This window comes from Limosilactobacillus reuteri subsp. simiae, assembly GCF_020784875.1.
Lineage (GTDB): Bacteria > Bacillota > Bacilli > Lactobacillales > Lactobacillaceae > Limosilactobacillus > Limosilactobacillus reuteri_H.
This window is the reverse complement of the sequence record NZ_JAJGUI010000002.1, coordinates 1-57,671: the sequence shown is the minus strand read 5'-3', so window position 1 is coordinate 57,671 and position 57,671 is coordinate 1. Positions and strand designations below refer to the sequence as shown.

Here is a 57,671-nt window from a genome sequence, read left to right as displayed (position 1 = left end):
TATTGCATTCTTAGGTTGGTCTCCAGTTGGCGAACGTGAAATTTACTCTAAAGAAGAGTTAATTAAGGTTTACGATCCAAAGCGGATGTCAAAGGCACCAGCATACTTCGATCAAAAGAAACTTGATTGGATGAATGCTCAATACATTAAGAGTATGTCGATTGATGAATTAACTGATCGGACAATGGAATTAATCAAAGAAGGCGAAACTGAAGAAGCTAAGCGCCTTCAAAGTATTCCAGAAGATCAATTGACTGAATTGCTTAAGAAGACAATTAAAGTTCACCAACGGGATGTTAATAAGCTTCTTGAAGTTATTCAATATGCATGGTCATACTACACAGTTCTTGACCAATCATTCAACTATGACTTGCTTAAGGATAACGAAGACTTCGCTAATGAAGATGTTTTAGCTGTCCTCAAGGGCTTAAAGGCAAAACTTGAAAACGGTGGCGATGACCTTGATTACAGTCAGGCTATTAAGGAAGTAGGTAAGGACACTGGCATTAAGGGTCGCGGTTTATACTTCCCATTAAACCTTGCCTTTACTGGTTCAACTTCTGCACCACAAATCTATGAGATCATGGATATCTATTCTCGTGATACAGATCTTGAATTGCTTGACCGGATGATCAAAGCATTTGAAAACTAACTTTATAAAATTGAGCATAGGACAACAGTTAATCGATGTTGTTCTATGCTTTTTCTTTTAAACTGTCATATAATTAAGGTATGTAGTTAGTAAAAAAGGGGATCTTAAGTAAAATGGTTGAAATGAGTGAACACATGCGGAAGATCTTAAATGATGTTCCAACGTTAAAAGTATTTGATTTTTCCCAATACGTTTCAAAAATTCCAGGAATTATTAAGTTTACAATTGGTGAACCTGATTTTGATACACCAGAATATGTTAAAAGGGCCGGAATTGAGAGCATTGAAAACAATCGAACTCACTATGCTCCCCAACGTGGAACAGTGGGATTGCGTCAAGCGATTGCCGATACGTTGGCTAATAAATATGGCCTTCAGTACGATCCGGCAACAGAGATTCTTGTTACAAACGGAGTAACAGAAGGGATTTCTGTTGCAATTACTGCAATTACTAATCCGGGAGATATAATTTTAGTTCCAACGCCTACTTTTTCAATCTACACGCCTGATGTAATGATTGCTGGAGGAACGCCAGTAGAGGTAGATACATCCAAGACTGGGTTTAAACTAACGCCTGCTCTTCTTAAACAGTATCTAGATAAATATGGTGATCGAGTAAAAGGAGTTATTTTCGTTAACCCTTCTAACCCGACTGGAATTGCCTATACTCAAGCAGAAATGAATGAATTAGCAGCCTTAATTAAGGGTAAGCCAATCTTTGCAATTTGTGATGAAATTTATAGTGAATTAAACTATGACGGTGAATACTCAAGCATGGCTAAGATCATTCCAGACCAGACAATTTTGGCTAATGGTTTTTCGAAGTCCTATGCAATGACCGGGTGGCGGATTGGATACCTTTGCGCACCAGCTAAAGTAACCGATCTGCTGTTCAAGGTTCATGCATTTGCTGTGACGGATATCGCAACATTTGTCCAGGACGCTGCAGAAGCCGCTTTAAAGGCTGGGGACGAGGCAACAAAGGAAATGGACGCCCAATATATTAAACGGCGTGACTATATGTATAAGCGGCTTACAGAGATGGGCTTTGAATGTAGTCAACCAATGGGCGCATTTTATATTTTTGCCAAGATTCCGTCATTCCTCAATCAGGATGACGATAAGCTAATTTATCAACTTGCCAATGAAGCCAAGGTTGCCGTAACGGCTGGATCAAACTTTGGTAAGGGTGGGGAAGGATATCTTCGCTTTAGTTATGCTACAAGTATTGAGCAGATTAAAGAGGGGATGGATCGCCTCGCGGAATTTTGTAAAAAAGAACAAAATAATGCTTAAAAGAAAAGAGACAGCGGTGTTAACACATCTCTGTCTCTTTAATATATAAGTGAATTGCTTCAAAAGAGTTATTCGCTCAGTTTCTTGGCGTCAGCATCAATCTTTGCAAAACCAGAACCATCTGGCTTCTTGCTGCCACGCTTTTCCATAGCTTTACGAGCCATTTCCTTACGTTCTTGCTTACTAAGTGCCATAATAACTTCGCCTCTTTTTCTGAAACGCTTCAACAATAACAGTTATTAACAAAAGTAAAATAACTGTTACTAATATTATAGTTCAGTCTATAAAAAATGCAATTATCATAATTGTGTGCAAGAAAACTTCTAGAAATATGTTGACTTATGTAATATCTGTTGTTAGTATGATTAAAAATAAATTAAAATTAAGTTAGAAAAGATGAGTAATTATTTTACGTCCAATACAGAGAGCCATAGGAGCTGAGAAATGGTAGGAAACGAAATAATGAAGATGGTCTTTGGTTAATTGAGAGGATGAACTTAGTTTAAAAGCAAATTCTCTACGGGGTAGCAGCCGTTATCTATGCTTCTAATTTCAAACTGAGATTAGAATTAAGGGTACTTTTGTACTGAAGACAGGGTGGTAACACGTTATTAACGTCCCTAAGAGCACGATTGAGTTGTTCTTAGGGACGTTTTTCTTTTCTGGCAAAGGAGGAAGAAAATGAAACGAAAGAGAAGAACGGGATTAATTATTTTTAGTATTTTAGTAATTATTGTAGTTGTTGGGATTGGTGGAATTATTCACCAACGGTTTGATAAGACATCAACTAAAACTGTTCGTTTAGGATTAGTAGGGACAGATTCGGAACCAGTCTGGGATAATGTTCGTAAAAGATTGAAGAAACAAGGAATAAATATTGAGTACGTGGTTTTTAATGATTATGTTCAACCAGATGTTGCGTTAAAGGAAGGTAAAATTGATATGCATTCATGCTTAACGCGTTATTATTTTGAATCATATAACAAAGAGCAAAACGCACATTTAACATCAATTGGAAATACTGTGATTTCACCATTAGGAGTTTATTCCCACAAGTATCAAAAAATTCAGGATCTTCCAGAAGGAGCAACGATCGCAATTCCTAATGAACCAACAACGCTTGGACGAGGGTTAAATGTTTTGCAGTCGGCTGGCTTGATTAAAGTAAAGAAAGGAAGTGGAATTAAGCCATCCTTAAAAGATATTGTAAGTAATCCTAAGCATTTACAATTTAAGGAGGTTGATCCTGCAACGACCGCGCGAGCATTAAATTCGGTTGATGCCTCAATTATAAATGGAAATTATGCAGTAGCAGCAAAGTTAAACCCGAAGAAGGATTCAATCTATCTTGAACCAGTTAATAAAGCTGCAAAACCATATGTTAATATTATTGCGGTTCAAGAAAAGAATAAGGATAATAAAGTATATAAGGAAATTGTAAAAGCATATCAGACAGAGCAAACTGAAAAAGCTATTAACAAGACATATAAGGGTGCGCAAGAAGCAGCCTGGCCAATCTATGGTCGTAATTAAGAAAGGATGATATATATGAGTTTAGACACAGCAATATTTGCCGGCGGATGTTTCTGGTGCATGGTTCAACCGTTTGATACTTATCCGGGAATTGAAAAAGTTGAATCAGGTTACACGGGTGGCCATGTTGCCAATCCAACCTACGAGCAGGTATGTTCTGGAACAACAGGCCATACAGAAGCAGTAAAGATTACTTTTGACCCCGATAAAATTTCATACAAAGACTTAGTAGAGATTTATTGGCACCAAACTGATCCGACTGATGCAAGTGGTCAATTCCAGGATCGGGGAGATAATTATCGTCCTGTAATTTTCGTTAAAAATGATGAGCAGCGTAAAACTGCAGAGGAATCGAAAAAGACTTTACAGGAAAGCGGCCGTTTTGGCGATGCAAAGATTGTAACAACAATTGAGGATGCGCAGCCATTCTATCCTGCAGAAGACTATCATCAGGGCTTTTATAAGAAAGATCCACAACGTTTTGCCTTAGAAGAAGCTGGTGGCCGACAACAATTTATTGAGAAGTATTGGAAATAGATATTTTATAATAAATTATTATTTAAATGATAATTTATTATTGAAAAAGATTAAAAAGTATAATATAATAATTGCAAATATAAAACACGAAAGCATTTCAAGTAGGTCATTCAGAGAAGCAACGGCTGGTGTGAGTTGTTGATCGAAACTCCGGTGCTTATAAATGTGGGTGGGTAATTCCACACGGCAGTAACCGTTATCTACTAAGAGTGTAGTAATTTATTTTGCTAAACTTGGGTGGTACCGCGGAACAAGAGCCATTTCGTCCCAAAATATTTGAGGATGAAGTGGCTCTTTTATGTAGGAGGTATTATCAGATGTTAGATATTAAAAAGATTCGTAAAGATCCTGGCTTTTTTAAGGAAAAGTTAGCTACTCGTGGAGTCAAGCCTGAGGAAATTGATGAAGTATTGAGTTTAGATGCTATTCGACGTGAATTACTTCAACAAACGGAGAACTTAAAAGCAAAGCGTAATGAAGCCTCAGACCAAATTGGAAATGCGAAAAAAGCAAATGAAGATGCAACTGAAGCCATTGCTAGAGTTCGAGAAATTAATAACGAAATCAAAGAATTAGACGAAAAGCTAACGAAAAATGAAGAAGAATTTCATGATAAAATGTCACGTTTGCCAAACATTCCACATGAAGGAGTCCCCGTTAGTTTAACTGAAGAAGGAGCCAAGGAGCTACGTAAGGTTGGAAAAATTCGTCATTTTGATTTTGAACCTAAACATCACTGGGATATTGGAGAAAACCTTGGAATTTTAGACTTTGATCGTGCGGCAAAGGTTTCAGGTGCGCGGTTTGTATACTATCTTGGAATGGGTGCACAATTAGAAAGAGCAGTTTACAACTTTATGTTAGATGAACATATGAAGGATGGATATACAGAAGTAATACCTCCATATATCGTCAAGGCTTCTGCTATGTATGGAACAGGACAATACCCTAAATTTCGTGAAAGTGTATATAGAGTAAATGGGGAAGATATGACTCTTATTCCAACTGCAGAAGTTCCATTAACTAATTACTATTCAGGAGAGGTAATCCCTGCTAAAGAACTTCCAGTGTACGTGACTGCATTAACACCATGTTATCGTTCAGAGGCAGGAGCTGCTGGGCGTGATACACGTGGATTAATTCGGATGCATCAATTTAATAAAGTTGAAATGGTTAAGTATACTCGTCCAGAAGATTCTTGGGATGAATTAGAGAAGATGACAGCTAATGGAGAAAATATTCTTAAAAAGCTTAATATACCTTATCATGTAATAACATTAACTACGGGTGATATGAGTTTTACAGCTTCAATGACACATGATATTGAACTTTGGATGCCCGCACAGAATAAGTATCGTGAAGTGTCGAGTTGTTCTAATTGTCTTGATTTCCAAGCTCGTCGAATGCACACTCAGTTCCGTGATGAAAATGGTAAATTACAATATGTTCATACCTTGAATGGATCGGGGCTAGCTGTTGGACGTACAGTAGCTGCTATTCTTGAAAATTATCAAAATGAAGATGGTTCAGTTACAATTCCTGAAGTTTTAGTTCCATACATGCATGGAGTTACAAAAATTACTAAAGAAAATGCGGTTCCATTCCGTAATAAATAGTTAAGTATTTAAATTCTTTCATATTAAAAAAGTCTAGTTTCTTATTGACTAGGCTTTTTTGATAAAAAAATATCATAGTGACATTTTTTTATCAAGCTGATATAGTTATATGTGTAATTTATAAATTTATTTAACTCAGGAGGGATAAGAATGAAAAATAACCATCGGAAGGTTGTTTTAATCGGTGATGGTGCTGTGGGGTCTTCATTCGCTTATGCATTACTTCATCAAGGAATAGTGGGAGAGTTGGCAATAATAAATCATACTTTGTCGAAAGCGGAAGGAGATGCCTTAGATTTAGAAGATGCGACTCCGTACTTAGGGAGCACAAAAATTTATTCTGCTGCAACCTATAATACCTGTAAAGATGCCGATATAGTAGTTATCTGTGCGGGTGCTCCACAAAAGCCGGGTGAAAGTAGATTGCAACTTGTTACTAAAAATTTTAAGATCATTACTGCTATTACAGATAAAGTAATAGCAAGTGGATTTGATGGTATTTTTATTGTAGCTGCTAATCCCGTTGATATTATGTCTTATGCTGTTTTAAAGCAATCAGGGTTTATCCCAGAACGAGTTATAGGAACAGGAACTTCTTTAGATTCAGCTAGATTAAAAATCGCATTATCAAAAAAATTTGAAGTAAATCCTAAAAATGTAGATATTAATATTTTAGGAGAGCATGGTGATTCTGAATTTGCTGCTTATTCAATTGCTAAGGTTGGAGGTATACCTTTATTAAAGTTAATTTCACAGAATGGATTAACTTTAACAGATTTATATAATATTGAAAAATCTGTTAAGGAGAAAGCATATCAAATTATAGATAAAAAAGGTGCTACTTATTATGGTGTTGCAACAGCAATTATGAAGATAGTTAAAGCTATTTTAAAAAACGAACATAAAATGATAACAGTTGGATGCTATTTAGATGGACAATATGGTTATAATGATGTTTTTATTGGAACTCCAGCCATTATTGGTGCTAATGGTATAGAAAAGGTTATAGAAGTACCTTTAAATGGTACTGAGAAAAAGGCGATGAAAAGAACTGTTGGTATTCTTAAAAAGATTACATTGAATACGCTGAATGATTTACATATGAACACCAAATAAAAAAGATTCCGTTACTAGGAATCTTTTTTATTTGGTGTTTGATTGCTTTACCTTATTTAAATAACGATAAATTGTTGGTATTGAACTATCGAGATATTCAGCAATGACTTTAATTGAATCCTTTAGTAAGAAATAGCCTTCTTCATATAGATCTTTAATAAGTTCAATTTTTTGTTCTTGTTGAAAATATTTAACAGTAATACCAAGTTCCTTTTCTTTATTTTGCACAGCGTTCTTGGCTAAAGAATTTACAGAATTATTGAAGTTTTCAGAGACAGTAGTTGGCTGTGAGTTGTTTGAATTATGATTTTCGAATTCTCCGATAGGTGCTGTCTTAACTTCAAATAAGCTTCTAAACTCATCAATTTGTTTAGTGAGTTTTTCTAAAGGTTCTTGATCAATATTTATACAAAGCATCCCTACAACTTTTTTTTGCTTTCTAATAAAGAAAGTAGAAGCTCTTATATGAGGATGGATTTTAGATTTACCAGAATAATTAGCAACGTAATTTGTATCATCATCAATTCCATCTTTCATTATTTTTAAAACGAAATTAGAAGCAGGATCTCCGATTTTACGATTAGTTATGGTTGGATTCTTAATATAGACAACTGCGTGATCTAAATCAGTGACATCATTTAAAACAACCTCACTATTTGGGCCCAATATATCAGCTATAAAATCAGCTAGTGGAATATATCTTTTTATATAATCTTTAATCTTCTCGTTCGACATGATTAATACTTCCTTTTTTAAGCTAAAAAATATTTTATAATTAATAACCCGAAAATGATGGGGGGGGGGGGTGAGCCACCATCCTATCTAACAAAAAATATATTAATATATGAAATTAAATTAATTAATTTTAGCTCTTTTTAATAAAAAATGCAATTTCTATAACTAAAAAATTATCACTTAGATAAATTATCTTGATAATAAAAGATTATTTGAAAAAACTTTAACAAGAAAAATATCTGTCACTTTCAACATAGCATATCACATGGTATTAAGCCATTGACAGGAATAATAATAAAATTGCCGTGTAATAATTTTTTATTAATAGCGTTTACAAGTTCATAATAACACGATATACTATTATTGTAATAATAATTTATTATCATTCCGGATTAAGACGTCACCGGTAATTAATTATTAATAAAAAATAAAGAAGGTTAAGCATATGTTATCTATTCTTATAGGTGTTGTAATGCTCTTCCTGGTTATTGCTGCAATGAGTTTGTTTACGTTTAAGGCTCCTCACGGTAAACAATCAGTAAGTGCATTATCAGGTGCTGCATGTGCCACATTCTTGCCACAAGCATTTCTTAGTTACGCAATTGGTGAGGTCTTCCATGTTCAATTTGCTGAACAAGTTGGTAATATCATGGGATCGATGGGTGGCTTGGCTGCTGGAGCGTTAGTACCATTGGCTTTTGGTATTAGTCCCGTTTTTTCAATGATTATTGGTATTTCTTTAATTAAATTTAAATTACTTCCTGCATTTATTGCTGCATATTTGATTTCTTTTCTTGTTAAAGAAATCGAAAAACGTGTTACCGGTGGACTTGATTTGATTGTAGTTATCTTAATTGCCCCATTACTTGCTAATGGAATTGCAATTTTAATTCAACCAGGAGTTATGGCAATTCTGCAAGTAATTGGTGGATCGATAAAACAAGCAGAAAACACTAATCCATGGGTAATGGGAGCTATCTTAGGCGGAATTATTCCGTTAGTTGGAATGACCCCATTATCTTCAATGGTATTGACTAGTTTGATTAATTTACTAGGTGTTCCAATGGCTATTGGGGCTTTAGGATGTACAGGCAATTCATTCTTGAATTTCTCATTTTTCAGATTAATGAAATTTGGTGATAGAGCGACTACAATTGCTGTCACTATTGAACCTTTAACACAATTAGATATTATTTCTGCTAATCCAATTCCGATTTTTCTAACTAATTTAGTTGCAGGAGCAGTTAATGGAATTATAGTCACGGCCTTTGGATTAGTAGTTCGAGTTACTGGGATGGCTACTCCTTGGGCTGGACTAATAGTTGTGTTTGGAATGAACCCATGGTTGAAGACATTAGAAGCAGTGATTTTAATTCTTATAAACAGTACTATTTGGGCTTATATCGGTCACTGGGTATTTAGAAACTTCAAAATTCATACTGTTTCTGAAATTCGTAAGGGTGACATTGTTAAAGAAAGATAATGCTTTTATTACTGATTGTTTTAGATGATAGAAAAGAGGACTAAAAAATGAGTGCAAATTATAGAAGCGTTTTTGATATTATTGGCCCTATTATGATCGGACCATCTAGTTCACATACAGCGGGAGCTGTAGCAATTGGTCAAGCAGGAAATAAATTGTTTGGGGAAACTCCTAAGAAAGTTACTGTTCATTATTATGGATCATTTGCTCAAACCCATAGAGGACATGGTACAGATTATGCCATTGCGGCCGGAGTAATGGGCTTTGCTACAGACGATCCGCGTGTACCTAATGCTCCTGAAATTGCCAAAGAAAATGGAATAGATATTCGGTTTGTTGAAGAACCTGGAGAAAGTCCTATCCATCACCCTAATACAGCGGTCTTAGAGATGAGTGCACCAGGTAAAAAAGCTAGGATTTCAGGATGCTCAATTGGTGGTGGTGCAATCGAAATTAGAGATTTTGTATTACATGATGTTGAAGTTAAACCATCTGGTCCATTGCCAATTATTATTTTTGTAGACAAAGAAAAGAAACATGAGAATGCTATTCCTGTTACTACTGAACTTGAAAAGGTTGCTCCGTTTAGTCGTAAACAAGTGTTACAAGGAGAAGACTGTGACATATATGAATACGATATAAAAAACTATATACAAGATAAAGTAGTTAAAGAATTAAAAGAAAAATTTGAAAATATTATTTGCTTATAAGGTTAATAGGGAGTGTTCACGATGTATGACAGTATCAAAGAGATTGTAAAAGATTCAATGGACTCAGGGAAACCTATTTCGGAATTAATCATTGAGCAAGAATGTAATTTATCTGGTTTGCCACGTCATGAAGTTTGGGATAAAATGAAGCGTAATTTACAAACGATGCGTGCTGCTGTAAAAAAAGGCTCTGAAGGAAAAGGGGTATTTTCAAAAACAGGATTAACTGGAGGAGAAGCTGTTAAAATTAAAGAGTATCGTCAAAAACATCGTTCGCTTTCTGGTGATACCATGATGGAAGCAATTCAAGATGCTATTGCCACAAATGAAGTCAATGCCTCTATGGGGATAGTCTGTGCTACACCAACAGCTGGCTCTGCAGGAACTTTACCTGGGATTATTTTCATGCTTGAAAATCGATTAAAGTTAGATGAAGAACAAATGGTTCGGTTTTTGTTTACTGCAGGTGGCCTAGGTATGGTAATAGCAAATCATGCTGGTATAGCTGGTGCGACTGGTGGATGTCAAGCTGAAGTTGGAAGTGCTTCTGCAATGGGAGCAGCAGCGGCAGTTGAAGTTGCTGGTGGTACAGCAGAGCAAAGTTCTCAGGCGCTTGCTATGGCGATTGCAAATCTTCTTGGGTTAGTTTGTGATCCAATTGCAGGGCTTGTTGAAGTTCCTTGTGTTAAGCGAAATGCAATTGGTGCAGGAAATGCTTTACTTTCTGCAGATATGGCATTAGCGGGTTGTGTAAGTGTTATTCCTGCTGATGAATGTATTGAAGCATTAGATAAAGTTGGTCATGGACTTCCAGAAACACTAAGAGAGACAGGACTTGGTGGTTTAGCAGGAACTCCTACAGGTCAAGCAATACGTGCAAAAATATTTGGTGATAATGCTTAGTTAAGTAGGTAAGACATATGAGAGACAAACAATCAATTAAGGATGATATTGTCCAACAATTAGCAACAGTTATTGATCCTGAACTTCATATCGATATTGTTAATTTGGGACTCGTTTATACAATTGATCTCGATAATGATGGAATATGTTTGATTGAAATGACGCTAACGACAATGGGATGCCCATTAACAAATGTATTGGCTGATATGGTGATTAAAGCGGTAAAAGAGGTTCCAGAGGTGAAAAATGTTGATGTAGAATTTGTCTGGGAACCAGCTTGGACGATTGATCGGATGAGCCGCTTTGCTAAATTATCGTTAGGGGTTCATTAATATTTAAATAATTGGATAAGGGAATAAAATAAAGGCTTTTCATAACGGAAAGTCTTTTATTTTTACCTTCAAACAACCAAATCTGTGCTAAAAATATAAAGTTTTTGAAAAAAATTTAAAAAGAGTGGAAAAAAGGTAGTAAAGTTATTTATTATAATAGGTAGTTATTTAGACAAGGAGCATGCTTATGGCGAGTGTAGAAACTAATAGTGATTCACTTGATGTTACTCAAGTCATCAATCAACAAATTATTACAAAGATAAAGTATTTGCGACGCTTTAATGATGCAATTTCAAACCATCGCGATCGGGAAATCTACCAATTATTAGATAACCAGCGCTATGCTAAAGAGATTGAACATCGAGAACAACAACCAAATGATAAAGGTGTAATGAACCTAGTCGATGATTTAGCCGATCAATTAAGTAATTACCTTAGTGAAAACTTAATTAAATATTTGGGCAAAACTTATCCGTTCTTTTATTATGAAGAATACCAAACTGGCCACTATCGGATTTATTTTGGTAACTGGTGGGATCGACGTCAATTTGGTGAGTTAGACGTTTTAAATGTCCGCTTTTCTTTTGACCAAACAGAATATGATAAATTACGGACAGCTTTTGAATTAGCACGTGACAATAAACGCTACAATAGTGACCGGATTAGTAAAATTTCTAGTGAAAATGACCGTCTCCAGGATTTAATTGATCACCAACGAGAACGTGAGGAGCGAAAGGAAGCTCTTCAAGAACAGTTAAAAGAGGTTAGTTCACGTTCTGGAATTTGGGAATCAAGTCGTAACAAGGAGAGTCGTCAGGAACTGGTTGAACAACTACAAAAGTTAGAGGACCAAGAAGAAGAAGCTCGTAATGCAGCCCAAACTATTAAGGATAATGAGCGCGTTGTCCTATCCTTATCAAAAGAAAATACGATTTTAAGCTATGAACAAAAGAGCATTATCGATACTTTTGGCAGCTTTGAAGATTTCGAATTAGCTAATCGCAATTTATATGCTAATTATTTAGCCAGTTTAAATGAATCAGAAGGAAAGCAGGTGGACGACGATGAGCAATAATCGAATCGTGACATCTCCTAGTGAACGGGTCCAGGCTCTTTCTGATTCCTTTAAAGATGTCTTAAGCCTTGGACGAAAATATGTTGACCTTTTAGACCAGTTAGCCCAGACAAAGGATGCTAAGAATCTATTATCAGCCACTAATAAACTGGCCAAAATGGATTTGGCAAACGCGTTTATTAATTTCCCACCACACTATAAGGCGGCTGACTATTATCTGATTTTTATGGATCGCCTATTAAAAATGCATGGTGATACAGCTGTTAACGTTGCAGAAAATGAATTAAATCATGAATTTGAAGCGACTGTTGCGACTATTGGCAGTGAAGCTGTTTTTAAATTTGAAGTTGATAGTCGCGGAGAAGCGGCTTTTACAGAGCAAAGTCAGCACGAACCACTTTTCTACCTGAGTTTAGAAGATAAATTAATGCAATTTAATAACCGCGCGTTAGTAAATTATTTTATCGTTTATGCGCTTAAACAACATACTGACCTTGAATTACGTGATGCGGTTAAACCTCTAATTGATTTTGCTAAATACTTGCAAAAAGATCTTGATTTCACGATTGATCTAGGTATTTTAGCAACTTCTAATGATCGTCGCTTTATGTTGGATAAGCCTGAACTTCCACTGACAGTAATTGATCGTTTATTTGTTGCGACTGCTGATGAAGATTACATGTTGATGAATTTACCACGAAATAATGGGGCTGAATTACTATTAGATCAGGGTACAAAACTTGACATTGCTTTTGATCCAGATGATTATAGTCAAGAGTGGGCCTTCTTAGTTAAAGATTCGGATGAGCAAATCTCATTCTTTGATGTATTGCTTCATTACGACCTGGTTCGCGAGTGGTATTTGGTAAACCGTTCCGCTCTAGCCGTGAGAACAGATCATATGGAGATTGTTGATGAAGAATCACCAGCAACGACAGAAGTAGCAGAAGACGAATCTTCAGATGAAGTATCTTCGGCAGAACCATCAGAAGATCCAACTCCTAATGAGGAAGAATAAGCAGTAGATTTTATTGTGGAGGCACAGCAATGTTAGATATTACTAAAATGCTTCACCAAATTATCGATTTAGAATTAAAGATTGATGATGAAAAGGAATTAATGATTGGGCCAGAAACAAGAAAGCAAACAATTTTTGTTGACCTTGATATTTCTTTATCAAATATGGCTGAAGCAGCAGGGTGGTATAAGGTAGTTAATCCTAGAGAAGCAGACAAAGAAGATTTGCTAAAATCGTATGTTCAATCGGTAGCGCTACTTTTATTGTATAGTGCAAAGATGCAATGGACACACCTAGTTGTACTCGATGATCAAGCCTGGCAACGGATTACGGATGCAAAGAGCTCTACAAAGTTAGCAGACCTTAATAAATCGTATCTGGCAATTAAACACTTCTTGAGTGATGCCTATTTCAATCATCAACAAGAAAGTTTTCGCCATGCTTGGCATCTTTTGCTAAAAATGGGAATTAACGATTGGCAATTAACGCCTGACCAGATTTCTAGTGCTTATCAAGCAATGATTAATCAATATTAGAATAAAAAGCGAGAGGCCGAGGAATTTTCCCCGGCCTCTCGTGTTGAACGGAATATAAGATTAAGCTTTTCGATCTCGTAAGCGATTGGTAGTTGCACTATGTTTTCCAGTTTCTTGGTTACTAAGACTGCCAAACATAAATTCACCAATTACCGACGCAACCAAAATTAAAACAATAATAAGAAATGGTAGCATAATAATCACCTCAAAAAGCAATCTCTATATTCATTATTATGAAAAATGTTCATTTTTGCAACAAAATTGTAACATATGAGAGTGCATTTAAGAAATACTTAAAAATAAAAGTGAAAAATTAGAAAATTATCCCTAAATTTATATTGAAGCAACTAAAAAAGAGGATAAGGAAACAAAAGTGTTTCTCTATCCTCTTTTTAACGTTTATATGGAGCGAGCGAGACTTGAACTCGCAACCCTCGGTTTAGAAGACCGATGCTCTATCCAGTTGAGCTACCGCTCCAAACAGATTTAAGTATATAATTTTCACTACAAAGTTGTCAATGGTAATAATCTAATATAATTATTTTATTAAGGTAAAGCCGGCACTTTCGTTGACAAAACGCTTTCATGACAACTATACTTTAAATATAGTAGAAGTACGAAAGTAGAAAGGACTTAAGCTGTATGATGGAAGGATGATGATTAAATGGCTGCTAATAAGACAGACCCACGTGTAATTAAAACACGTAATAGTCTGCGCAAAGCTCTTGTATATCTGATGAGACGTGAAAAGCTTGAAGATATTAGCGTCCAAAAGATTACTGAAACTGCCAACATCACCCGAGGAACTTTCTATCTTCACTATAAGGATAAACAAGATTTTATTCAGTCAGCAATCCAAGAGATTATTGACGATTTCTTCAACCAAGTAATGATCGATAGTAATTTTTCGAAAGAACGGACGGTAAAGGTGTTTTCACTCCGCAAAGCATTTCAGTATATCGAAAATAACGCCGATATTTTTGATGTTCTATTAAATAATGAAAAGAATAACTTCTTTTATGAACAACTCTACAATCGGTTAGCAAATGAGATGACACACTTTAATGAGCAAGTGAATAAGAACCAACAGTTGAAAGTCCCGCTTAATTTGCAGATTTCCTTTATTGACTCAGCATTTCTTGGCCTAGTAAGTCGATGGCTAGAAGATGGCATGATTTATACTCCGCGTTACATGACACAAAGCGTGGCAAAGATGTTGGATCAGTTTAGTAGCGAGAATGTTTCTTTGGTTAATTTTTTTGATGGTGAATTAGAAGGAACTTTAGAAAAGATTTAATAGCTACTACAAAAGAGGCTTTGAAAAAATTTTTTCAAGGTCTTTTTTCGTTATATAAAGTAGAGATTATGGTTGACGAAGAGAATAATATTTGATATTATACAAACGTTGTATTTGTGAACCAACAACTACAACCGCACGTTATTAAGTCTAAAGCTTATTTAGCTGCTTAGTACGGCGAGTCTGAGATATTAAGGAGGTGCACAAAGTATGTACGCAATTATCGTTACTGGTGGTAAGCAATACAAGGTAGAAGAAGGTGCTTCTATCTACGTTGAAAAGCTTGATGCTAAGGAAGGTGACAAGGTAACTTTCGATCAAGTTATCTTTGTCGGTGGAGACGACACTAAGATCGGTACTCCTGTAGTTGACGGTGCTTCTGTTGAAGGTACTGTTGATAAGCAAGGTAAGGAAAAGAAGGTTGTTACTTTCAAGTACAAGCCTAAGAAGCACACTCACACTAAGCAAGGTCACCGTCAACCTTACACTAAGGTTACTATTAACAAGATCAACGCTTAATGTGGAGGTGAGATCATGATTCGAGCACAGTTTACTTTAGATTCGAATCAGCGGATCACTTCTTTTAAAATGACTGGGCATGCTGACTCTGGTCCATATGGGCAGGATATTGTTTGTGCCGCAGTTTCTGCATTATCTATTTCAACGGTGAACGGGCTTGAACAAGTTGTTCATACAAAGCCTCACCTTAAACAAGATAATGATAATGGAGGCTTTCTAGAAGTTACAGGATTAGATCTTGGTCATGATAGTCAGATCCTTCTCAAAACTTTGTTAAATGGATTATGTGATATCCAGGAAAGCTATCCACAAAACATTGAAGTAAAAATGTTTAATTAAAGTTCATTGCTGGAGGTGAACAACTATGATTATGGATTTGCAATTCTTCTCCCACCACAAGGGGGGTGGTTCCACTGCTAACGGTCGGAACTCAGCTGGTCGTCGTCTTGGTACTAAGGCTGCTGATGGTTCAATCGTAACTGCTGGATCAATCATCTACCGTCAACGTGGTACTCACATCAACCCAGGTGAAAACGTGGGTCGTGGTGGAGACGATACATTATACGCTAAGGTAGCCGGTGTTGTTAAATTTGAACGCATGGGCCGCAGTAAGCGTAAGGTATCAGTTTACCCAATCGCTGAATAAAAATAAAAAGACTACTTTTCTCCGTGAAATAGTAGTCTTTTTATTTTTAAAATAATTTTTCATTATATGTTAATCTATAATGTAAGAATATAATTAACCCACAATTGAAGGGAGCATAATGTTTAATGACGATTGTTGATAAAGCTAAAGAAGTCCAAGAAAAAATTATTGCTGCATGCAAGCGAAGCGGTCGAGATCCTCAAGACGTTCAACTGTTACCAGTTAGTAAAAATCATCCGGCAGCAGACATTGCAGAACTCTACAAAGCAGGATGGAACAATTTTGGTGAGAATTATGTTCAGGAATTAGCCAAAAAGCATGATGAATTACCAGCAGACATTAACTGGTATATGATTGGCCACCTTCAACGTAATAAGGTTAAATACATTGCTGATTACGTTACAATGATTCAATCGGTTGACTCCCTTAAGCTAATGAATACGATCGAAAAAGAAGGAAGAAAGCACGATCGAATAATTCCGATTCTAATTGAAGTTAATGTTGGAGAAGAAGAGAGTAAATTTGGGGTTAAGCCAACTTTGCAAGATTGCATGGAATTAGCTGAGGCCAGTCTTCAATTGTCACATGTAAAGTTGCGGGGATTAATGACTAGTGCTCCCTATTATGATGACCCAGAAAAAACACGGCCGATTTTTCGCCGACTACGTGAATTGCGCGATGAAATGAACAACCAAAATGATCAATTAAAATTAGATGTTCTTAGTATGGGGATGACTCATGATTATGAAATAGCGGTAGAAGAAGGGTCAACCTGTGTGCGGGTTGGGACAGCTATCTTTGGCCCTCGTGATTACTCTAACCGGCAGTATTAAAGGAAATATACTATGTCTAGAATTAAACGTCTACAGAAAAAATTTGAAAAATTATATATCGATGCATTTTTGGTAACGGATGAAAAAAACATTTATTACCTTACTGGTTTTAACCTTATGGAAGGCGATGGATGCCTCTTAGTAACAAAAGATAATGCAATTATTATTACTGATGACCGGTACCAACTTGCATTAGAAGAATTTGAAAATGATGAAGTTGTGGGAATGATTACCCGTGACTATTACGGTTCGCTTAATAAGATATGTCAGGGGATGAAAGTGACAGTTCTTGGATATGAAGACACAGTTACTTATGCCTTATTTGATGTGCTTGATGAGCAGATGACGGCAGATCTTGTTCCCTTCCACCAACAACTTGAACGGATGCGAATGATTAAAGATAGTGATGAAGTAAATGCTTTGCGTGCTTCTGCAGACTTACATTCAGCAGGATACCAGTACCTTTTAGAAAATGTTCACGCTGGGATGACAGAGCGCCATGTTGCGAACTTGCTTGATTTTTGGATGAAAGAACATGGAGCAAGCGGGGCCTCTTTTCCGACAATTATTGCTAGTGGCAAAAATGCGGCCAAACCGCATGCGACGGCTTCAAAAAAAGTGATTGAAGACGGTGATATTGTTACTGTTGATTTTGGCTACTACTTTAATGGCTATACAGCAGATATGACCAGAACATTTGCCGTTGGTTCAATTGATCCAGAATTACGTGATGTTTATCAAATTGTCAATGAGGCGCGTGAAGCTGTAATTCAAGCTGCTCATGTTGGGCAACGAGGAGACCAACTTGACTTTGCGGGACGGCGATTAATCGAAATAGCAGGTTATGGGGATGAATTCAACCATGGAATGGGGCATGGAATAGGTTTATCGGTTCATGAATTACCTGCTAGCTATGGTCCCGCTGCTCAAAATGTTAAATTGCGGAACAATGAAGTTATCACTGTTGAACCTGGTATCTATATTCCTGAAATTGGCGGGGTCCGGATAGAAGATGATATTCTGGTTACTCACGGTGGAGTTGAAGTGCTGACGAAGGCGCCAACTGACCTAATAATCGTAGGAAAATAGTATGCAACTTACTACTCTGTATAATAATATTAATCAACAGGGAATGACGGCAATTAGGAATCATCAAGAACAGCTAGATAGTAACTTACTAAATCCTGATAAAGATATGCGGCGAGGACTGACGCTTACTGCTTCACTTCCTGCGCATGTTAGCCGCAATATTATGTTTTGCCTGCAAAAATTGGCTGCAATTGAACCCAACCAATACTTCTATCCTCCGTCTGACCTGCATATTACGATTATTGACCTTATTGCAGCTAGCTCTGACTTTTCGCTCTCAACATTTGAAGAGGAAAAATATAAAAACGTAGTAGGGCAGATTATTTCACAAATTGGACCGATTCACTGGCGTTTAGTAGGAATGATCACTAGTTCAGGAGCGCTTCTTGTAAAAGGGTATTATTCAGCAGAATTATCAACTTTACGCAATACGCTTAGGAAAGAACTGCCGTTACATGACTTATTGCTAAAAGAACGATATCCAACAATTTCAGGACATGTGACGGTTGCACGGTATACTAGTCCAATTCAGCAGGCAGACCGATTCTTGAAGACGTTAGAAGAATTTAAATCAATTAATTTCGGACAATTTACCACATCTAGTCTCGATTTAGTCGTTCATGATTGGTATAATCATAATTCGCGGTTAATTTCTAAACTGGCGCTATGTTCCTAATTGACCAAGTTGTTGCAATTTGTTCGAACATAGTGCAGAATAGAAATGATTACTATAATTAAGAGAAGAAATAAATTGGAGGGCTGACGATGGCTGAAGAATCAAAGATTGTTTTAAGTAGTGAAGACAAGTCACTCGGGACAATTCAAATTTCGCCACGAGTTTTAGAAATTATTGCGGGGATTGCCGCAAGTGAAATCGATGGTGTTTCAAAGATGTATGGTTCATTTGCAAATAGCGTAAGTGAACTTTTGGGACGCTCTGATCGCCGGCGTGGGGTAAAGCTTTCCAGCAATGATGAAAAATTATCACTTGATGTGGATGTTTATGTTGAATATGGTGTCTCTGTTCCTAAAGTAGCGGCAATGATTCAAGATAAGGTCAAACAACAAATCACATTAATGACTGACTTAAAAGTAAAAGAAGTTAATGTTCATATTAAGGGAATCGTAACATCTAAAGAAGACCAACAAGTAGACCCTAATGACTTGTTTGGCGAACATCTTAACGACGAGGCTGGTGAATAAAATGAGTTTGAACCGACACATGATTCGTGAGGAGGCTTTCCAAGTTCTCTTTGCTTTGCAATCAGACCCTGAAGCTGATATTCAAACTGTATACGAGGCGATTCCTCATCATGATGAAAAGCAAATTCCGCCTTATTTATTAACTTTGGTAAATGGAGTGCGGGAACATCAAGATCAGCTTGACGAACAAATCAATGATCTCCTGGCAAGCGGGTGGACGATTAACCGTTTAGCAAAGCCAGATTTAGTGATTTTACGGCTTGCTCTATTTGAAATTCAATACGCTGAAAATGTTCCAACAGTAGTAGCAATTAATGAAGCATTGGAACTTACGAAAACATTCAGTAGCGATAAGTCACGTAAATTTATCAATGGAGCCCTTGGTAAATTTGAAAAACAAGTCAACGAAAATAATTAATATTACTGTTAACAATAATTATGGGGTGGAAAAGCTGAAGTGATAAACTTCTGATTCCACTCCTTTTTTGCTTAAGCGCAATATTATTATGGTAGAATATAAAATGGAAATTTAACGAGGAGGAATCACTGTGACGACAATTATTGATGGCAAGGCCCTTGCTAAAAAGATCAACGCCCAGACGAAAGAACTAGTAGCACAGTTAAAAGAAAAACAAAATATAATCCCGGGAATTGCAGTCGTGATTGCTGGTGATGACGCAGCGAGCTTAATCTATACCCGAAATAAGCATAATAAGGCTACTAAGTTAGGAATCAATTCAATTTTAAAAAAATTTCCTGCTGATGTTAGTCAAGATGAGCTTCTTGCCGAAATTGAAAAGCTGAATCATGATGACACAATTGATGCCATTCTTGTTCAACAACCCCTTCCTCCTCAATTGGATCCAGAAATAATCACCAATGCTATATTGCCAACTAAAGATGTTGATGGCCTTAATCCCCTAAACTTAGGAAAACTATTTGCCAATCAACATGGTAATTATCCTGTGGCTTGTACACCTCGCGGAATTATGCGGATGTTGGCAGAATATAACATTGATTTACAAGGGAAAAATGCAGTTATCGTTGGTCGGAGCATTTTAGTTGGTAAGCCTCTTTTAGCTCTTTTAAATAATGCTAACGCAACCGTGACGATGGCTGGAAGAAATACAAGCGACCTTTCTGCTTTAACGAAAACAGCGGATATTTTAATTGTGGCTACTGGTGTACCTAACCTTATCAAGGCGACAGATGTAAAACCAGGAGCAGTAGTAATCGATGTGGGAATTAATCGTTTAAGCAATGGTAAATTGACGGGGGATGTTGATTTTGAAGCGGTAAAGACAAAAGCTCAGGCAATCACTCCTGTTCCAGGTGGTGTAGGACCAATGACAATTGCAACTTTGATGGAACAAACAGTTGATTTAGCGCAGTGGAGGCATCATGGATAGAAGCCAGTATTTAACAGTTAGTGAATTAACTAAGTATTTGAAAATGAAGTTTGACCGGGATCCATACCTACATACGGTTTATTTAACCGGTGAGCTTTCTAATTTTCGTTTACGGCAAAAGCATCAGTATTTTAGTTTAAAAGACGATAATGCTGTGATCGATGCTGTAATGTTTGAGCATCAATTCCGGAAAATTAAATTTACTCCTGAACAGGGGATGAAAGTTTGTGTAGTCGGTCATGTAAGCTTGTATGAAAAAAGTGGTCGCTACCAGATTTATATTGATCGGATGGAGCCAGATGGTCTGGGCTCTTTATACTTAGCGTTTGAACAACTAAAAAAGAAATTGAGCGCTGAAGGTCTATTTAATTTACCTAAAAAACAGATCCCAATGTTTCCAAAACGAATTGCAGTTGTTACTAGTATTGATGGGGCGGTTATCCGGGATATTAATACGACTGTTCGACGCCGTTATCCAATTGCTCAAGTTGTTCTATATCCCACTGTCGTCCAAGGGGATAAAGCAGCGGCGGATATTGCTAGACAAATTAACCGTGCCAATGACCGCGGCGACTTTGACACCCTTATTATCGGTCGTGGTGGGGGATCAATGGAAGACTTATGGCCTTTTAATGAAGAAGTAGTTGCTCGCGCTATTGCCAATAGCAAAATTCCGGTAATTTCATCAGTTGGTCACGAGACAGATACAACAATTGCCGACCTCGTAGCTGATCAACGCGCAGCAACCCCAACTGCTGCTGCTGAATTAGCAACGCCGGTAAAACTAAACGATGTATTAATGACACTTAAAGATGATCAGAATCGTTTATTAAATACGATGCGAACTAAAATTAATTTTGACCGCCAACAATTGAATAAACAGCTGCAAAGCTATATTTTTCAGCAACCGACAAGATTATATGAAAACTATGCACAAAAGGTTGACCAATTAACTCAACAGCTAGGTCAAGCAGCACAAAATAAAATGCAAGAGCTGCGGATGAACGTGGAAAGATTAAGTGGGCGTCTAACGGCTATTTCTCCACTGCATCGGGTTCAACAACAAGAACAGTTAGTTAATCAATTACAAAAACAATTGGTTACAGCCTCACTTGCCAACCAAAATGAAAAGAAACAACAAGTGACAACTCTTATTAAACAATTAGATTCACTGAGCCCCCTTAAAATTATGAGTCGGGGGTATACATATGTAACGAGTGATGAAAAGGTTGTTAATCATGCCAGTCAATTAACGGTTGGGCAAAATGTTCACCTGCATTTTGATGACGGGGAAGTTCAAGCAGAAATAAAAAAGGTAAAGGAGCACTAAGATGGCAACAGCAAAACCAACATTTGAAGAACAATTAGCACAATTACAACAGATCGTTAATCACCTTGAACAGGGGAATGTACCACTTGAAGAAGCCCTTCAACAGTTTCAAGAAGGAATCAAGCTTTCTAAGGAATTACAAACGAAGCTAACAAATGCTGAAAAAACGCTTGGGCACTTAATTGACGATAATGGTGATGAGCAAGTCTACGAAAAACAAACCGATGACCCAAGCAATAATGGCGGTGGTAACCGTGGATTTGGTAGCACTGATGAACAATAAGCAACGGAGCAAAAAAGATGAGTACACCATTGCCGATTTTAAAAGACCAGATTGAAGATTATCTAAGCAAGTCATTGGCCACAGACATTGATCAAGCAACGTTAGAAAGCTCAATGTCTTATTCCCTAATGGCTGGTGGCAAGCGGCTGCGTCCAGCATTGACGCTTGCAACGATTGAGATGTTGGGTGGCACGCTTAATGATGATTTGCTACGCGCAGCTTCTGCGTTGGAATTGCTTCATACATATTCATTAATCCACGATGACCTTCCAGCAATGGATAATGATGATCTACGCCGCGGAAAACCAACTAATCACTGTAAATTTGGGGCAGGAATGGCAACTTTAGCAGGAGATGGATTATTGACATTGGCCTTTCAGTGGGTTGCCGATAACCACCTTCCAGCTAATGTTCGGAGTCAGTTGACCCTTGAACTTGCAAAAGCCGCGGGACCATCTGGAATGGTTGCGGGCCAAGCACGGGATATTGAAGGCGAACACCAACATTTAAATCTAAACCAATTGAGATACTTACACCGTCAAAAAACGGGGGAATTGATTCGCTATGCTGTTTTGGCAGGTGGGATTATGATGGATCAATCTGCTGAAATCAAACAAGAGCTAGCAGCATTTGGTGAAAACTACGGGTTAGCATTTCAGATCTATGATGATTTAATGGATGTTCTCAGTACTACTGAAGAGATGGGAAAAGCTGTCCATAAAGATGCTGATGAGCAAAAAAATACTTATCCAGGATTACTTGGCATAGATGGTGCAAAGGAGCAGTTACAGATAGCTTTAACTGCTGCTAATCAAAATCAAAAAAATCTTGAAAAACTTACTGGTAAATCATTTGCTGGTTATGATGACTTTTTGGCATATTTTAAATAAGGAAAGGGATTATGAAAAAAGAACGTGTAGATGTATTGTTAGTCCAACAAGGGCTGTTTGACTCTCGCGAACAAGCAAAGCGGGCAGTAATGGCAGGAGAAATTCTTGGCAAAAACAATGAACGATTAGATAAACCAGGACAAAAAATTCCGATTACCACAACTCTTCACATGAAAGGTCATAAAATGCCATATGTTAGTCGGGGCGGCTTGAAATTAGCGAAGGCGTTAAAGGTTTTTGACATTTCGGTTAAGGACAAGACGGTTTTAGATATTGGTTCATCAACTGGTGGCTTTACTGATGTAATGTTACAAAATGGGGCGAAGTTAAGTTACGCTCTTGATGTTGGAACTAATCAGTTGGTTTGGCAATTGCGGGAAGATCCCCGGGTAGTTGTTATGGAGCAGACCAATTTTCGTTACAGTAAATTAGCAGATTTTACTAGTGGTCAACCAGAATTTGCTTCGATTGATGTTTCATTTATTTCTCTTCGCTTGATCTTGCCACCTTTGGCTCAGATACTGAAAATGGGTGGTGAAGTAGTAGCCCTAATTAAACCACAATTCGAAGCAGGAAAAGAGCATGTTGGCAAAAATGGGATCATTCATGATCATAAAGTTCATCGAGCAGTTTTGGAAGAAGTGCTGACCTTTGCCCGTGAAGATCATTTTGATATCCTTGGATTAGATTATTCACCAATCAAAGGGGGACAAGGAAATATGGAATTTTTAGTTCACCTCCGCCTAAGTGAAAATCCGGGGATTGTTGCCGAAGAAGTAAATATCGATAAGGTTATTGCAACCGCTGATGATGATTTAAATCATAAGGAATAAATAAAGGTGACTTAATCCATGAAAAAAGCAGAACGACAACAAAAAATTCGGGAAATCATTACTAATGAGAGCATTGAGCGGCAAGAAGATCTTGTTGAACGCCTGCGTGAAATGGGATTGACAGTGACTCAGGCAACTATTTCGCGCGACATTAAAGAAATGCAACTGATAAAGATTCCTGCTGATAATGGGGGTTATCGTTATGGGTTACCGGCATATCATCATCAAGGACATGAAAATCAGTTAGCTCAGACTCTTCAAGACAGTTTAGAACAATTAAAGCGCAATGACTGTTTCTTAGCGTTAACGGTTCATCCAGGGAATGGGCCGGTAGTAGCTACCTTAATTCGCAAGATGGATTTTCCAACGGTTTTCACAACAATTGGTGATGATGGGAATGTTCTTGTAGTTTGTATGTCTCCAGAAGCGGCAATTAAATTAGAAGAAAAGCTTAACGCAATGCTCGACTAGGCGAGGTGAAAATTTTTGTTACAAGAATTGACAATTGATAATTTAGCAATTATTAAGCACTTAACCTTAACTTTTGCTGACCAGATGACTGTTCTAACGGGGGAAACCGGTGCCGGAAAGTCAATTATTATTGATGCAGTTGGTTTGTTGGCCGGTGGTCGTGGATCGCAGGAATTTATTCGCCGTGGAGAAGAAAAATTAAGCCTTCAAGGACAATTTGCAATTCCTGATGATCCTGAATTTGATAAACTACTTGAATCACTAGGAATTGATCATGAAGATGGGATCTTAATTGTCTCCCGTGAAATTCATCGCAATGGTCGTAATATTATCCGGGTCAATGGTCAACTAATCAATACGGCAACTCTTCGTCAAATTGGTGCGGGATTAGTTGATATTCAAGGGCAAAATGAACATCAACAATTAATGCAACCTGAGACTCATTTAGGAATGCTCGACCAATTTGCGGCTAAAGAGGTTCAGCCCTTACTTCAAAAATATCAAGAAGAATATCAAGCTTATTCTAAACTCAAAGCTGCTGTAAATAAAAAACAAGCAAATGAACAACAATGGGCGCAGCGATTGGATATGCTTCGGTACCAAGTTAATGAAATTGCAGAAGCTAATCTAAAAGAAAATGAAGAAGATGAATTAATTAGTGAACGTGATCGATTGGAACACTTTCAACAAATTAATAATGCTCTTCAACTAGCTGTGACGACCTTTAATGAAGGTGAGCAAGCGCCTGTTTTAGATCAAGTTGCCACGGTGATGGACTCAATCAATGCAATTGCTGAATTTGATGATGCTTATGATAATCTTAGTAAGGCACTTAATGATGCTTATTACGCTCTTCAAGATGTAGCGAATGAAGCTAGTCAACAATTAGATATGCTTGAATTTGATGATGAACGGTTAGCTCAGATTGAACAACGGTTAACTACTATCGGTGATCTTGAACATAAGTATGGCGATACATTGGCAGATGTTTTGAAGTATTATGATAAGATCAAAAAAGAACTCGATTCGATGGAGGCCGCGGCTGATTCTAGCAGTGACCTAGAGCAACGGTTAGGAGAAGCCGAAAATAAGATTCGAGAGACCGGTCGTAAATTGAGTCAGGTAAGACAAAAAGCTGCTCATGAACTTGGCAAAAAGGTTCACCAGCAGCTTAAAGAGCTTTACATGGAAAAAGCAGAATTTGAAGTTCACTTTGCTAATCAAAGTCGGGAACAGTTTACACCGACGGGAATTGACCAGGTTGAATTTTATATCCGAACTAATCCGGGAGAATCGATGGGACCATTAGCTAAAATTGCTTCTGGTGGTGAATTGTCACGGGTAATGTTAGCTCTAAAGACAATTTTTGCGCAAAAGGAAGGCGTTACTAGTATCATTTTTGATGAAGTTGATACTGGGGTGAGCGGACGGGTTGCCCAAGCAATTGCTGATAAGATTCGCTTAATTGCTCAACATTCACAGGTTTTATGTATCACGCACCTGCCACAAGTAGCAGCCGTTGCGCAGCATCATTTCCTTATTAAGAAATCTGTCCATGATGACCGGACAACTACTCGAGTTACACCATTGAAAGAAAACGACCGGGTTGAAGAACTTGCACGAATGCTATCGGGTGAAAAGATTACCCAGTTGACAAAAGAGCATGCACAGGAATTACTTAATATGGCAAAATAAAGAAGAAGTCGCTTCCCACCCTCCGCGAGGATAGCTACGACGCGAAGCTATCCTCGCGGGGGGCCGGACCCGGACGTTGATTTATCAACGTTCGGAATCCAGCCAGCTACTGCGCTACTGTATAAATATCTTTAAAACAATAAAGAGACTGAGTTAATTCCCAGTCTCTCTTTAAATCTAATATTATAAATTCGCAATGTATCTAATTTGATCAAAGTTAACAACATAACTTACATTTTGATTCGTAATAAGGTATCGATTACTATTCGCTAATTGGGCGATGTTACCGGTAACGTTTACGGGATAGCCATCGTTGTTGATTGGCATTAGCTGAAACGTTGCTTTAATTTTATCTTTGATGGCTCGTTTTAAAAATAATTGTCGTTGTTTAGCGGGTTGGGGAGTAAGCAACCCTGCTTGCTGATCGTCAGCAGGTGCTTCTTCAAAAAGATGACGAAGCTTATCACTAATAATTTGTGGCGTAAATTTAAAAATAGACTTTTGTTCAATTTGCATAATCGCGCCTCCGAACATTCGTTTGATTATAGTATACGAACATACATTCAGAAATGCAAGCAAAAAGCTCAATAATTTTTTGTTATTCAGGTGCTTGATTTCAGTACTAATCTAGTGCATTATAGTATTAATACGATTAAATAAATAGGAGCGTTATAATGGCAAATCGTGGAATGTTAATTGTTCTTTCAGGTCCTTCCGGGGTTGGGAAGGGAACTGTTCGAAAAGCTATCTTTGATTCAAATGATAATGATTTTCAATATTCAATTTCGATGACAACTCGGAAACCACGTCCTGGAGAAGTTAATGGTGTTGATTATTTCTTTGTAAGCAAAGAAGAGTTTGAACACCAAATTCAAACTGGTGGGATGTTGGAATATGCTAAGTATGTTGACAACTATTACGGTACCCCATTAAAATATGTTAATGAGACCTTAGATTCAGGGAAAGATGTTTTCCTTGAGATTGAAGTTAACGGAGCAATGCAAGTACGGTCTAAGTGTCCAGATGGCGTGTTTATTTTCTTAACCCCTCCTGATTTGGATGAATTAAAACAACGATTGATTCACCGGGGAACTGATAGTATGGAAGTCATTAATAAACGAATTCATAAAGCATTTGGTGAAATTCAAATGATGCAAAACTATGATTATGCAGTAGTTAATGACGAAGTACCAAATGCAGTTGAAAAGATTAAAGACATTATTCGTACTGAACGGCTTCGTGTTACCCGTGTAATGCCACGTTATCTTGAAATGTTAGGAGATGCCGAAAAATGATCCTTTTTCCATCAGTTGATGAATTATTAAAACATATTGATTCTCGTTATTCATTAGTTATGCTTGCTAGTAAGCGTGCCAATGAATTAGATGCAGGAGCTGCCCCATTACTTGAACATTATGATTCAAGCAAGTCAGTTGGGAAGGCCCTTGAAGAGATTTTGGCTGGAAAAGTTACGATCGATCCTGATCATACTGAAGACTTACAGGATTAAAATAAGCTGGATAAACAAAAGTAAGGGACTAGGGCAGGATTGTCACTGGCCCCTTTTTTGCTTCTAAAAATGCTATAATCAATTAAGAAAAAATAAGTTGAGGTGACATAATGACACGAATTGCAGTGTATCTTACAGGCAGTATCGCTGCTTACAAGGGAATCGAAGTAGTGCGTGGGCTGCAAAAAATGGGACATGAGGTTCGCGTAGGAATGACTGACGCCGCTACTAAGTTAGTCACTCCTGCTACTCCTTTTGCCTTGACGAAAGCACCAGTTCTTACTGACCTATGGGATGAGCATTCAACGCCTATTCCTCATATTGAGCTAGCTGATTGGTCAGAACTAGCTGTGGTGGTACCAGCATCAGCAAATATCATCGCTAAAATGGCAACAGGACTGGCTGATGATGCTGTTTCTACCACCTTATTAGCAACTAGTGCTCCTAAAATTGTAGTTCCAGCAATGAATAGCCATATGTGGTTGGCTCCCGCAACTCAACGAAACATTACTCAACTTAAACAAGACGGGGTCAATATTATGCCGCCAGTTAGCGGAAGATTAGCTGAAGGATATGCTGGCCGCGGGCGTTTACCAGAACCGGCAGCAATCTGCCAATATATAGAGGACTTTTTAACAAGCAGTCAAGCTTTAAAAGGCAAGCACGTGATTGTTACTGCTGGCGGAACACGTGAAAATATTGATCCTGTTCGTTTTATTGGGAACCGGTCCTCTGGTAAAATGGGGATTGCACTTGCTAACGCCGCGGTCCAAGCAGGAGCTAAGGTAACATTGATTGCCGGTCAAGTTACCGTCCCCCTTCCACAATCACCAGCAATTGAAGTTGTCCGCGTAACCACAACTGAAGATTTATATACCAGTTTAAAAGAACGTTTTGTGCAGGCAGATATTTTAATTATGGCGGCCGCGGTTGCTGACTATCGCCCAGTTGAGATAGTTGATCATAAAATTAAGAAAAAAGATGGTGACCCGCATCTTACCATTGCACTTACTGAAACTATTGATATTTTAAAGAATATTGCGAAGATGAAGCAAACCGGTCAATATGTCGTTGGGTTTGCGGCAGAGACAAATGATCTCCTAGAAAATGCTAACCGTAAACTTGCTAGCAAAAATGCGGATATGATTATTGCAAACAGTGTGGCGGGAGATATGGGGGCATTTGGCAGTGACCAGAATCAAGTGACCATCTTACAAAAAGATCAAACGCCAATTAAATTAGCCCGCCAATCTAAAGCTAAAATTGCAAACGAGATTATTGAATTAATTAGTGCAAAATTAAAGTCAGGTGATTAAATGCCAGAGTTGGCACAGGTAATTGTTGATGTTCCAACAATGCAAACAAATCAACCATATACTTATCAGATTCCGCCAAAGCTTGAAAAACAAATTCAAGTTGGAGTAAGAGTGATTGTGCCTTTTGGAAAGGGAAAACGGACTGTTCAAGGATTTGTTGTTGCCCTTGACAATGCATCCCAATATGAGGGAGAACTCAAACCAATTCAGGCGATAATGGATCTTCAACCGGTAATTAATCCTGAATTAATGAATCTTAGCAAATGGTTAGCTGATACTACTTACTCTTTTTGGATTTCTTGCTTATATACGATGTTGCCTAACTTATTGAAGGCTAAGACTACCAGAATTATTCGAATTGTAGATGAAGTAGATGAGCATGTTGCCTTTGACATTTTTCATGGGCGAGATGAATTAGAAATGGCGGCGGTACAAGATAAACCTGCAATCTTAAGTGAATTGTTCAAACTACAAAAGGAAGGAAAGATAACAATTGAATACCAAGTGGAGGATCGGGCCAAAGCTAAAACGGTGACTGGTATTCGCTCTTTGCTTAATTTTGAACAACTAGAAGATGAGCGCGCATCCCTTCATGCCAATGCGCATGCTCAAAACCGTCTTCTTTCATATTTACAATCAATTGGCGGTCAAGTTGTTAAGCAAAAGGATGCTGAACATAAAACTGGTTTAAAAGCAGCCACCTTCAATCAGGGACAACAGAAGGGATGGCTAGAAAAAACACCAGTTGAAGTATATCGCCAACCCTTGGCTATGCAGGGCACTCCTGATGATGCTCATTTAGCAGCCCCCCTGCAGCTCAACGCCGATCAACAAAATGCTGTTAACCAGATTAATCAAGCAATCGACAATCATGACCCTAAAGTTTTCCTCTTACAAGGAGTTACGGGGAGTGGCAAGACAGAAGTATACTTGCAATCGATTGCTAATGCTCTTCAACAGGGAAAAACAGCATTAATGCTTGTGCCTGAGATTTCATTAACGCCCCAGATTGTTAACCGTGTGCGGCGACGATTTGGCTCTAAGGTTGCTGTTTTACATAGTAGTTTGTCGAATGGGGAACGGTATGATGAATGGCGGCGGATTGAGCGAGGAGAAGCGCAAGTAGTTGTAGGTGCCCGTTCAGCAGTCTTTGCTCCGTTGACTAATTTAGGGCTAATCATTCTTGATGAAGAGCATGAATCTAGTTATAAACAAGATGAATCACCCCGTTATCAAGCGCGTGAAGTAGCTAAATGGCGAGGAAAATATAATCAAGCGCCTGTAGTTCTTGGTTCTGCTACTCCTAGTTTGGAGAGTCGTGCGAGAGCAGTAAAAAACGTTTATCACTTGTTACGTCTTCCTCACCGGGTAAATAAACAGGAACTGCCACCAATCGAAGTGGTTGATATGCGGGATGAAATTAAAAAGTACGGGGAGAGTAACTTTTCGCAGAAACTATTAACCGACTTAAATGACCGCCTGCAAAAGAACGAACAAAGTATTTTAATGCTAAATCGACGGGGATTTTCGTCCTTTATGATGTGTCGTGATTGCGGAAATGTCTTAAAGTGTCCGAATTGTGATATTTCTTTGACGCTTCACATGGATACGCGGACAATGAAATGTCACTATTGTGGTCATGAAGAACCAATCCCCCGTGAATGCCCCAATTGCCATAGTCATCAGATTCGCTATTATGGGACCGGAACAGAAAAAGTTGAGCAAGAATTGCATCAATTATTACCCCAGGCCCGGATTATTCGCATGGATGTTGATACTACCCGGCGGAAGGGAATGCATGCAAAATTATTGCGACAGTTTGGTCAACACCAAGCGGATATCTTATTAGGAACCCAGATGATTGCAAAGGGGCTTGATTTCCCTAATGTTACCTTAGTAGGGGTTTTAAATGCTGATACTGGTCTAGGCTTACCGGATTTTCGTGCTAGTGAACGGACTTTTGATTTGCTAAGTCAAGTTAGCGGTCGGGCTGGTCGGGCAAATAAGCAGGGGAAAGTTATTATCCAGACATATAACCCTGATCATTACGCTATTCAAGATGCCAAAACGCACGATTACGAAAAATTTTTTAACCAGGAAATGATGCTACGAAGACAAGCCAGTTATCCGCCATACTATTACACCGTTCGTTTGATGGCTAGTCATCCTGAAGAAGCCAAAGCAGCTCGGGCAATGGCAGATATCTATGGTCGCTTAAAGCAGGGATTATTATCTTCGACGGTTATTCTTGGTCCCACCCCGCGAGCAATTGCCCGGATGAAGCGTCGTTACTATTACCAAATTGTAATCAAATATAAGAAGGACCCTTACTTACATCAGTTATTGTTTGATATTCTTCAGGATACGCAAAGTCGCGGTTTTAAGGATGTCCAAGTAAGTATCGATCCAGATCCACAGTATTTTATGTAAAAGAAAGGATGTTATTAATGTCAACATCAGTCGTTTTTATGGGAACACCGGAGTTTGCTGTTCCGATTTTACAAAGTTTAATTGATAATCCAGAATACGATGTTCAAGCAGTTCTTACTCAGCCAGATCACCATATCGGCCGAAAACGTACTCTTCATCAATCGCCGGTTAAAGAGTTAGCTGAACAATATAATATCGAAGTCTTACAGCCGGCTAAACTCAGCAAAAGTCCTGAAATGGAGAAAATTATTAGTTTGCAGCCTGACTTAATGATTACTGCTGCTTATGGGCAATTCCTTCCAACAAAGTTATTAGCGGCTGCTAAAATTGCGGCAATTAATGTTCACGGTTCATTATTGCCAAAATATCGTGGAGGAGCCCCAATTCAATATTCCATTATTAATGGTGATAAAGAAACCGGGGTCTCCATTATGTACATGGTTAAGAAAATGGACGCGGGAGATATTATTTCACAAAGGTCTATTCCGATTGAAGACACTGACGATAGTGGCACGATGTTTAAAAAGCTTAGTTTGCTAGGAAGAGACTTGCTGTTAGAAACGTTGCCTAAACTTATTAGCGGGGATGTTAATCCGGTCGCTCAAGATCCAGATAAAGTAGTCTTTTCTCCCAATATTACTAGTGAACAAGAACAGATTGATTTCCGACTTCCAGCGCGTTTAATTGATGCCAAGGTACGGGGATTACGGCCAGCTCCTCTTGGTAACATGGTTATTGATGGATTACGTACAAAAATTTACGATGTGACCCCACTAGAAGAAAAAACAGACCTTGAACCAGGAAAAGTAGTGCGGGTCACGAAACATCAATTAGTAATTGCCGCTGGAGATGGAACGACATACCAGATTAATAAGTTAAAGCCAGCAGGAAAAAGGGCGATGGATATTACTTCTTACCTTAATGGACATAAAGATATTACAGAGGGAGGCCAAGTTGTAAGTGAAGACTAAATTTCAACCACAAAATGCGCGTGAATTGGCTTTAGTGGCGCTTGAAGGGGTTGTCGAAAATGGTGCATACTCAAACTTGCAGGTTGACCAGTTATTAAAAAGGTACCCGTTGGCAGATAAAGATCGCCGGTTGGCAACTAATATTATTTATGGTGTTTTGCAGCATAAACTTACCCTCGAATATTGGCTAAATGGGTTTGTGCAGGGAAAACAGCTTGATCCTTGGGTAAAGACGCTTCTCTTGTCTGCACTTTACCAGTATCATTATTTAGAACGAGTTCCAAATTGGGCGGTAACTGACGAAAGTATTGAAATAGCTAAACGCCGAGGAAATCCGGGTATTCGAAAGTTTGTCACTGGCGTTTTACATGCCGTTTTGCGGAAAGGATTGCCTGACCTGCGACAAATTAATGAACGTGATTTGCGGTTAAGTATCGAAAATAGTGTCCCACGGTGGCTAGTCAACGAGCTGACTAGGGAATATGGCGAAGAAGATACTGAAAAAATACTTCAATCAATTAATGAGCCGGCTCATCAGGTAATTAGAGTTAACACCGTCAAAACTGACCTTCCGACCGTCAAACAAACTTTGGATGCTGCTGGAATTGAATATCAAGAAAGTCAAGTTGCGCAAAATGCCTTAGTAATTACTAAAGGTGAAATTATCAGTTCCGATCTCTTCAAAAATGGCGAAATTACTATTCAAGACGAAAGTGCCATGTTAGCCGTGGAAAGCATGCATGTTGAGCCGGGAGATAAAGTACTTGACGCTTGTGCAGCTCCGGGTGGGAAGACTGTTCAAATAGCAGAAGCCTTTCCTAATGAAGACGGCCACGTTGATGCACTTGATATTCACCAACACAAGGTTAAATTGATTGAAAAAAATGCCCGTCGACTAGGCGTTGAAAAGCGAGTTACTGCGCATGCCCTTGATGCACGGGAGGTTGATCAACTTTTTGACGATGAAAGCTTTGACAAGATCTTAGTTGACGCACCTTGTAGTGGGATCGGACTTTTACGCCGGAAGCCAGAAATTCGTTATACAAAGACGCTAAATGATAGCAAACAATTACATAAGATTCAGTTAGCAATTTTAAATGCGGTTGCCGCAAAAGTTAAAAAAGGCGGTATAATCACATACAGCACGTGCACAATTTTACAGCAAGAAAATGATGATACTGTTCAAGCGTTTCTAGCTGAACATCCGGAGTTTGAGTTAGTAAAAACAACAACTGCACGAAAAGTTAAGGATACTCGTCACTCATCAACCTTAACTATATTACCGAGTGACTTTGATTCTGATGGCTTCTTCATCAGTAGCCTTAAGAAGGGAATATAATAAGTTAATGAAAGCTGCTTATCAAACAGATATCGGTCATCAACGAAAGCAAAATCAAGACCGGGTTGCTGTGTTTACTAACAAGCTAGGCAATCAATTAATGGTTATTGCTGATGGAATTGGTGGCAATCGTAGCGGAGATATCGCTGCAGAGCAAACAGTTGCGACTTTGGGGAGTCAGTTTAAAAAAAGGCCTCCGCAGACTTCGATGGAAGGGATCCGCTGGTTTGCTCGTGAAACCCAATTAATCAATAATAAAATCTTAGCGCAATCCAAACGTAATCTTCGCTTGCAGGGGATGGGTACAACAATGGTCGCCGCTATTACATTTAATGATGCGGTTGTAGTTGCTAACATTGGGGATAGTCGAGGATACATCCTTCATCAAAACCTATTAACGCAGATTACAGTAGACCATTCATTGGTTAATGAATTGGTAAAAACAGGAGATATATCAGAAGATGAAGCCCTAAAGTTACCCCAGAGCAATATAATTACAAGGGCAATTGGAATCTCTCCTGATGCACAAGTTGATGTAAATCGCTTTGAATTAAACGAGGGTGATCAACTGTTAATGTGTTCTGATGGCTTGTTTAAGACTGTTTCTAAGGAGCGGATTATCAAGGTACTTGAATTGCCGATACCGCTTGAAGAGAAATGTGCGCAACTTATAAAAATGGCAAACGATGCCGGCGGACCAGATAATATTACCGTTTTAATTGGGATTAATAGTAACCAGGAGGGATAGGAAATGAATCCTGGATATGAAATTGGTCACCGATATCGGATAATTCGGTCACTGGGTGAAGGTGGAATGGCTAATGTCTACTTGGCACATGATATGGTTCTTGATCGGGACGTTTCTGTTAAACTATTGCGTCTTGACTTACGGGACGATCCAAGTACTAAACGGCGATTTCACCGGGAAGCAATGGCCGCGACGCAGTTAAATGATCCTCATATTGTTGGAATTTATGACGTTGGTGAGGATCATGGCTTGCAATACATGGTAATGCAATATGTAAAGGGGACAGACCTTAAAGCATATATAAAAAAGCACTATCCGATTCCACTTCCACAAGTTATTGATATTATGGAACAGGTGCTTTCAGCAGTTGCGACCGCCCATGCGCATGGGATTATCCACCGGGACTTAAAACCACAAAATATCTTAATTGATGAAAATAAAAACGTTAAAATTACTGATTTTGGAATTGCGGTTGCTGTATCGCAAGACTCATTAACGCAGACTAATACCTTGATGGGGTCAGTTCACTACCTATCCCCAGAACAAGCGCGAGGAAGCATTGCTACTAAACAATCAGATATCTATTCACTAGGAATTATCTTGTTTGAACTTCTAACAGGAAAGGTTCCATTTGAGGGAGAAACGGCTGTCTCAATTGCCTTGAAGCATTTCCGTGAAGAAATCCCTTCTGTCCGTGAACAGAATAAAGAAATTCCTCAAGCACTCGAAAACGTGATTATTAAAGCGACTGCAAAGGAACCTGCTGAGCGGTATAGTTCAGTTAATGAAATGGCAGCTGATTTGAAAACCGTCCTTGATCCACAAAGAGCTAATGAGCCGCGGTTAAAAATTCAACAAGATGATAATGGAGAAACTAAGGTGTTAGATATTAAACACCTAAAAGCTGATGATTATCAATCAAAGAAGTCAACTGATTCACCAACCGTTGATCCATCAACTAAACCGCAAAAGTGGAAAAAATATGGGATTGTTAGTGGGACGCTTGGTATGATTGTGCTGATTGCAGTCTGCAGTTGGTGGTTCTTAATCCGTCAAGTAATCATCCCCGATGTAGAAGGAATGACGGTACAAAAGGCAGAGCAACGATTGCACCAGCAAAACTTGCGGATTGGTAAGATTACTCGGGTAAATAGCCAGGCAGTGGATAAAAACCGAATTGTTTCAACCAATCCTGACGTCAGCCATAAGACCCGTGTCAGTACCCCGATTAATCTAACGGTTAGTACAGGAGTTAAGCAATTGCAAATGGCTGATTATGTTGGTGATGACTATTCTTCAGTGGCGGCTAACCTTCGTCGCAAGGGATTTCAAGTTCATCAAGAACCAGTGTATTCGGATGATATCGATAAGGGACAGATTATCAGACAAAACCACAAAAAAGGTACGATTGTTAAGCCTGCTGCTAACACAATTATTTTTCGGGTAAGTGCAGGTAAAGAACCGATCAAGATTCCGAACTTTAAGAATCAAGATATTAGTGCTGTGCAACAGTTTGCAAATAAAAATAATTTGCAATTGACAACTCAAGAGAAAAAATCAAAAACAATTGCGACTAACCATGTAATTAATCAGACACCACGAGCTGGGTCAACATTAAATCATGGTGATACGTTAACAGTTTCCATTGCTAATTCTGGTAACCAAACAAAAACGACGAATATTCAGATTAACATTCCATTCGATGGAAATGGTGGGCAGCGCGAAAACCGGGTGCAGGTATACATTAGAGATGCCAACCATAATTTAACGATGGAGTATCAAGATATTACAATTAATCAGGAAACAACAATTAATGTGCCATTTACCCTTAAACAAGGACAAACAGGTGCATACCGTGTTGTTCGCAATGGACGAACGATTATGAGTGCAACAAATATTACTGGATAATGGAGGTGCAGTTTGAAAACAGGAATAATCCAACAATCATTAAGTGGCTTTTATGATGTAATTGCAGATGAAAAGATCTACCGGACAAGGGCACGTGGAAATTTCCGTCAACGAAAGATTAAGCCGGTAGTTGGCGATCACGTTGAATTCAGTGCTGAAAATCAACAGGAAGGGTATTTATTAAAAATCCTGCCCCGCCGCAATCAGTTGGTTCGGCCACCTGTTGCTAATGTTGATATGGCAGTTGTTGTAACCTCAGCTAAAGAACCAGCATTTTCCGCTAACCTTTTAGACCGGCAATTGATTGCTTTAGAAGCACAAGATGTTACTCCTTTAATTTATTTTTCAAAGACTGACTTACTGACAGATGATGAATACCAACAACTTTTGCCAACGATTGAGGGCTATCGTAAAATCGGCTACCAGGTCTATGCGGCCCGTGAGCCTTTCGATTTCGATCAATTAGCAATTTTGATGGAAGAATTAAAGGGAAACATTGTAACGATGATGGGGCAGACAGGAGCAGGGAAGTCAACTTTGCTTAACCATTTGGCTCCCCAATTAAAATTAGCGACTGGCGAAATTTCCCAAGCACTTCAACGGGGACGGCATACAACACGAAAAGTAAGCTTACTAGATGTTAACGGGGCTCTGATAGCCGATACTCCTGGTTTTTCGTCGTATGAGACATTTGATATGACGGTAAATGATTTGCCGCATTTATTCCCTGAAATGGCTAAGATTTCAGCTGATTGTAAGTTTCGGGGATGCCTTCACATAAAAGAACCACAATGTGCTGTGAAGGAAGCGGTAAACAATGGTATAATCATGAAGAGTCGGTATGATGATTATCTTCAGTTCAATGAATTGATTGCTAATCAAAAACCAAATTATAAGAAATGAGGGAATCAGGATGATTAAAGTTGCACCATCAATTTTAAGTGCAGATTATGTAAATTTACAAAAGGACATTGAAAAGGTAGAAAAGGCCGGTGCACCATACTTACACATTGATGTTATGGATGGTACCTTTGTTCCAAGTATTTCTTACGGACCAGGCTTTGTTAAGGCCATTCGTCCAATTACAAACATGGTATTGGATGTGCACTTGATGGTTGAAAGTCCAGAACATATTTTGCCAATGTTCATTGATGCTGGCGCTGATATTATTGGTGTTCAAGTAGAAGCTACTCAACACATTCACCGTGCTCTTCAAATTATCAAAAACGGTGGAGTAAAAGCCGAAGTTGTTATTAACCCAGGTACACCAGTAGCAATGATCGAACCGGTATTACACATGGTTGATCAAGTCTTAGTAATGACGGTTAACCCTGGTTTTGGTGGTCAAAAGTTCTTGCCAGAAACAGTTGACAAGATTGCCCAATTAAACGCAATTAAGGAAGAAAAGGGCTACAATTTCGATATTGAAGTAGACGGTGGAGTTAACGACAAGACGGTTGTAGATTGCTACAAAGCTGGTGCTACGGTAGCAGTTGCTGGTTCATATGTCTTTAACGCTGAAGATCCTTCTGAACGAATCAAGGCTCTTGAAGATGCTACTAAGTAATTAGTCACATTAAAAAAATAAAATGGATCTTCTAGTTCGGGTTTATCTGAATATTGAAGATCTATTTTTTTAGGAGTGAAAAATGAGAGTAAATGTACTAGTTGGCGGTCCGCTTGAAATGGTTCCAACCGAGTTGATTTTGCAACGTAAAGATGAAAAATGGATTGGGGTTGACCGGGGCGCTTTAAGATTATTAAAGTGGGGAATTAAGCCGGTATTAGCAATTGGTGACTTTGATTCCGTTACCAGGGATGAATTGCAAGGTTTAGAAGGTAAAATTACTCGTATAAAAACTTATCCTCCTGAAAAAGATTATACCGATACGCAATTGGGCGTGAAATTTGCAATTCAGGAACAGGCTGATGAAATTGAAATTTTTGGTGCAACGGGAGGGCGCTTAGACCATTTATTAGCTAACCTCTTTCTTCCGCTGCAGAGTGAATTTAAACCATACTTAACCCGGACTAAGATTATTGACTGTCAAAATGTTGTCTCTTATTACTTGCCAGGGAATTACACTATTTCTCGCTTGCCGCATAAGAAGTATCTGGCCTTTGTCAATCTTACTCCTGTTCGAGGCCTTACATTGAAAGACGAAAAATATCCACTGCAAAACTGGAGTAGTCAAATTCCATTTTCGTGGACAAGCAATGAATTTACAGCTGAAGAAAATCATTTTTCATTTGAAAGTGGAATTGTTTCTGTAATTCAGTGTAGCGACCAATTAAAATAGGTTTTTGAGGGGAAAATACCCTGTCAAGGAAAATTACTTGAAAGAAAACTATTGCATTGTTGCGATGCCTATGGTAGATTAATTAGGTGAGTTACATCGCAGTTTTGCGTAAACGAAAAAATTATGAAGCAAAGAGGAGGGTATCACCAATGGCTAAAGATTTTATCAACGGTAAACGGACGCAATTTGGTAACAAGCGTTCTCACGCCCTTAACTCAAGTCGGCGTAGCTGGAAGCCTAACTTGCAAAAGGTAACCATTTTAGTTAATGGTAAGCCTAAGAAGGTATACGTTTCAGCACGTACACTGAAGTCAGGTAAAGTGACTCGGGTTTAATTAAAATGATGCCGTCCAGTTTGGGCGGCTTATTTTTTACACTAATTGATTAACCCCATTGATCGATTGCAAAAATATCCATCAGTTACTTTTTTAGTGAAATATGCTATGGTATGATGGTATTGATTTAATTGTGAATTTTAGTATCATAGGATTCTAAAATCAATTGGTAATTTTATAAGGAGGCCATGACGATGGCAGTAAAAATCAAAACTAAGTCAGGTACAATTGACATTGATAATGATGTGATTTCATCAGTTGTCGGTGGGGCTGCTACTGATAACTACGGTGTTGTTGGAATGGCAAGCCGAAACCCCCTCCGTGATGGGGTTAACCAAATTCTTCGTCGTGAAAATTTTGCGCGCGGCGTTGTTGTTCGGCAGCAAGATAATGGTGTAGCTGTTGACGTAAATATTATTGTAGGCTATGGCACAAAGATCTCAGAAGTATCAAAGAGTGTCCAAGCAAAGGTAAAGTATAATCTTGAAACAATGCTCGGTATTACGGCAAATTCAGTTAATGTATGTGTCCAAGGTGTACGGACACTAGAAGATTAAGCGAGCATTGGGGAGGAATTTCGAATTGGCTGTAACAAAAATTACAAACCTTGAATTCGGTAAAATGGTCCAGGCGGCCGCCGATAAACTTGGTAAGAACGCTGAATTTATTAATTCATTAAATGTTTTTCCAGTTCCAGATGGAGACACCGGGACAAACATGACTTCTTCAATGGCAAGTGGTGCCAAGTACGAACGCAACGAAACCAGTAAGAAGGTTGGCGACCTGAGTGCAGCGTTAGCAAAGGGCCTTTTAATGGGAGCACGCGGAAATTCTGGGGTTATTTTATCGCAGATTTTCCGTGGCTTTGCAAAGGCAACAGAAGGCATGGATGTTTTATCTACTGCTGACTTTGTTAATGCTTATGCTAATGGTGCAAAGACAGCTTATAAGGCTGTGATGAAGCCAACAGAAGGTACCATTTTAACTGTTGTTCGTGAATCAGCTCAAGCAGGCCTCAATAAGATTAAAGAGACTGATGATCTTGTTGAGATTATGCATACTATTTATGAAGCAGGTGAAGAAGCGCTTAAGAAGACGCCGGATTTATTGCCAGTCCTGAAAGAAGTTGGCGTGGTAGATTCTGGTGGGCAAGGACTCGTCTTTGTACTTCAAGCCTTTGACGAAGCCTTGAGTGGCCGCGTAGATAAAAGTGATGACTATAAACCTGACAATGCTGAAATTGATGAGATGGTTCACGCCATGGATCACCAAAGCGTTCAAGGAAAGCTTAATCCTGAAGATATCAAGTATACTTACTGTACTCAAATGTTGGTACGACTTGGTAAGGGTAAACAAGTGACTCAAAAGTTTGACTATGATACTTTCTATAACTACTTAGCTGACTTAGGCGATAGTTTACTTGTTCTAAACGATGATCAAGTTGTGCGGGTCCATGTTCATACCGAGCATCCCGGTAAAGTATTATCTTGGGGTCAACAATTCGGTGATTTACAGACAATTGAAATTCATAACATGGTTTGGCAACAAGAAGAAATCATGGAAAAAGATGAAGAAGACGCTGACAGTGAGTCGCCAATTGAGAAGGCAAAAGCAGCTGCAGAAGCTAAAAATGACCTTCAGACAGCTGTTATTGCTGTCGCATCAGGAGAAGGAATTGCGAAATTATTAAAGAGCTTGGGTGTTACCCATATCATTACAGGTGGTCAAACAATGAACCCAAGCACTCAAGATATTCTCGATGCCATTAATAATAGTGGTGCTAAGCAAGCTATTGTTCTGCCAAATAACGGCAACATCTTTATGACTGCTGATCAAGCTGCTGAAGTTGCTGATATTCCGACAAAGGTTGTTCACAGTAAAACAATTGCCCAAGCGATGAGTGCACTACTTGAGTACAACCCAGAAGCATCTTTGGACGAAAATCAAGCAAACATGGAAGCTAATACAGATACGGTTGCCAGTGGAGCAGTTACTAATGCTGTTCGTGATACAACAATTGACGGTCGTGAAATAAAGAAAGACGACTACATGGGAATTGTTGATGGTCAAATTGTTACTACTGATCCGGATCTGAAAGAAGCCGCTATTAAGATGGTTAAAGCCATGCTTGATGAAGATAGCGAAATTGTAACGATCTTATATGGAGCTGGTGGTGATCAAAAGACTGCCGAAGAGATTAAAGCAGCAGTTGAAGAAGTAGATGATGAATTAGATATTCAGATTTACGATGGTGGCCAGCCAGTTTATCCATACCTGATTTCGGTTGAATAGAGTTACACTAAATTAATTTCTATAGGGGTGGGTTAATAAAGGACTGCTTTTATTCCCACTCCTATTTTGGTTACTGGTTGTGTTAAAAAGAGGTGAAAGATGTGCGGAGTTTAACGGATTCAGTTGCCAATTTAAAAGGGGTCGGTCCCAAGCGGGTAGCAGATTTAGCCACGCTTGGAATAGATACTATTGAAGATTTATTGACATATTATCCTACTCGTTATAATGATTTCACGCCTACAGATATTGAAAGCGCCAAAGATAAACAAAAAATTACTCTTCAAGGAATAGTGGTGTCAGAACCGCTTTTGGTCCGCTATGGTTATCGGCGCAACCGGCTTACCTTTCGAATGCAGGTTGGTAAAGAAGTAGTGATCGCAACCTTTTTTAATCAGCCCTATATTAAAAAGCAAATCGAACTAAATCAGCAAGTAACTGTGATGGGAAAGTGGGATGCACCTCGCCGTCAAGTAACGGGGAACAAGCTTCTTAAGGAAAAAGCTGATGATCGAAATGAGTTTGGTGCAGTTTATGCAGTGAATAAACATATCCGGCAAAATGTCCTCCAAAGTTTTATCCGTCAAGCTTACGAGGAATATGCCAATATTATTCCAACATATTTGCCAGAAACGATTCGTCAACGATACCGGTTAATGGATCGTCGGCAAATGATTAGGGAAATTCACTTTCCGCAAACTCAAGCAACCGCAAAAGCCGCTCGCCGAACAGCAGCTTATGAAGAGTTTTTTTTGTTTCAGTTACGACTGCAAGCGATTCGCCGTGCCCACCGTCAAGAAGATGGTGACCAGATTTTATATCATAATGATGAATTAAAAGAATTTATTGGCGGACTCCCATTTGAACTAACTGATGCTCAAAAACGGGTTGTCAATGAAATTTGCCGTGATATGCGTCAACCATATCAAATGAATCGCTTGTTGCAGGGAGACGTTGGATCTGGAAAGACAATTGTTGCTGCTATTGCTATTTATGCAGCGATTACCGCCGGCTATCAAGCAGCTTTAATGGCACCGACAGAAATTCTGGCAGGCCAGCATGCTGAGAAATTAGCGAAAATTTTTGAAGGAACCCATGTCCAAGTTGCTCTTCTTACTGGTTCATTAACAGCTAAGCAACATCGGGAACTGCTGACGGCGATGAAGCGGGGGGATGTCAACCTTATTGTCGGAACCCATGCACTAATTCAAGATGGAGTCGAATATGCTAATCTTGGTCTGGTAATTACCGATGAACAGCACCGTTTTGGGGTCAATCAGCGTCAGCAACTTCGTGAAAAAGGTGAACATCCTGATGTATTAGCCATGACAGCAACCCCCATCCCACGGACACTAGCAATTACTAATTATGGTGAAATGGATGTTTCGATAATTGACCAATTACCGGCTGGTCGAAAACCAATTCAAACAAAGTGGTTGCAGTCTAATCAACATGCCGCAGCAATCCATTTTTTGCGTGAACAATTAAAGCAGGGAGCACAGGCGTATGTTGTTAGTCCTTTGATTGAGGAATCAGCGGCCCTAGATGTACAAAACGCGACTGATCTTTATAATCAACTGTCAGCTGATCTTGAACCAGCTTATAAAGTAGGATTGCTTCATGGACGAATGGGGACGGAAGAAAAAGATGAGGCAATGCGCCGATTTAAATCTGGTGAGCTTCAAGTTTTAGTCGCAACCACGGTTATTGAAGTTGGCGTTGATAACCCCAATGCAACGGTAATGGTTATATATGATGCTGATCGTTTTGGCCTTGCACAGCTTCACCAATTACGTGGGCGTGTTGGTCGAGGCAGTCGACAAAGCTATTGTTTGTTGATTGCTGATCCGAAAACTGATGAAGGAAAAGCTCGGATGAAAACGATGGTAGCTACTGACGATGGATTTAAAATAGCTGAGCAAGACTTGAAACTACGAGGATCTGGAGATGTTTTAGGAAAAAAGCAATCGGGGATGCCAGAATTTAAAGTGGGTGATCCAGTTGCTGATTTAAAGATGCTGCAAATTGCTCGTGCAGATGCTGGGAACCTATTAGGCATGCCCAATTGGGATCAGGTCGATGAAAATCAGCCACTTGTTTTATATTTAAAGCGTCATGAACTGGAGACGCACTTTGACTAATATGAGGAGGAGATTTTATGAAAATTGCTGTTGATGCAATGGGTGGAGATAATGCTCCCCAAGTAATCATTGAAGGGGTAGAAGAGGCCCGAGACCTTTACCCCGACTTAGAATTTGACCTTTATGGAAATCCAGACAAGGTTAAACCCTTAATAAAAAATAATGAGCGGCTTAATATTGTTGCTACCAGTGAAGAAATTTCAATGGGTGAAGAACCAGTCCGAGCGATTCGGCGAAAAAAAGATTCGTCAATTGTTCGCGCGGCAACAGCAGTTAAAGAAGGCAAAGCTGATGCCTTCTTTTCTGCGGGAAACACTGGGGCAATTTTGGCGGCCGGCCTCTTCATTGTTGGCCGTATTAAAGGAATTGACCGTCCGGGACTCACTAGTATTTTGCCAATTGCCAAGCCGGGTGCTAGTCGACACAATTTTGTCTACCTCGATACTGGTGCAAATGCTGAAAGCAAAGAGAAAAATTTGGAACAATATGCTTACCTTGGTAAATTCTATGCCGAAAATGTATTGGGAGTTGCGAACCCTCGGATTGCGCTATTAAACAATGGGGCAGAAGAAGATAAGGGTGACAAATTACATAAAGAAGTATGGCAAATCCTCAATAGCAAAGACGATTTGAATTTTGTCGGCAATATTGAATCTGGCGACCTCCTGTTTGGCAAGGCAGATGTTGTCGTAAGTGATGGGTGGACAGCAAATGCGGCCTTGAAAGCGACTGAAGGAACCGCTAAGATGATGATGACGTTAATTAAAGATGGAATCTTACATGGTGGTCTCCGTGCTAAGTTAGGTTATCTTATGCTAAAGCCCGTTTTCCATCAAATCGGGCAAAAAATGAGTGCTTCAACTTATGGTGGGGCGGTCTTATTAGGACTTAAGGCCCCCGTTGTTAAGACTCATGGATCTGCTGATGCTTTAGCAGTGAAAAATACAATTAGTCAAATCAGAACGATGATCAAAACGGGTGTGATTGAAAAAACAGTTGAATTTTTTGATAACACCGAAAATCTAGACAATTCTAAGAAAAACGAATAGAATAAGTAGCGAACTAGTAAAGAGAGGTTAATAATAATGGCTGATAATAAGAAAACAGAAATCTTTAATAAGGTTTCAGAGATTGTTGCTGACCATTTTGATGTTGATCGGGCTAAGATTACTGATGATTTGAACTTAAAGACAGATTTGGATGCTGATTCAATTGATTTTGTTGAATTTGTTCTCGAATTGGAGGATACGTTTGGCGAAGAAATTAATGATGAAGATGCTGAAAAGTTAAGTACAATCGGTGAAGTTGTTGATTACATTGCAGAACATACTGCCAACTAATCAAACCGTTTAATTATTAAGGTAGAAAAGTAAGGGCTGAGAAAAGGCGAAAGTTTTTTCACAGCCTTTAATTTTTTCGAATATTATTAAAATTACCTGCGGAATAGCGGGTTGTTTAGTATAATAGGCCTTAGACATTTTTTATAATTTTAAGTCAAAAACGAAAGGAATTTTTTATGATCGAAGAATTACAAGACTACCTGGCCAAGGAATTTAATATTCATTTTGATAATCCTGCTTTATTAGCAGAAGCTTTTACTCAAGCTTCGTATGTAAATGAACATCCTAACCAAGGATTAAAATATTACGAACGGATTGAATTTCTTGGCGATGCTGTGTTGGAACTGATCGTTTCAGAATATATTTATAAACGTTTCCCTGAATTGCCGCAGGGAAAACTTACTCGCTTAAGAGCGGCAATGGTATGTGAAGATAGTTTTTCTAAATTTGCCAAGGAATGTCACTTTGATCAATACATTCGCTTGGGTCATGGTGAGGAAATGGCCGGCGCAAGAGAACGGCCAGGCTTGCTATGTGATATTTTTGAATCATTTATTGGTGCCCTCTATTTAGATCAAGGCCGACCAGCAGTCGAAAAATTTGTCCAACGGGTTATCTTTCCTAAACTTGATATGGGCTGGTTTGATCATGCTGTTGATGCCAAGACTAGTCTTCAGGAATTTCTCCAACGTGACGGTGACATTGCCATTGAATATCATTTGGTGGAGGAAAGTGGAACAGAAAATGACCCTGAATTTAAAGTAAATGTTACTGCTAACGGTGACGTTATCGGTGAAGGAAAGGGCTCATCAAAGAAGCATGCGGAAATGCAAGCAGCACAACAGGCACTTGATAATATGAGAAATAAAAATAAATAGTAAGTAGGAATAACTGATGCAATTATTGTCTTTAACTTTGGACGGCTTTAAGTCCTTTGCCCAAAAAACAACAATTAAATTTGAGCCCGGAATGACAGGGATTGTTGGTCCGAATGGTAGTGGAAAGAGTAATATTATCGAAGCTATTCAATGGGTAATGGGCGAACAGTCGGCTCATCATTTACGGGGAGATCGGATGGCTGATGTTATCTTTAATGGGTCATCAGATCGTAAACCTTTAAACCGGGCCCTAGTTTCGATTACGCTAGATAATAGTGATCATTACTTAGCTAGTGAATTTACTGAGCTTACCATTACTCGTAAAATATACCGCAATGGTGATAGTGAGTACTTAATCAATGACCAAAACGTCCGCTTAAAGGACATTACAGACTTATTCATTGATTCTGGTTTAGGTCGAGAATCCTTTTCCATTATTTCCCAAGGACGGATTGAAGAAATTTTTAACGGTAAACCAATTGATCGGCGGGGAATCATTGAAACCGTTGCGGGAGTTGCCAAGTATAAGAAGAATAAAGAAACAGCTGAAAAGCGACTTACTACGACGATGGAAAACCTTAACCGGGTAAATGACATTATTAGTGAGTTAGAAAAGCAGATTGAACCTTTAGAAGAGCAAAGTGCGATTGCCCAAGATTACTTGGAACAAAAGAAACAATTTGATGTGCTTGATCGGACACAAACAGTTCGTCATTATGATGAGTACTATGAAAAGTTAACCAAATTAGGTGCCAAGCTCGATCAAGCAGAAGCGATGGTAAAGGACTATCAAGGACAAGCAGGTCGTGATCAGCAACAGCTTGATAATTTGAAGCAAAAGCGCCAACAACTAAACGCAACTAAAGATCGTCTCCAAGCGATTATCTTAAATCAGACGGAGGCAATTGCTAAGTATGAGAATCAGCAATCTGTTTCTAGTGTTCGTCGTGAACAACGTGAAAATGAGCAACGGCGGTTAACTACCCAACAGGCTGAACTCAATGCACGTTTAAAAGAGGTTAAGGCAAACCAACAGGCAAATGACGAGCAATTGGCTGAACAAAAAGCGTTGATTAATGGTCAGCAAGCTGAGTTTGAAACAGCCAGAAAGATGAGTAGCAGTGAGCGGATCGCGACCCTAAAACAGCAAGTGGAGGATTTGCGTAACCAACAAGTTAGCTTGATGCAGGAAAGAACAACGATTCATAATCAGCAATCTTTCTTGTCACGTAATCATGAACAGGCGATGAGTCTTCAACGTCAGAATGTCGAGGAACTTGACGCTACTAAGAACCAGCTTGCAGAAATTAATCAAGAATATGACCGCTACCAACAAGAAGCAGCCACTACTAAGGGAAGCCTACAGACTGTCAGTGAAAAACTAAAAGCAGCTCAAGATCACCGTGAAAAACTTAATTACGAGTATCAAACCAACCAACGTGATTGGTATGAAGCATTGGGAGATGTGCGGTCACTTAAGTCGCGAATTAATGCTTACCAGTCAATGGCCGATGAATATAGTGGCTATTACCGGGGAGTTCAAGAAGTCCTTCGGCAACGGCAGCAATTTCCTGGGTTAGCTGGAGCAGTCAGCGAATTATTTGATGTTCCTGCCAAGTACACGCAAGCGGTTGAAACAGTATTAGGAAGTCAGCTTCAGCAATTAGTTGTTGATCGGCAAGCTACTGCCAAAGCAATTATTAACTTCTTGATTAAGACGCGCGCTGGCCGGGTAACTATTTTGCCGCTTGATACGCTTAGCCACCGGCGACCATTAAACATTTGGCCACAACTAACTGGCCTCCCTGGCTTTTTGGGTCGAGCAACAGAGCTTATTAGGTTTGATCAAAAGTTTCAGATTATTACTGACCACTTACTAGGAACAACGGTTATTGCTGACAACCTTGATCATGCGACTGAGATTGCTCGTGCAGGTCGTCATATGGTACGGGTGGTAACTCTTGACGGTCAGTTGATCAATGCTAGTGGAGCGATGACTGGGGGAGCCACTCGTAGTCAACGAACAGGACTTTTAAGTCAAAAGCAAATGGCTAAGCAACTAAAAGAAGAGCTAAAAAAACAGGAACAGCTTGCAGCAAACTTAGAGCAAGAAATTGCTAAACTACAACAAGCGCAAAAGGCGAACGAACAAGTAGTGGCTGATTATCAGCAACAAGTTCAGACTTTACAAGATAAGTTTCATGAGCAAGAAAGTAATTGCCAGTTGATCTCAAGTAAGCATGAGACGCTTACTAATCGGGTACAGATTTTAGAAACCCAAAATAAACAGCAAGACACTCAACATCAGGATTACGAATCACAAGTTCAACAAAATAATGAACAAGCTGATAAAGTAAATCGGGAATTGACGCAAGTTGTTGCAAAGATTAAGCAAATTCTTACCCAGATCGATGAATTACAGAATGATGAGTCGACTCAGGCACGACAATTAGCACAAATGCAACAAAAAATTGCAGTGGCCGAAGAACGACTTCAACAATATCAACGCCAAAGTCAAGAGTATAACCGGCAACGGCGAGAAGTTGAAGAGAGTTTAGAAAAGGTCACGATTGCAATCGCTGAGTTAACGACTCAATCAGCTAGTCAATCAACAAGTGAAAAATCGACACAGACAGCCTTAAAAGATGCTAAAGAAGAGCAGGCAAAAGCTAAGGTGCAACTGGAAGATAATTCAGTTGCTCTTGAAGAACTTGAGCAAAAGCTGTCACAAGCCGAAGCACATTATAATCGTCTGCAAGAACTTCAGCGGGCAGCCCTGGATGATCGTAATAACTTAAATGAAGAGCGCGTGAAGTTTGAATCAATGGTTGATCAAGCTCTTAATCGATTATCTGAGCAATATTCCATGACCATTGATGAAGCTCGCCAACAGATGAGTGACTTGGACGAAGAGACCTTAGCGACCCGGTTGAAGCTATTAAAACGGGGATTGGATGATCTTGGTCAAGTTAATGTTGGAGCGATTGAAGAATATGAGCGTGTTCGTGAACGGTACGATTTCTTAAAGGGTCAACAAGACGACTTGCTCGCCTCTCGAGCTCAGCTTAATCAGACGATGGGTGAGATGGATGCTCAGGTAAAGAAACGTTTTATTACGACTTTTAATCAGGTTTCACAAAAGTTTGATGAGACGTTCCAACAAATTTTCTCTGGTGGTCATGCTAAACTCGTCTTAACCGATCCCCATGACTTATTAACAACCGGGGTCGATATTATGGCCCAACCACCAGGAAAGAAAAATCAACATCTTTCATTGTTATCAGGTGGGGAGCGAGCATTAACGGCGATTACCTTACTATTCGCTATTTTAAAAGTCCGCCCAGTCCCATTTGCAATTCTTGATGAACCAGAGGCCGCCTTGGATGAGGTCAATGTACAACGTTTTGCGCACTACCTCAGCAAATTTGGTACTGAAGGTCCACAATTTATCGTCATTACCCACCGCAAGGGAACGATGATGGACGCCGATGTATTGTACGGGGTTACAATGCAAGAATCAGGAGTTTCAAAGATGGTATCAGTGGATGTTGTTGATACTTTACAAGAGAGTGACAATTAACTAATTTAGGAGGCTTCAAGTATGGGATTATTTGATATTTTCCGCCGTCATAAGAAAAAAGAAGAGGAAAAAACGCCTGATAGTTCAAGCGCAGTTGTTCAATCTGAAACCGCGCATGAAGATGAATCAGCAGATGCGACGAGTGCAGCGCCAGCTTCTGCACAAATTCATCCGGAACCGATAAATATTCCTCCTGCCGATAGCTATGAGGAAAAGATTAACCCGGATGGAACTCACGAAACACTTCATAACGGGGTTAAAGAAGAAAAAGAAGAGGATACTAGCGAGGAAAGTCACTCAGAAGAGGTAGCAGACTCAAGTGTTTCTGAAGAAGAAGTACCGTCGTCTAGTGCTCCAGAAGAAACTATTTCTGCAGAAGAACCATCTTCTTCTAATTCTGCTGAAACTGAAACAGCCGTTGAACCGACTGAAGAACCGACCGAATCTGTTGCAGAAGAAGAAAAAACAGTTGAAGAACCAGTAATGCCAACTAAAGAAGAAGTGGCAGAAGATTCCTCAACTGCTGAAGAATCAAATGAGACTGATGATTCTGAAGAAAATGATGATGAGGAGGAGCAGGAGCAACAACCTTCTCCTGAACCAGAAGAGGATCAAGAAACTGAAACGGTTAAGAAATACGATCGTGGGCTTGAGAAGTCCCGGACAGGCTTCGGGGCACGGTTAAATAAGTTCTTGGCTAATTTCCGGCATGTTGATGAAGACTTCTTTGATGATCTTGAAGATATGTTAATTGAATCTGATGTCGGCTATGATATGGCGATGAAGCTCAGTGATGAATTGCGAGAAGAAGTAAAACTGCAAAATGCTAAGAGCAAGCAGGATGTTTCCAACGTCATTATTGAAAAAATGGTCGAACTTTACGATGAAGCTGGTCAAGACGAAAATCCTGACTTAACCATGGCAAAAGAAGGACCAACTGTTATTATGTTTGTCGGTGTTAATGGGGCCGGAAAGACAACAACAATTGGTAAGATGGCCGCCCTCTTTAAGAAGCAAGGTAAGAAAGTTCTTTTAGCGGCCGCCGATACGTTCCGGGCGGGGGCCACTGAGCAATTAGATGTGTGGGCAAAACGCGACGGTGTTGACATTGTTACCGGACCAGAAAATGGTGATCCAGCGGCTGTCGTCTTTGATGCAGTAAAACGGGCAAAAGATGAAAACTATGATATCTTGTTCGTTGATACTGCTGGTCGTCTCCAAAACAAGGTTAACTTGATGAATGAGTTAGCTAAGATGAAGCGCATCCTTACTCGTGAAATTCCAGATGCTCCTCATGAAGTACTGTTAGTCTTGGATGCAACAACTGGTCAAAACGCTCTTAATCAGGCTAAACTATTTAAGGAAAGTACCGATGTAACAGGGATTGTTTTAACAAAACTAGACGGAACTGCTCGTGGGGGAATTGTCCTTGCTATCCGTAATGAACTCCACTTACCGGTTAAGTATGTGGGGCTCGGTGAAAAGGTAGATGACCTCCAGAAGTTTGATGCTGGCGACTTTGTTTATGGCCTGTTCAAGGGATTAGTCGAAGTTGACTAGGCAGGTATGACGATATGGAAATTGAAAAGAATTATCGGATAAATTCATTATTTGAGTTTTACCAACCCTTATTAACCAAAAAACAAAATGATTATTTAGAGCTTTATTACGGGGATGACTACTCATTGGGCGAAATTGCCGAGAATTTCCATGTTAGTCGTCAAGCCGTATATGATAATATAAAGCGCACAGAAAGCATATTAGAAGATTACGAGGCCAAATTGCATTTGTATGCTGAATTTCAAGTTCGTAATCAACAGGCGGATCGAATTCAACGATACGTCCGAGAAAACTATCCAGATGATGCAACGCTCAATCACTTAGTAAATCATCTGGAAAGCTTGGAGGAAGAATAAAATGGCATTTGAAGGTTTAACAGATCGTCTGCAAAAGGCGATGGAAAAATTACGACGCAAGCCCAAAGTTACGGAAGCTGATCTTCGGGAAACAATGCGTGAGATTCGGCTCGCCCTTTTAGAGGCCGATGTTAACTTTAAAGTTGTAAAAGACTTTGTAAAGACCGTTCGGGAAAAAGCAGCCGGAGCAGAAGTACTGAAAGGGTTAAATCCAGCCCAACAAATCGTTAAAATTGTTAATGATGAATTGACAAAACTGATGGGGGAAGAAGCGGTTCCACTTAACAAAGCACCGCACATTCCAACTGTTATCATGATGGTTGGTCTTCAAGGGGCAGGTAAGACGACCACTGCCGGTAAATTGGCTTTACGATTAAAGAATGAAAATCACGCGCGGCCAATGTTTATTGCGGCCGACGTTTACCGTCCCGCCGCTATTACTCAGTTACAACAAGTTGCTGATCAGATTGATGTTCCTGTTTTTGAAAAGGGGACAGATGTTGACCTAGTAGAAATTGTTCGCGAAGGGATGGAAGTAGCCAAGAAAAATCATAATGATTATGTCATTATTGATACTGCTGGTCGGCTTCAGATTGATGAACAATTAATGGATGAGCTTGCAAACATTAAAGAACTAGTAAATCCAAATGAAATTTTGCTTGTTATTGATTCGATGACTGGTCAAAATGCAGTTAATACGGCTCAAGGTTTCGATGATAAGCTTGACATTACTGGGGTTGTCTTAACCAAGTTAGATGGTGATACCCGTGGTGGGGCCGCCATGTCAATCCGGGCAGTGACAGGTAAGCCGATTAAATTTGTCGGTGAAGGTGAAAAGATGGAGGATCTTGATGTCTTCCACCCTGACCGAATGGCTTCACGGATTCTGGGTATGGGGGACATGATGACCCTGATTGAAAAAGCCCAGAAGAATTTTGATGAAGAACAAGCCCAAGAAACAATGGATAAAATGCGTGAAAACACATTTGACTATAATGATTTCTTGGCACAGATGGATCAGGTTACCAAGATGGGACCATTGGAAAATATTATTAAGATGATGCCCGGGATGGCTAATAACCCTGCCTTGAAGAATCTTAATTTGGATCCTAAGCAATTTGCTCATATTCGGGCCATTGTTCTTTCAATGACGCCAGAAGAACGTGAAAACCCTGATCTAATGAATCCTAGTCGTCGTCGGCGTTTAGCAGCTGGTGCGGGACGGCCAATTGTTGAAGTTAACCGGATGATTAAGCAATTTAATCAAATGCGTAAGATGATGAAGCAGGTTACAAATGGTAACTTCAATGGAATGCAAAATATGTTTGGCGGACAAATGCCAGGTGGTAAGATGGGACAAATGGCAATGAACCGTATGGCGCGAAAAATGAAAAAAGACAAGCAAAAACGTATTAAAAAGCTTCGTAAATTACGAAAGAAAAAATAATTTCAAAAAATTTAAGCCTGTCAAGAAAAAATACTTTACATTCTATTTGAACACTGGTATATTATTATCTGTTAAAAGAAATCAGGGAGGTGCAAAGAATGTCTGTTAAAATTCGTTTAAAGCGCATGGGTTCAAAGAAGCGTCCATTCTACCGGATCGTTGTAGCTGACTCACGTGCCCCACGTGATGGTCGTTTTATTACTTCAGTAGGTACTTACAACCCATTGACTACTCCTAAGGAAGTCAAGTTTGATGAAGACGCTGTTATGGAATGGTTACAAAAGGGTGCTCAACCTTCAGATACTGTTCGTAACATGCTTCAAGCAGCTGGCGTTATGAAGAAGTACCACGAAGCAAAGTACGCTAAGAAGTAGTGATAATCAGTCATGGCTGAGACAGATATCGAGTCGTTAATTCGTAGTTTAGTTATTCCACTATTGAAGCAGCCACAGGCATTGTCAATTACCCAAAAAGATGATGGACGTTACCATCGTTATATAATTGATGTTGCTCCCAATGATGTTGGCCGTCTAATTGGTCGACAGGGACACGTTGTCGCAGCATTGCGAACAATAGTCGAGGGTACTCAATCTCGACGGGCTAACTCTAAGCGAGTCCGGTTATTAATTAATGACCATCGTCACTAAATTTAAAACTCCCACACTAATCTGTGGGAGTTTTTGTCTTTTCAGGAGGAATTTATGGAATATTATAATGTTGGTAAAATTGTAAATACTCATGGTGTTCGCGGAGAAGTGCGCGTATTAGCAACTACTGATTTTATTGATGAACGATTTGCCAAGGGAAATACCTTGTACCTACAACAATCAGGCGAGCCTTTACCATTGACGATTGAAAGCACGCGGCAACATAAGGGTTTTGTTCTTGTTAAGTTTGTCGGTTACGATAATATTAATGATGTTGAACAATTCCGTGACCATGAATTAATGGTCAGTGCTGATGATCAACAGCCATTAGACGATGGTCAATATTACTACCACCAGATTATTGGATTAGACGTTGAAACAACAGATGGTCGTCATTTGGGGAAAATTAAGGAAATTTTATCTCCTGGTGCGAATGATGTGTGGGTTGTTGAACGTCCAGAAAAAAGAGATTTATTATTACCAGTGATTGATGATGTTGTTAAAAATGTTGATCTTGATAAAAATCTTGTAACAGTCGAATTAATGGAAGGACTTGAATAATGAGGATTGATATTTTAAGCTTATTCCCCAATATGTTTCAAGCAACAATGGGGGAATCCATTATCGGTAAGGCGCAAGATAATGGATTTATCGATATTAATGTGACCGATTTTCGTCAATATACTACCGATAAGCATAACCATGTTGACGATGCGCCATTTGGTGGGGGAGCGGGGATGCTCCTTCAAGCACAACCGATTTTTGACGCAATGGATGCAATTCATGAACAAACGAAAGATCAGTATTCAAAGGGACGGGTTATTTTAATGGATCCCGCTGGTCGAAAGTTTGATCAAGCCTATGCTAAAGAGTTAGCCCAAGAAGACCACTTAACATTTATCTGCGGTCATTATGAGGGATATGATGAACGAATCCGTAATTTAGTTACCGATGAAGCGTCTCTTGGTGACTATGTGTTAACAGGCGGGGAATTAGCAGCGATGGTGATGATTGATGCGACCGTCCGCTTTGTTCCTGGTGTCCTCGGCAACATGTCTTCACCAATGGGAGATTCATTTAGTAACGGTTTGCTAGAATATCCTCAATATACACGTCCGGCAGATTTTCGGGGGATGAAAGTACCGGAAGTTCTTACGAGTGGTAATCATCAGAAAATTAAAGAATGGCGGATGCGTGAATCGCTACGACGGACTCTTCACCGCCGACCAGATCTTTTAAAAACTGCTAAGCTAAGTCGGGAACAGCAATTAATGTTAGAAGATATTAAGCTGGATGAAGATCCAACTGTTCCAGACTAAGGTGATGTGAATGAAAAAATTAATTAAACGACTATTTCTTAAGCAGAACCCACACGTTTATGAAGAAAAGGATGCACAATTAACTCCTAGTTTGCGAACAAGAGACTTAATTGGATTAGGAACTGGGATGGTAGTGGGAACGGCTATCTTTACTTTGCCAGGGATTGTGGCAGCCGAGCATACTGGTCCTGCCGTTCCATTAGCCTTCATTGTAGCCGCAATTGGCGCGGGATTATCAGCATTAGCTTATGCGGAAACGTCCTCAGTATTGCCTTTTGCTGGTTCTGCTTTTTCCTGGATCAATGTTTTGTTTGGTGAATTCTTTGGCTGGATTGCTGGCTGGGCGCTTTTAGCTGAATATTTTATTTCAGTGGCTTTTGTTGCGTCTGGGTGGTCAGCCTATATGCAAGGATTCCTTGGGAGTTTTGGAATTAAATTACCGCATGCCTTAACTGGTGGGTTTGATCCACATACAGGGTCTTATATTGATATTCTGGCCGCCTTTGCAATTCTAATTGTTGGAGTTTTAATTTCCCGGGGTGTTCATCAGGTTAGCCGGATTGAAAATATTATTGTTAGTGTAAAACTACTAGTAATTTTAATGTTTATCGTTGTGGGGGCAACTGCAATCCATCCGCAAAACTATGTCCCATTTCTCCCCGCTCATCAACCAGGCACCACTTTTGGGGGTTGGCAAGGAATATTAGCTGGGACTGCGCAAATCTTTATTGCCTATGTTGGCTTTGATGCGATTGCGGCTAATACAGCTGAAACGATTAACCCGCAAAAGACAATGCCACGAGGATTGATCGGGACACTATTACTAGGAACAGGCTTTTTTATTGCGGTTTCGCTTGTATTAGTGGGGATGTTTAAATATAGCCGTTATGCAAATAATGCAGAACCAGCAGCCTGGGCTTTAAGACAGTCTGGACACTATATTACGGCGAACTTGCTTTCCGTTGTAGCGATTGTTGGTATTTTCTCTGCGTTAATCGCAATCCTTTTAGCTTCCTCTCGACTAATCTATGCTTTTGGACGGGATGGGTTACTACCAAAATCACTCGGCCAAATCGATGATAAGCACGTCCCTAATCACGCATTATGGATGATTACTTTCTTGGCTATGATCTTGGGTTCTGTTTTCCCATTTACGTTCTTAGCAACCCTTGTTTCTGCGGGAACCCTGGTCGCATTTATCTTTGTTTCTCTGGGGATTTATGCCTTGCGTCCGCGAGAAGGGGTAGATTTGCCTGAAGCCCAGTTTAAGATGCCATTGTATCCAGTACTCCCAGCTGTATCAGCAATCTTTTCGGCCGTGATCTTCTGGGGCCTAAATACTGATGCAAAAATTTTAATGGTTGGTTGGTTTGTGATCGGTTTGTTAATTTACTTTATCTATGGGATTCGTCATTCAATCATTAATAAAGAAACCCACTAATTTACCCTTGAAAGACAGCTGAAAACAATGTATAGTAGTTATTGGCTGTTTAGCTGTGAATAACGGTATTCCGCTGCCCGTCATACAGGACATGAATGTCGGCGAAAGGAAAGAAATATATTATGCGTCAAAACAAGTTAATCGAAAAGATTACTGCTAGTCAATTACGGGATGATATTCCAGAATTCCGTGCCGGTGATACTGTTCGTGTTCACGCTCGGATCGTTGAAGGTTCACGTGAACGTATCCAAATGTTCGAAGGTGTTGTTATCAAGCGCCACGGTGCTGGTATCAGTGCTACTTACACTGTACGTAAGATCAGTAACGGTGTAGGTGTTGAACGTACTTTCCCAGTTCACTCACCACGTGTTGACAAGATTGATGTTCTTCGTTACGGTCGTGTACGTCGTGCTAAGCTTTACTACTTACGTGAACGTACTGGTAAGGCTACTCGTATCGCTGAACGTCGTCGCGACAACTAGTAGTGCAGAACCCTTGTGTATCAAGGGTTCTTTTTTTGTTTTAAAATTATTTTTAAGAAAAAAGAAAGAGTAAAAATAATTTTTCAAAGCAAATGGTAGGTTTTTGGTAGGTTTTTATAGTTCATCAAGTTTTGACGCTTCCTTTTCAATTGCTTTTTGTGTCACATGAAGATATATCTGGGAGGTAATCTTACTACTGGAGTGACCAACTCTTTGCTGGATTACATATAGCGGAATTCCTAACTCAGCCATTTTTGAAATATGAGTATGTCTAAATACATGAGTACTTAATGGCTTATTAAGTTTAAGTTTCTTTTTTGCTGATCTTAAAACAGTATTTACTGATGCCGTTTGAATCGGTGTACCATTTTCAGTTGCGAAGATAAAACCTTTGCCATTAGATTTTTTCTTCAAATCAAGATAAATTTGAACGGCTTTCTTTGGTAGTACAACGCTACGGACTGAGGATGAGGTTTTAGGTGCGTCACTCTTTTTTTGTTCTTTGATTTTAATTCGTTTATACTCTAATGTACCAGTTATATCTACAAACCAATGGTTGTCCTTTTGGTAAACATCATCAAAACTTAAAGCGGCTGCTTCACCAAATCTTAGGCCAGTAAGATATAACCATTCGCACAGTTCTCCATATATACGAGTATTCTTATATAGGTATTCGAGTACAGCTTTTAACTCATCATCTTCTAGAAATTTATCTTTTATTTGTTGTCCGCTTATAGACGACTTATAGTCAATTTTGACTTTATCAACAGGATTCTCTTTTATGTATGAATGTTTGACGGCATAATCAATCACTTTATGTAGATAATACTTATACCGGGATACATAGCCACTTGATAGATCTCTGTCGCCATACATAAGCTTTTCGAGAGTATCTGTAATAATGAGGGGAGTGAAGTTCTCAATGAGTGCATCTTTACCAAAAATATCTAGTAAGGTGTTAACCATTGTTTGATGATTATAGTATGTTGATCTTTTAATTCTTGGTTCTTCATAGTCGGTATACTCATCAAGTAATTGTTTAAGGGTAATTCCATGAATTATTTTGCCTTGCGTAACTTCACTAATTTGCTTATTGATTTTATTAATATCTTTAGACCTGGTTGAGTGCGCGAGCAGAGCGAGTGCACGAAACAAAAAACCACCTGCTATGTGGGTAGGCGATAAAAATTATATAAAAAAGGCCTCTTTTGCCTTAAGATGTAGGTGTTCAAGCCAAAGTCAATAAGGGAAAAGAGGTTATATAAATATGGCTAATAAATTAAATAGCTTAGCCC

General features: G+C 39.2%; 62 protein-coding genes, 1 tRNA gene and 1 other annotated feature (1 of these 64 running past the window's edge). Of the genes, 57 read left to right on the top strand and 6 right to left on the bottom strand.

The features are described 5' to 3' along the window. Together gltX and LMC10_RS00305 are read left to right on the top strand one after the other, a co-directional pair. Nucleotides 1-652 carry the end of a glutamate--tRNA ligase gene (gene gltX / locus LMC10_RS00310; RefSeq protein ID WP_229268603.1) on the top strand. Its footprint begins 854 nt before the window's first position, so 652 of the gene's 1,506 nt are visible here — the last part of the coding sequence; its start codon lies beyond the left edge, outside the window; its stop codon occupies nucleotides 650-652. Nucleotides 653-765: 113 nt separating this feature from the next. Further along, nucleotides 766-1,947: an aminotransferase class I/II-fold pyridoxal phosphate-dependent enzyme gene (locus LMC10_RS00305; protein WP_229268602.1), complete on the top strand. Its 1,182-nt coding sequence runs from the start codon at nucleotides 766-768 to the stop codon at nucleotides 1,945-1,947. 68 nt (nucleotides 1,948-2,015) lie between these two features. On the opposite strand, the gene LMC10_RS10440 is transcribed toward LMC10_RS00305, so the two are convergent. Next, nucleotides 2,016-2,141, bottom strand: a complete 126-nt coding sequence (locus LMC10_RS10440; RefSeq protein WP_003664033.1) for a hypothetical protein — start codon at nucleotides 2,139-2,141, stop codon at nucleotides 2,016-2,018. 487 nt (nucleotides 2,142-2,628) lie between these two features. Here LMC10_RS10440 and LMC10_RS00300 point away from each other — a divergent pair, with 487 nt between their 5' ends. From LMC10_RS00300 to LMC10_RS00285, 4 genes are all read left to right on the top strand, one after another. Then, nucleotides 2,629-3,480: a MetQ/NlpA family ABC transporter substrate-binding protein gene (locus LMC10_RS00300; protein WP_065867860.1), complete on the top strand. Its 852-nt coding sequence runs from the start codon at nucleotides 2,629-2,631 to the stop codon at nucleotides 3,478-3,480. A 15-nt stretch (nucleotides 3,481-3,495) separates the two neighbouring features. After that, entirely contained in the window at nucleotides 3,496-4,017 is a 522-nt protein-coding gene (gene msrA, locus LMC10_RS00295; protein ID WP_229268601.1) for a peptide-methionine (S)-S-oxide reductase MsrA, read from the top strand. A 317-nt stretch (nucleotides 4,018-4,334) separates the two neighbouring features. Next, a complete protein-coding gene (gene serS, locus LMC10_RS00290) occupies nucleotides 4,335-5,633 on the top strand; it encodes a serine--tRNA ligase (RefSeq protein ID WP_035156904.1) in 1,299 nt (432 codons plus the stop codon). A 150-nt stretch (nucleotides 5,634-5,783) separates the two neighbouring features. Beyond that, entirely contained in the window at nucleotides 5,784-6,749 is a 966-nt protein-coding gene (locus LMC10_RS00285; RefSeq protein ID WP_229268600.1) for an L-lactate dehydrogenase, read from the top strand. Nucleotides 6,750-6,776: 27 nt separating this feature from the next. Here the strand turns inward: LMC10_RS00285 and LMC10_RS00280 are convergent, their stop codons facing one another. Continuing rightward, on the bottom strand, nucleotides 6,777-7,484 hold the full coding sequence (locus tag LMC10_RS00280) for a helix-turn-helix transcriptional regulator (RefSeq protein ID WP_229268599.1): 708 nt from the start codon (nucleotides 7,482-7,484) through the stop codon (nucleotides 6,777-6,779). 445 nt (nucleotides 7,485-7,929) lie between these two features. Here LMC10_RS00280 and LMC10_RS00275 point away from each other — a divergent pair, with 445 nt between their 5' ends. The 7 genes from LMC10_RS00275 (at nucleotide 7,930) to LMC10_RS00245 (ending at nucleotide 13,541) form a co-directional block, all read left to right on the top strand. Then, a complete protein-coding gene (locus LMC10_RS00275) occupies nucleotides 7,930-8,967 on the top strand; it encodes a PTS sugar transporter subunit IIC (protein ID WP_267495633.1) in 1,038 nt (345 codons plus the stop codon). A gap of 47 nt (nucleotides 8,968-9,014) precedes the next feature. Next, on the top strand, nucleotides 9,015-9,677 hold the full coding sequence (locus LMC10_RS00270; protein WP_035156897.1) for a serine dehydratase beta chain: 663 nt from the start codon (nucleotides 9,015-9,017) through the stop codon (nucleotides 9,675-9,677). 21 nt (nucleotides 9,678-9,698) lie between these two features. After that, entirely contained in the window at nucleotides 9,699-10,580 is an 882-nt protein-coding gene (gene sdaAA, locus LMC10_RS00265) for an L-serine ammonia-lyase, iron-sulfur-dependent, subunit alpha (RefSeq protein WP_229268598.1), read from the top strand. 17 nt (nucleotides 10,581-10,597) lie between these two features. Further along, on the top strand, nucleotides 10,598-10,912 hold the full coding sequence (locus LMC10_RS00260; protein ID WP_066035867.1) for a metal-sulfur cluster assembly factor: 315 nt from the start codon (nucleotides 10,598-10,600) through the stop codon (nucleotides 10,910-10,912). A gap of 181 nt (nucleotides 10,913-11,093) precedes the next feature. Next, the gene (locus tag LMC10_RS00255; protein WP_372586559.1) at nucleotides 11,094-11,987 is read left to right on the top strand and encodes an exonuclease SbcC; all 894 of its coding nucleotides are present in this window, start codon (nucleotides 11,094-11,096) and stop codon (nucleotides 11,985-11,987) included. Then, a complete protein-coding gene (locus LMC10_RS00250; protein ID WP_229268596.1) occupies nucleotides 11,977-13,005 on the top strand; it encodes a hypothetical protein in 1,029 nt (342 codons plus the stop codon). The genes LMC10_RS00255 and LMC10_RS00250 overlap by 11 nt, the downstream gene beginning before the upstream one ends. A 29-nt stretch (nucleotides 13,006-13,034) precedes the next feature. Beyond that, complete coding sequence (locus LMC10_RS00245) at nucleotides 13,035-13,541, top strand: hypothetical protein (protein ID WP_019253067.1); 507 nt, start codon at nucleotides 13,035-13,037, stop codon at nucleotides 13,539-13,541. 60 nt (nucleotides 13,542-13,601) lie between these two features. On the opposite strand, the gene LMC10_RS10435 is transcribed toward LMC10_RS00245, so the two are convergent. Next, nucleotides 13,602-13,736, bottom strand: coding sequence for a hypothetical protein (locus LMC10_RS10435; protein WP_003664012.1), 135 nt, complete (start codon nucleotides 13,734-13,736; stop codon nucleotides 13,602-13,604). A gap of 209 nt (nucleotides 13,737-13,945) precedes the next feature. After that, nucleotides 13,946-14,019 (bottom strand) — tRNA-Arg (locus LMC10_RS00240). Nucleotides 14,020-14,205: 186 nt separating this feature from the next. Here LMC10_RS00240 and LMC10_RS00235 point away from each other — a divergent pair. The 16 genes from LMC10_RS00235 to recN all read left to right on the top strand — a co-directional run bounded on the left by LMC10_RS00235 (nucleotide 14,206) and on the right by recN (nucleotide 26,039). After that, nucleotides 14,206-14,838: a TetR/AcrR family transcriptional regulator gene (locus tag LMC10_RS00235; RefSeq protein ID WP_003668419.1), complete on the top strand. Its 633-nt coding sequence runs from the start codon at nucleotides 14,206-14,208 to the stop codon at nucleotides 14,836-14,838. Between the two features lie 122 nt (nucleotides 14,839-14,960). Then, nucleotides 14,961-15,033, top strand: a sequence feature (ribosomal protein L21 leader region). A gap of 15 nt (nucleotides 15,034-15,048) precedes the next feature. Beyond that, complete coding sequence (gene rplU / locus LMC10_RS00230) at nucleotides 15,049-15,357, top strand: 50S ribosomal protein L21 (RefSeq protein ID WP_003664009.1); 309 nt, start codon at nucleotides 15,049-15,051, stop codon at nucleotides 15,355-15,357. A gap of 15 nt (nucleotides 15,358-15,372) precedes the next feature. Further along, nucleotides 15,373-15,696 carry a ribosomal-processing cysteine protease Prp gene (locus tag LMC10_RS00225; protein WP_153700804.1) on the top strand — a complete coding sequence of 108 codons (324 nt, stop codon included), beginning with the start codon at nucleotides 15,373-15,375 and terminating at the stop codon, nucleotides 15,694-15,696. Between the two features lie 25 nt (nucleotides 15,697-15,721). Further along, nucleotides 15,722-16,003 (top strand): 50S ribosomal protein L27, encoded by a 282-nt coding sequence (rpmA, locus tag LMC10_RS00220; RefSeq protein ID WP_019252495.1) that lies wholly within the window; start codon nucleotides 15,722-15,724, stop codon nucleotides 16,001-16,003. A gap of 125 nt (nucleotides 16,004-16,128) precedes the next feature. Continuing rightward, nucleotides 16,129-16,836, top strand: coding sequence for a YggS family pyridoxal phosphate-dependent enzyme (locus LMC10_RS00215; protein WP_113896321.1), 708 nt, complete (start codon nucleotides 16,129-16,131; stop codon nucleotides 16,834-16,836). A gap of 12 nt (nucleotides 16,837-16,848) precedes the next feature. Beyond that, entirely contained in the window at nucleotides 16,849-17,925 is a 1,077-nt protein-coding gene (locus LMC10_RS00210; protein WP_229268595.1) for a M24 family metallopeptidase, read from the top strand. Nucleotide 17,926: 1 nt separating this feature from the next. After that, nucleotides 17,927-18,601 (top strand): 2'-5' RNA ligase family protein, encoded by a 675-nt coding sequence (locus LMC10_RS00205; protein WP_229268594.1) that lies wholly within the window; start codon nucleotides 17,927-17,929, stop codon nucleotides 18,599-18,601. Between the two features lie 89 nt (nucleotides 18,602-18,690). After that, nucleotides 18,691-19,128 carry an Asp23/Gls24 family envelope stress response protein gene (locus LMC10_RS00200; RefSeq protein ID WP_003663867.1) on the top strand — a complete coding sequence of 146 codons (438 nt, stop codon included), beginning with the start codon at nucleotides 18,691-18,693 and terminating at the stop codon, nucleotides 19,126-19,128. A 1-nt stretch (nucleotide 19,129) separates the two neighbouring features. Next, complete coding sequence (gene nusB / locus LMC10_RS00195; RefSeq protein WP_003663865.1) at nucleotides 19,130-19,546, top strand: transcription antitermination factor NusB; 417 nt, start codon at nucleotides 19,130-19,132, stop codon at nucleotides 19,544-19,546. A gap of 130 nt (nucleotides 19,547-19,676) precedes the next feature. Further along, complete coding sequence (locus LMC10_RS00190; protein ID WP_229268593.1) at nucleotides 19,677-20,537, top strand: bifunctional 5,10-methylenetetrahydrofolate dehydrogenase/5,10-methenyltetrahydrofolate cyclohydrolase; 861 nt, start codon at nucleotides 19,677-19,679, stop codon at nucleotides 20,535-20,537. Further along, nucleotides 20,530-21,867 (top strand): exodeoxyribonuclease VII large subunit, encoded by a 1,338-nt coding sequence (xseA, locus tag LMC10_RS00185; RefSeq protein ID WP_098035177.1) that lies wholly within the window; start codon nucleotides 20,530-20,532, stop codon nucleotides 21,865-21,867. The genes LMC10_RS00190 and xseA overlap by 8 nt, the downstream gene beginning before the upstream one ends. A 1-nt stretch (nucleotide 21,868) precedes the next feature. Further along, nucleotides 21,869-22,150: an exodeoxyribonuclease VII small subunit gene (locus LMC10_RS00180; RefSeq protein WP_003672224.1), complete on the top strand. Its 282-nt coding sequence runs from the start codon at nucleotides 21,869-21,871 to the stop codon at nucleotides 22,148-22,150. Between the two features lie 17 nt (nucleotides 22,151-22,167). Then, complete coding sequence (locus tag LMC10_RS00175; protein WP_229268592.1) at nucleotides 22,168-23,040, top strand: polyprenyl synthetase family protein; 873 nt, start codon at nucleotides 22,168-22,170, stop codon at nucleotides 23,038-23,040. 11 nt (nucleotides 23,041-23,051) lie between these two features. Then, nucleotides 23,052-23,873, top strand: a complete 822-nt coding sequence (locus LMC10_RS00170; protein ID WP_078009318.1) for a TlyA family RNA methyltransferase — start codon at nucleotides 23,052-23,054, stop codon at nucleotides 23,871-23,873. An 18-nt stretch (nucleotides 23,874-23,891) separates the two neighbouring features. Then, on the top strand, nucleotides 23,892-24,344 hold the full coding sequence (locus LMC10_RS00165) for an arginine repressor (RefSeq protein WP_078009319.1): 453 nt from the start codon (nucleotides 23,892-23,894) through the stop codon (nucleotides 24,342-24,344). A 15-nt stretch (nucleotides 24,345-24,359) separates the two neighbouring features. Then, a complete protein-coding gene (gene recN / locus LMC10_RS00160) occupies nucleotides 24,360-26,039 on the top strand; it encodes a DNA repair protein RecN (protein WP_003672219.1) in 1,680 nt (559 codons plus the stop codon). A gap of 183 nt (nucleotides 26,040-26,222) precedes the next feature. Here recN and LMC10_RS00155 read toward each other — a convergent pair whose 3' ends face one another. Further along, nucleotides 26,223-26,573, bottom strand: a complete 351-nt coding sequence (locus LMC10_RS00155; protein WP_019253997.1) for a hypothetical protein — start codon at nucleotides 26,571-26,573, stop codon at nucleotides 26,223-26,225. A 140-nt stretch (nucleotides 26,574-26,713) separates the two neighbouring features. Between LMC10_RS00155 and gmk the strand changes: the two genes are divergently transcribed. From gmk to rplS, 28 genes are all read left to right on the top strand, one after another. Next, on the top strand, nucleotides 26,714-27,334 hold the full coding sequence (gene gmk, locus LMC10_RS00150; RefSeq protein WP_003663856.1) for a guanylate kinase: 621 nt from the start codon (nucleotides 26,714-26,716) through the stop codon (nucleotides 27,332-27,334). Then, nucleotides 27,331-27,549 (top strand): DNA-directed RNA polymerase subunit omega, encoded by a 219-nt coding sequence (gene rpoZ / locus LMC10_RS00145; RefSeq protein WP_003663855.1) that lies wholly within the window; start codon nucleotides 27,331-27,333, stop codon nucleotides 27,547-27,549. Before gmk ends, rpoZ begins: the two co-directional genes overlap by 4 nt. A 110-nt stretch (nucleotides 27,550-27,659) precedes the next feature. After that, nucleotides 27,660-28,865 (top strand): bifunctional phosphopantothenoylcysteine decarboxylase/phosphopantothenate--cysteine ligase CoaBC, encoded by a 1,206-nt coding sequence (gene coaBC / locus LMC10_RS00140; RefSeq protein WP_229268591.1) that lies wholly within the window; start codon nucleotides 27,660-27,662, stop codon nucleotides 28,863-28,865. Then, nucleotides 28,866-31,295, top strand: a complete 2,430-nt coding sequence (gene priA / locus LMC10_RS00135; protein WP_229268590.1) for a primosomal protein N' — start codon at nucleotides 28,866-28,868, stop codon at nucleotides 31,293-31,295. It begins immediately after the preceding gene. A 17-nt stretch (nucleotides 31,296-31,312) separates the two neighbouring features. After that, nucleotides 31,313-32,266 (top strand): methionyl-tRNA formyltransferase, encoded by a 954-nt coding sequence (gene fmt, locus LMC10_RS00130; protein ID WP_229268589.1) that lies wholly within the window; start codon nucleotides 31,313-31,315, stop codon nucleotides 32,264-32,266. After that, on the top strand, nucleotides 32,256-33,605 hold the full coding sequence (gene rsmB / locus LMC10_RS00125; RefSeq protein WP_229268588.1) for a 16S rRNA (cytosine(967)-C(5))-methyltransferase RsmB: 1,350 nt from the start codon (nucleotides 32,256-32,258) through the stop codon (nucleotides 33,603-33,605). Before fmt ends, rsmB begins: the two co-directional genes overlap by 11 nt. Before the next feature lie 7 nt (nucleotides 33,606-33,612). Continuing rightward, complete coding sequence (locus LMC10_RS00120) at nucleotides 33,613-34,353, top strand: Stp1/IreP family PP2C-type Ser/Thr phosphatase (RefSeq protein WP_003675648.1); 741 nt, start codon at nucleotides 33,613-33,615, stop codon at nucleotides 34,351-34,353. 3 nt (nucleotides 34,354-34,356) lie between these two features. Beyond that, a complete protein-coding gene (pknB, locus tag LMC10_RS00115) occupies nucleotides 34,357-36,261 on the top strand; it encodes a Stk1 family PASTA domain-containing Ser/Thr kinase (RefSeq protein WP_122481758.1) in 1,905 nt (634 codons plus the stop codon). A gap of 12 nt (nucleotides 36,262-36,273) precedes the next feature. Beyond that, nucleotides 36,274-37,164 carry a ribosome small subunit-dependent GTPase A gene (gene rsgA, locus LMC10_RS00110; RefSeq protein WP_229268587.1) on the top strand — a complete coding sequence of 297 codons (891 nt, stop codon included), beginning with the start codon at nucleotides 36,274-36,276 and terminating at the stop codon, nucleotides 37,162-37,164. 10 nt (nucleotides 37,165-37,174) lie between these two features. Then, the gene (gene rpe / locus LMC10_RS00105; RefSeq protein ID WP_003663836.1) at nucleotides 37,175-37,828 is read left to right on the top strand and encodes a ribulose-phosphate 3-epimerase; all 654 of its coding nucleotides are present in this window, start codon (nucleotides 37,175-37,177) and stop codon (nucleotides 37,826-37,828) included. A gap of 82 nt (nucleotides 37,829-37,910) precedes the next feature. Beyond that, nucleotides 37,911-38,561, top strand: coding sequence for a thiamine diphosphokinase (locus LMC10_RS00100; RefSeq protein ID WP_229268586.1), 651 nt, complete (start codon nucleotides 37,911-37,913; stop codon nucleotides 38,559-38,561). 149 nt (nucleotides 38,562-38,710) lie between these two features. Further along, entirely contained in the window at nucleotides 38,711-38,896 is a 186-nt protein-coding gene (gene rpmB, locus LMC10_RS00095) for a 50S ribosomal protein L28 (RefSeq protein ID WP_003663833.1), read from the top strand. Between the two features lie 194 nt (nucleotides 38,897-39,090). Beyond that, entirely contained in the window at nucleotides 39,091-39,453 is a 363-nt protein-coding gene (locus LMC10_RS00090; protein WP_003663831.1) for an Asp23/Gls24 family envelope stress response protein, read from the top strand. Nucleotides 39,454-39,478: 25 nt separating this feature from the next. Next, nucleotides 39,479-41,188: a DAK2 domain-containing protein gene (locus tag LMC10_RS00085; protein WP_229268585.1), complete on the top strand. Its 1,710-nt coding sequence runs from the start codon at nucleotides 39,479-39,481 to the stop codon at nucleotides 41,186-41,188. Between the two features lie 101 nt (nucleotides 41,189-41,289). Next, entirely contained in the window at nucleotides 41,290-43,326 is a 2,037-nt protein-coding gene (gene recG / locus LMC10_RS00080) for an ATP-dependent DNA helicase RecG (RefSeq protein ID WP_229268584.1), read from the top strand. 17 nt (nucleotides 43,327-43,343) lie between these two features. After that, entirely contained in the window at nucleotides 43,344-44,375 is a 1,032-nt protein-coding gene (plsX, locus tag LMC10_RS00075; RefSeq protein ID WP_003672199.1) for a phosphate acyltransferase PlsX, read from the top strand. A gap of 36 nt (nucleotides 44,376-44,411) precedes the next feature. After that, nucleotides 44,412-44,666, top strand: a complete 255-nt coding sequence (gene acpP / locus LMC10_RS00070) for an acyl carrier protein (protein ID WP_003663823.1) — start codon at nucleotides 44,412-44,414, stop codon at nucleotides 44,664-44,666. 176 nt (nucleotides 44,667-44,842) lie between these two features. After that, complete coding sequence (rnc, locus tag LMC10_RS00065; RefSeq protein WP_003663822.1) at nucleotides 44,843-45,544, top strand: ribonuclease III; 702 nt, start codon at nucleotides 44,843-44,845, stop codon at nucleotides 45,542-45,544. A gap of 16 nt (nucleotides 45,545-45,560) precedes the next feature. After that, nucleotides 45,561-49,124 (top strand): chromosome segregation protein SMC, encoded by a 3,564-nt coding sequence (gene smc / locus LMC10_RS00060; protein WP_229268583.1) that lies wholly within the window; start codon nucleotides 45,561-45,563, stop codon nucleotides 49,122-49,124. Between the two features lie 21 nt (nucleotides 49,125-49,145). Further along, on the top strand, nucleotides 49,146-50,684 hold the full coding sequence (gene ftsY / locus LMC10_RS00055; protein ID WP_229268582.1) for a signal recognition particle-docking protein FtsY: 1,539 nt from the start codon (nucleotides 49,146-49,148) through the stop codon (nucleotides 50,682-50,684). A gap of 14 nt (nucleotides 50,685-50,698) precedes the next feature. Further along, entirely contained in the window at nucleotides 50,699-51,040 is a 342-nt protein-coding gene (locus LMC10_RS00050) for a putative DNA-binding protein (RefSeq protein WP_003663818.1), read from the top strand. A 1-nt stretch (nucleotide 51,041) separates the two neighbouring features. Further along, complete coding sequence (ffh, locus tag LMC10_RS00045; RefSeq protein ID WP_229268581.1) at nucleotides 51,042-52,487, top strand: signal recognition particle protein; 1,446 nt, start codon at nucleotides 51,042-51,044, stop codon at nucleotides 52,485-52,487. Between the two features lie 98 nt (nucleotides 52,488-52,585). Beyond that, nucleotides 52,586-52,861, top strand: coding sequence for a 30S ribosomal protein S16 (gene rpsP / locus LMC10_RS00040; RefSeq protein WP_003663816.1), 276 nt, complete (start codon nucleotides 52,586-52,588; stop codon nucleotides 52,859-52,861). Between the two features lie 12 nt (nucleotides 52,862-52,873). Continuing rightward, entirely contained in the window at nucleotides 52,874-53,134 is a 261-nt protein-coding gene (locus LMC10_RS00035) for a KH domain-containing protein (protein WP_229268580.1), read from the top strand. Nucleotides 53,135-53,188: 54 nt separating this feature from the next. Then, nucleotides 53,189-53,695 (top strand): ribosome maturation factor RimM, encoded by a 507-nt coding sequence (gene rimM, locus LMC10_RS00030; protein ID WP_003663814.1) that lies wholly within the window; start codon nucleotides 53,189-53,191, stop codon nucleotides 53,693-53,695. Beyond that, nucleotides 53,695-54,453 (top strand): tRNA (guanosine(37)-N1)-methyltransferase TrmD, encoded by a 759-nt coding sequence (trmD, locus tag LMC10_RS00025; RefSeq protein ID WP_003663813.1) that lies wholly within the window; start codon nucleotides 53,695-53,697, stop codon nucleotides 54,451-54,453. The genes rimM and trmD overlap by 1 nt, the downstream gene beginning before the upstream one ends. 10 nt (nucleotides 54,454-54,463) lie before the next feature. Then, a complete protein-coding gene (locus LMC10_RS00020) occupies nucleotides 54,464-55,894 on the top strand; it encodes an APC family permease (RefSeq protein WP_229268579.1) in 1,431 nt (476 codons plus the stop codon). 122 nt (nucleotides 55,895-56,016) lie between these two features. After that, a complete protein-coding gene (gene rplS, locus LMC10_RS00015; RefSeq protein WP_003675625.1) occupies nucleotides 56,017-56,376 on the top strand; it encodes a 50S ribosomal protein L19 in 360 nt (119 codons plus the stop codon). Between the two features lie 114 nt (nucleotides 56,377-56,490). On the opposite strand, the gene LMC10_RS00010 is transcribed toward rplS, so the two are convergent. Then, a complete protein-coding gene (locus tag LMC10_RS00010) occupies nucleotides 56,491-57,531 on the bottom strand; it encodes a tyrosine-type recombinase/integrase (protein ID WP_229268578.1) in 1,041 nt (346 codons plus the stop codon). Nucleotides 57,532-57,671: the final 140 nt, after the last annotated feature.

Excerpts from the sequence above, each read along its gene's own strand:
- rpoZ (WP_003663855.1), top strand. The coding sequence starts at position 27,331 with ATGATCCTTTTTCCATCAGTTGATGAATTATTAAAACATATTGATTCT.
- rpe (WP_003663836.1), top strand. The coding sequence starts at position 37,175 with ATGATTAAAGTTGCACCATCAATTTTAAGTGCAGATTATGTAAATTTA.
- LMC10_RS00035 (WP_229268580.1), top strand. The coding sequence starts at position 52,874 with ATGGCTGAGACAGATATCGAGTCGTTAATTCGTAGTTTAGTTATTCCA.
- acpP (WP_003663823.1), top strand. The coding sequence starts at position 44,412 with ATGGCTGATAATAAGAAAACAGAAATCTTTAATAAGGTTTCAGAGATT.
- msrA (WP_229268601.1), top strand. The coding sequence starts at position 3,496 with ATGAGTTTAGACACAGCAATATTTGCCGGCGGATGTTTCTGGTGCATG.
- LMC10_RS00305 (WP_229268602.1), top strand. The coding sequence starts at position 766 with ATGGTTGAAATGAGTGAACACATGCGGAAGATCTTAAATGATGTTCCA.
- LMC10_RS10440 (WP_003664033.1), bottom strand. The coding sequence starts at position 2,141 with ATGGCACTTAGTAAGCAAGAACGTAAGGAAATGGCTCGTAAAGCTATG.
- LMC10_RS10435 (WP_003664012.1), bottom strand. The coding sequence starts at position 13,736 with ATGCTACCATTTCTTATTATTGTTTTAATTTTGGTTGCGTCGGTAATT.
- priA (WP_229268590.1), top strand. The coding sequence starts at position 28,866 with ATGCCAGAGTTGGCACAGGTAATTGTTGATGTTCCAACAATGCAAACA.
- fmt (WP_229268589.1), top strand. The coding sequence starts at position 31,313 with ATGTCAACATCAGTCGTTTTTATGGGAACACCGGAGTTTGCTGTTCCG.
- LMC10_RS00165 (WP_078009319.1), top strand. The coding sequence starts at position 23,892 with ATGAAAAAAGCAGAACGACAACAAAAAATTCGGGAAATCATTACTAAT.
- LMC10_RS00200 (WP_003663867.1), top strand. The coding sequence starts at position 18,691 with ATGGCTGAAGAATCAAAGATTGTTTTAAGTAGTGAAGACAAGTCACTC.
- LMC10_RS00225 (WP_153700804.1), top strand. The coding sequence starts at position 15,373 with ATGATTCGAGCACAGTTTACTTTAGATTCGAATCAGCGGATCACTTCT.
- LMC10_RS00245 (WP_019253067.1), top strand. The coding sequence starts at position 13,035 with ATGTTAGATATTACTAAAATGCTTCACCAAATTATCGATTTAGAATTA.
- rpsP (WP_003663816.1), top strand. The coding sequence starts at position 52,586 with ATGTCTGTTAAAATTCGTTTAAAGCGCATGGGTTCAAAGAAGCGTCCA.
- LMC10_RS00210 (WP_229268595.1), top strand. The coding sequence starts at position 16,849 with ATGTCTAGAATTAAACGTCTACAGAAAAAATTTGAAAAATTATATATC.
- rplU (WP_003664009.1), top strand. The coding sequence starts at position 15,049 with ATGTACGCAATTATCGTTACTGGTGGTAAGCAATACAAGGTAGAAGAA.
- coaBC (WP_229268591.1), top strand. The coding sequence starts at position 27,660 with ATGACACGAATTGCAGTGTATCTTACAGGCAGTATCGCTGCTTACAAG.
- rpmB (WP_003663833.1), top strand. The coding sequence starts at position 38,711 with ATGGCTAAAGATTTTATCAACGGTAAACGGACGCAATTTGGTAACAAG.
- LMC10_RS00300 (WP_065867860.1), top strand. The coding sequence starts at position 2,629 with ATGAAACGAAAGAGAAGAACGGGATTAATTATTTTTAGTATTTTAGTA.
- LMC10_RS00205 (WP_229268594.1), top strand. The coding sequence starts at position 17,927 with ATGCAACTTACTACTCTGTATAATAATATTAATCAACAGGGAATGACG.
- LMC10_RS00275 (WP_267495633.1), top strand. The coding sequence starts at position 7,930 with ATGTTATCTATTCTTATAGGTGTTGTAATGCTCTTCCTGGTTATTGCT.
- LMC10_RS00155 (WP_019253997.1), bottom strand. The coding sequence starts at position 26,573 with ATGTTCGGAGGCGCGATTATGCAAATTGAACAAAAGTCTATTTTTAAA.
- rnc (WP_003663822.1), top strand. The coding sequence starts at position 44,843 with ATGATCGAAGAATTACAAGACTACCTGGCCAAGGAATTTAATATTCAT.
- ffh (WP_229268581.1), top strand. The coding sequence starts at position 51,042 with ATGGCATTTGAAGGTTTAACAGATCGTCTGCAAAAGGCGATGGAAAAA.
- LMC10_RS00050 (WP_003663818.1), top strand. The coding sequence starts at position 50,699 with ATGGAAATTGAAAAGAATTATCGGATAAATTCATTATTTGAGTTTTAC.
- ftsY (WP_229268582.1), top strand. The coding sequence starts at position 49,146 with ATGGGATTATTTGATATTTTCCGCCGTCATAAGAAAAAAGAAGAGGAA.
- LMC10_RS00020 (WP_229268579.1), top strand. The coding sequence starts at position 54,464 with ATGAAAAAATTAATTAAACGACTATTTCTTAAGCAGAACCCACACGTT.
- LMC10_RS00235 (WP_003668419.1), top strand. The coding sequence starts at position 14,206 with ATGGCTGCTAATAAGACAGACCCACGTGTAATTAAAACACGTAATAGT.
- serS (WP_035156904.1), top strand. The coding sequence starts at position 4,335 with ATGTTAGATATTAAAAAGATTCGTAAAGATCCTGGCTTTTTTAAGGAA.
- LMC10_RS00250 (WP_229268596.1), top strand. The coding sequence starts at position 11,977 with ATGAGCAATAATCGAATCGTGACATCTCCTAGTGAACGGGTCCAGGCT.
- LMC10_RS00100 (WP_229268586.1), top strand. The coding sequence starts at position 37,911 with ATGAGAGTAAATGTACTAGTTGGCGGTCCGCTTGAAATGGTTCCAACC.
- pknB (WP_122481758.1), top strand. The coding sequence starts at position 34,357 with ATGAATCCTGGATATGAAATTGGTCACCGATATCGGATAATTCGGTCA.
- rimM (WP_003663814.1), top strand. The coding sequence starts at position 53,189 with ATGGAATATTATAATGTTGGTAAAATTGTAAATACTCATGGTGTTCGC.
- LMC10_RS00260 (WP_066035867.1), top strand. The coding sequence starts at position 10,598 with ATGAGAGACAAACAATCAATTAAGGATGATATTGTCCAACAATTAGCA.
- sdaAA (WP_229268598.1), top strand. The coding sequence starts at position 9,699 with ATGTATGACAGTATCAAAGAGATTGTAAAAGATTCAATGGACTCAGGG.
- nusB (WP_003663865.1), top strand. The coding sequence starts at position 19,130 with ATGAGTTTGAACCGACACATGATTCGTGAGGAGGCTTTCCAAGTTCTC.
- LMC10_RS00280 (WP_229268599.1), bottom strand. The coding sequence starts at position 7,484 with ATGTCGAACGAGAAGATTAAAGATTATATAAAAAGATATATTCCACTA.
- trmD (WP_003663813.1), top strand. The coding sequence starts at position 53,695 with ATGAGGATTGATATTTTAAGCTTATTCCCCAATATGTTTCAAGCAACA.
- LMC10_RS00285 (WP_229268600.1), top strand. The coding sequence starts at position 5,784 with ATGAAAAATAACCATCGGAAGGTTGTTTTAATCGGTGATGGTGCTGTG.
- gmk (WP_003663856.1), top strand. The coding sequence starts at position 26,714 with ATGGCAAATCGTGGAATGTTAATTGTTCTTTCAGGTCCTTCCGGGGTT.
- smc (WP_229268583.1), top strand. The coding sequence starts at position 45,561 with ATGCAATTATTGTCTTTAACTTTGGACGGCTTTAAGTCCTTTGCCCAA.
- plsX (WP_003672199.1), top strand. The coding sequence starts at position 43,344 with ATGAAAATTGCTGTTGATGCAATGGGTGGAGATAATGCTCCCCAAGTA.
- LMC10_RS00170 (WP_078009318.1), top strand. The coding sequence starts at position 23,052 with ATGAAAAAAGAACGTGTAGATGTATTGTTAGTCCAACAAGGGCTGTTT.
- LMC10_RS00215 (WP_113896321.1), top strand. The coding sequence starts at position 16,129 with ATGACGATTGTTGATAAAGCTAAAGAAGTCCAAGAAAAAATTATTGCT.
- LMC10_RS00180 (WP_003672224.1), top strand. The coding sequence starts at position 21,869 with ATGGCAACAGCAAAACCAACATTTGAAGAACAATTAGCACAATTACAA.
- LMC10_RS00270 (WP_035156897.1), top strand. The coding sequence starts at position 9,015 with ATGAGTGCAAATTATAGAAGCGTTTTTGATATTATTGGCCCTATTATG.
- rpmA (WP_019252495.1), top strand. The coding sequence starts at position 15,722 with ATGATTATGGATTTGCAATTCTTCTCCCACCACAAGGGGGGTGGTTCC.
- rplS (WP_003675625.1), top strand. The coding sequence starts at position 56,017 with ATGCGTCAAAACAAGTTAATCGAAAAGATTACTGCTAGTCAATTACGG.
- xseA (WP_098035177.1), top strand. The coding sequence starts at position 20,530 with ATGGATAGAAGCCAGTATTTAACAGTTAGTGAATTAACTAAGTATTTG.
- LMC10_RS00090 (WP_003663831.1), top strand. The coding sequence starts at position 39,091 with ATGGCAGTAAAAATCAAAACTAAGTCAGGTACAATTGACATTGATAAT.
- LMC10_RS00175 (WP_229268592.1), top strand. The coding sequence starts at position 22,168 with ATGAGTACACCATTGCCGATTTTAAAAGACCAGATTGAAGATTATCTA.
- LMC10_RS00120 (WP_003675648.1), top strand. The coding sequence starts at position 33,613 with ATGAAAGCTGCTTATCAAACAGATATCGGTCATCAACGAAAGCAAAAT.
- LMC10_RS00255 (WP_372586559.1), top strand. The coding sequence starts at position 11,094 with ATGCTTATGGCGAGTGTAGAAACTAATAGTGATTCACTTGATGTTACT.